General features: G+C 30.6%; 51 protein-coding genes, 1 riboswitch and 1 other annotated feature. Of the genes, 46 read left to right on the top strand and 5 right to left on the bottom strand.

All coding sequences use genetic code 11. The features are described 5' to 3' along the window. The 8 genes from B3N22_RS06350 to B3N22_RS06315 form a co-directional block, all read left to right on the top strand. Nucleotides 1–1,210, top strand: a 1,210-nt coding sequence (locus B3N22_RS06350; protein ID WP_286905567.1) for a collagen-like domain-containing protein, incomplete at its 5' end; no start/stop codon positions are given. Nucleotides 1,211–1,462: 252 nt separating this feature from the next. Beyond that, nucleotides 1,463–1,644: riboswitch (Lysine riboswitch) on the top strand. Between the two features lie 118 nt (nt 1,645–1,762). Further along, nucleotides 1,763–2,590 carry a transporter substrate-binding domain-containing protein gene (locus B3N22_RS06345; protein ID WP_286905566.1) on the top strand — a complete coding sequence of 276 codons (828 nt, stop codon included), beginning with the start codon at nt 1,763–1,765 and terminating at the stop codon, nt 2,588–2,590. A 185-nt stretch (nt 2,591–2,775) separates the two neighbouring features. Next, complete coding sequence (locus tag B3N22_RS06340; protein ID WP_286905564.1) at nt 2,776–3,543, top strand: amino acid ABC transporter permease; 768 nt, start codon at nt 2,776–2,778, stop codon at nt 3,541–3,543. A 30-nt stretch (nt 3,544–3,573) separates the two neighbouring features. Further along, nucleotides 3,574–4,308 carry an amino acid ABC transporter ATP-binding protein gene (locus tag B3N22_RS06335; RefSeq protein ID WP_021803422.1) on the top strand — a complete coding sequence of 245 codons (735 nt, stop codon included), beginning with the start codon at nt 3,574–3,576 and terminating at the stop codon, nt 4,306–4,308. Between the two features lie 187 nt (nt 4,309–4,495). Continuing rightward, complete coding sequence (locus tag B3N22_RS06330) at nt 4,496–6,592, top strand: YhgE/Pip domain-containing protein (RefSeq protein WP_286905563.1); 2,097 nt, start codon at nt 4,496–4,498, stop codon at nt 6,590–6,592. A 125-nt stretch (nt 6,593–6,717) separates the two neighbouring features. Continuing rightward, entirely contained in the window at nt 6,718–7,764 is a 1,047-nt protein-coding gene (locus tag B3N22_RS06325) for an AbrB family transcriptional regulator (RefSeq protein ID WP_286905561.1), read from the top strand. Between the two features lie 117 nt (nt 7,765–7,881). Then, complete coding sequence (gene htpG, locus B3N22_RS06320; protein WP_286905559.1) at nt 7,882–9,762, top strand: molecular chaperone HtpG; 1,881 nt, start codon at nt 7,882–7,884, stop codon at nt 9,760–9,762. Between the two features lie 132 nt (nt 9,763–9,894). Further along, complete coding sequence (locus tag B3N22_RS06315; RefSeq protein ID WP_286905557.1) at nt 9,895–10,524, top strand: MarR family winged helix-turn-helix transcriptional regulator; 630 nt, start codon at nt 9,895–9,897, stop codon at nt 10,522–10,524. A gap of 66 nt (nt 10,525–10,590) precedes the next feature. Here B3N22_RS06315 and B3N22_RS06310 read toward each other — a convergent pair whose 3' ends face one another. Continuing rightward, nucleotides 10,591–11,871, bottom strand: a complete 1,281-nt coding sequence (locus B3N22_RS06310; RefSeq protein ID WP_286905556.1) for an O-acetylhomoserine aminocarboxypropyltransferase/cysteine synthase family protein — start codon at nt 11,869–11,871, stop codon at nt 10,591–10,593. A 232-nt stretch (nt 11,872–12,103) separates the two neighbouring features. Here B3N22_RS06310 and B3N22_RS06305 point away from each other — a divergent pair, with 232 nt between their 5' ends. From B3N22_RS06305 to B3N22_RS06250, 12 genes are all read left to right on the top strand, one after another. Continuing rightward, nucleotides 12,104–12,739 (top strand): flavodoxin family protein, encoded by a 636-nt coding sequence (locus tag B3N22_RS06305; protein WP_286905554.1) that lies wholly within the window; start codon nt 12,104–12,106, stop codon nt 12,737–12,739. Between the two features lie 276 nt (nt 12,740–13,015). Further along, complete coding sequence (locus B3N22_RS06300; RefSeq protein ID WP_286905552.1) at nt 13,016–15,007, top strand: alkaline phosphatase family protein; 1,992 nt, start codon at nt 13,016–13,018, stop codon at nt 15,005–15,007. Between the two features lie 9 nt (nt 15,008–15,016). Continuing rightward, nucleotides 15,017–15,367, top strand: a complete 351-nt coding sequence (locus B3N22_RS06295; RefSeq protein ID WP_286905550.1) for a thioredoxin family protein — start codon at nt 15,017–15,019, stop codon at nt 15,365–15,367. Nucleotides 15,368–15,390: 23 nt separating this feature from the next. Next, complete coding sequence (locus B3N22_RS06290; protein WP_286905547.1) at nt 15,391–16,203, top strand: ABC transporter permease; 813 nt, start codon at nt 15,391–15,393, stop codon at nt 16,201–16,203. A 19-nt stretch (nt 16,204–16,222) separates the two neighbouring features. Beyond that, nucleotides 16,223–17,269, top strand: coding sequence for a taurine ABC transporter substrate-binding protein (locus tag B3N22_RS06285; protein ID WP_286905545.1), 1,047 nt, complete (start codon nt 16,223–16,225; stop codon nt 17,267–17,269). 26 nt (nt 17,270–17,295) lie between these two features. Next, nucleotides 17,296–18,141, top strand: coding sequence for an ABC transporter ATP-binding protein (locus tag B3N22_RS06280; RefSeq protein WP_286905543.1), 846 nt, complete (start codon nt 17,296–17,298; stop codon nt 18,139–18,141). Nucleotides 18,142–18,201: 60 nt separating this feature from the next. Beyond that, nucleotides 18,202–19,146, top strand: coding sequence for a DMT family transporter (locus B3N22_RS06275; protein WP_286905540.1), 945 nt, complete (start codon nt 18,202–18,204; stop codon nt 19,144–19,146). 5 nt (nt 19,147–19,151) lie between these two features. Then, nucleotides 19,152–19,481 carry a thioredoxin family protein gene (locus tag B3N22_RS06270; RefSeq protein ID WP_286905539.1) on the top strand — a complete coding sequence of 110 codons (330 nt, stop codon included), beginning with the start codon at nt 19,152–19,154 and terminating at the stop codon, nt 19,479–19,481. Nucleotides 19,482–19,533: 52 nt separating this feature from the next. After that, the gene (locus B3N22_RS06265; RefSeq protein ID WP_286905537.1) at nt 19,534–20,439 is read left to right on the top strand and encodes a LysR family transcriptional regulator; all 906 of its coding nucleotides are present in this window, start codon (nt 19,534–19,536) and stop codon (nt 20,437–20,439) included. Nucleotides 20,440–20,542: 103 nt separating this feature from the next. Further along, the gene (locus B3N22_RS06260; RefSeq protein WP_286905535.1) at nt 20,543–21,442 is read left to right on the top strand and encodes a LysR family transcriptional regulator; all 900 of its coding nucleotides are present in this window, start codon (nt 20,543–20,545) and stop codon (nt 21,440–21,442) included. A gap of 63 nt (nt 21,443–21,505) precedes the next feature. Then, complete coding sequence (locus B3N22_RS06255) at nt 21,506–21,739, top strand: hypothetical protein (RefSeq protein ID WP_286905533.1); 234 nt, start codon at nt 21,506–21,508, stop codon at nt 21,737–21,739. 174 nt (nt 21,740–21,913) lie between these two features. Next, a complete protein-coding gene (locus B3N22_RS06250) occupies nt 21,914–22,369 on the top strand; it encodes a hypothetical protein (protein ID WP_286905531.1) in 456 nt (151 codons plus the stop codon). A 69-nt stretch (nt 22,370–22,438) separates the two neighbouring features. Here the strand turns inward: B3N22_RS06250 and B3N22_RS06245 are convergent, their stop codons facing one another. Beyond that, a complete protein-coding gene (locus B3N22_RS06245; protein WP_286905529.1) occupies nt 22,439–23,767 on the bottom strand; it encodes an FAD-dependent oxidoreductase in 1,329 nt (442 codons plus the stop codon). A gap of 211 nt (nt 23,768–23,978) precedes the next feature. Between B3N22_RS06245 and B3N22_RS06240 the strand changes: the two genes are divergently transcribed. From B3N22_RS06240 to B3N22_RS06200, 9 genes are all read left to right on the top strand, one after another. After that, nucleotides 23,979–24,119, top strand: a complete 141-nt coding sequence (locus B3N22_RS06240) for a hypothetical protein (protein WP_175550890.1) — start codon at nt 23,979–23,981, stop codon at nt 24,117–24,119. Between the two features lie 332 nt (nt 24,120–24,451). After that, entirely contained in the window at nt 24,452–26,104 is a 1,653-nt protein-coding gene (gene hcp, locus B3N22_RS06235) for a hydroxylamine reductase (protein WP_286905527.1), read from the top strand. 250 nt (nt 26,105–26,354) lie between these two features. Further along, nucleotides 26,355–28,265, top strand: a complete 1,911-nt coding sequence (locus tag B3N22_RS06230; protein WP_286905525.1) for a diguanylate cyclase domain-containing protein — start codon at nt 26,355–26,357, stop codon at nt 28,263–28,265. Between the two features lie 291 nt (nt 28,266–28,556). Continuing rightward, nucleotides 28,557–29,222 carry an amino acid ABC transporter permease gene (locus B3N22_RS06225; protein WP_286905523.1) on the top strand — a complete coding sequence of 222 codons (666 nt, stop codon included), beginning with the start codon at nt 28,557–28,559 and terminating at the stop codon, nt 29,220–29,222. Continuing rightward, nucleotides 29,203–29,880 carry an amino acid ABC transporter permease gene (locus B3N22_RS06220; RefSeq protein WP_286905522.1) on the top strand — a complete coding sequence of 226 codons (678 nt, stop codon included), beginning with the start codon at nt 29,203–29,205 and terminating at the stop codon, nt 29,878–29,880. The genes B3N22_RS06225 and B3N22_RS06220 overlap by 20 nt, the downstream gene beginning before the upstream one ends. An 11-nt stretch (nt 29,881–29,891) precedes the next feature. Then, a complete protein-coding gene (locus tag B3N22_RS06215; protein WP_286905520.1) occupies nt 29,892–30,641 on the top strand; it encodes an amino acid ABC transporter ATP-binding protein in 750 nt (249 codons plus the stop codon). 22 nt (nt 30,642–30,663) lie between these two features. Then, nucleotides 30,664–31,524: a cysteine ABC transporter substrate-binding protein gene (locus tag B3N22_RS06210; protein WP_286905519.1), complete on the top strand. Its 861-nt coding sequence runs from the start codon at nt 30,664–30,666 to the stop codon at nt 31,522–31,524. A gap of 208 nt (nt 31,525–31,732) precedes the next feature. Next, a complete protein-coding gene (locus B3N22_RS06205) occupies nt 31,733–32,770 on the top strand; it encodes a type II TA system antitoxin MqsA family protein (RefSeq protein ID WP_286905517.1) in 1,038 nt (345 codons plus the stop codon). Between the two features lie 247 nt (nt 32,771–33,017). Beyond that, complete coding sequence (locus B3N22_RS06200) at nt 33,018–35,753, top strand: cation-transporting P-type ATPase (protein ID WP_286905515.1); 2,736 nt, start codon at nt 33,018–33,020, stop codon at nt 35,751–35,753. Nucleotides 35,754–35,785: 32 nt separating this feature from the next. Here B3N22_RS06200 and B3N22_RS06195 read toward each other — a convergent pair whose 3' ends face one another. Together B3N22_RS06195 and B3N22_RS06190 are read right to left on the bottom strand one after the other, a co-directional pair. Further along, complete coding sequence (locus B3N22_RS06195; protein ID WP_286905513.1) at nt 35,786–36,895, bottom strand: DEAD/DEAH box helicase; 1,110 nt, start codon at nt 36,893–36,895, stop codon at nt 35,786–35,788. Between the two features lie 61 nt (nt 36,896–36,956). Continuing rightward, entirely contained in the window at nt 36,957–38,048 is a 1,092-nt protein-coding gene (locus tag B3N22_RS06190; RefSeq protein WP_286905512.1) for an endospore germination permease, read from the bottom strand. A 116-nt stretch (nt 38,049–38,164) separates the two neighbouring features. On the opposite strand from B3N22_RS06190, the gene B3N22_RS06185 reads away from it, so the two are divergent. Then, a complete protein-coding gene (locus tag B3N22_RS06185) occupies nt 38,165–39,574 on the top strand; it encodes a spore germination protein (protein WP_021803404.1) in 1,410 nt (469 codons plus the stop codon). A gap of 3 nt (nt 39,575–39,577) precedes the next feature. Further along, nucleotides 39,578–40,690: a Ger(x)C family spore germination protein gene (locus tag B3N22_RS06180; protein ID WP_286905510.1), complete on the top strand. Its 1,113-nt coding sequence runs from the start codon at nt 39,578–39,580 to the stop codon at nt 40,688–40,690. 125 nt (nt 40,691–40,815) lie between these two features. Here the strand turns inward: B3N22_RS06180 and B3N22_RS06175 are convergent, their stop codons facing one another. Further along, nucleotides 40,816–41,196: a winged helix-turn-helix transcriptional regulator gene (locus B3N22_RS06175; RefSeq protein ID WP_021803402.1), complete on the bottom strand. Its 381-nt coding sequence runs from the start codon at nt 41,194–41,196 to the stop codon at nt 40,816–40,818. Nucleotides 41,197–41,379: 183 nt separating this feature from the next. On the opposite strand from B3N22_RS06175, the gene B3N22_RS06170 reads away from it, so the two are divergent. The 15 genes from B3N22_RS06170 to B3N22_RS06100 all read left to right on the top strand — a co-directional run bounded on the left by B3N22_RS06170 (nt 41,380) and on the right by B3N22_RS06100 (nt 55,025). Continuing rightward, nucleotides 41,380–42,558, top strand: coding sequence for an iron-containing alcohol dehydrogenase (locus B3N22_RS06170; RefSeq protein WP_073019403.1), 1,179 nt, complete (start codon nt 41,380–41,382; stop codon nt 42,556–42,558). A gap of 67 nt (nt 42,559–42,625) precedes the next feature. Next, nucleotides 42,626–43,783 carry an aldo/keto reductase gene (locus B3N22_RS06165; RefSeq protein WP_286905505.1) on the top strand — a complete coding sequence of 386 codons (1,158 nt, stop codon included), beginning with the start codon at nt 42,626–42,628 and terminating at the stop codon, nt 43,781–43,783. A gap of 75 nt (nt 43,784–43,858) precedes the next feature. Then, entirely contained in the window at nt 43,859–44,845 is a 987-nt protein-coding gene (gene cbiM / locus B3N22_RS06160; RefSeq protein WP_286905503.1) for a cobalt transporter CbiM, read from the top strand. Continuing rightward, complete coding sequence (locus B3N22_RS06155; RefSeq protein ID WP_286905501.1) at nt 44,838–45,632, top strand: energy-coupling factor transporter transmembrane component T; 795 nt, start codon at nt 44,838–44,840, stop codon at nt 45,630–45,632. The genes cbiM and B3N22_RS06155 overlap by 8 nt, the downstream gene beginning before the upstream one ends. An 18-nt stretch (nt 45,633–45,650) precedes the next feature. Further along, nucleotides 45,651–46,376: an energy-coupling factor ABC transporter ATP-binding protein gene (locus tag B3N22_RS06150; RefSeq protein ID WP_286905499.1), complete on the top strand. Its 726-nt coding sequence runs from the start codon at nt 45,651–45,653 to the stop codon at nt 46,374–46,376. 20 nt (nt 46,377–46,396) lie between these two features. Next, nucleotides 46,397–47,656 (top strand): nickel pincer cofactor biosynthesis protein LarC, encoded by a 1,260-nt coding sequence (gene larC / locus B3N22_RS06145; protein ID WP_286905497.1) that lies wholly within the window; start codon nt 46,397–46,399, stop codon nt 47,654–47,656. A 5-nt stretch (nt 47,657–47,661) separates the two neighbouring features. Continuing rightward, the gene (gene larB / locus B3N22_RS06140; protein ID WP_286905495.1) at nt 47,662–48,408 is read left to right on the top strand and encodes a nickel pincer cofactor biosynthesis protein LarB; all 747 of its coding nucleotides are present in this window, start codon (nt 47,662–47,664) and stop codon (nt 48,406–48,408) included. Between the two features lie 19 nt (nt 48,409–48,427). Further along, nucleotides 48,428–49,264, top strand: a complete 837-nt coding sequence (gene larE / locus B3N22_RS06135; RefSeq protein WP_286905492.1) for an ATP-dependent sacrificial sulfur transferase LarE — start codon at nt 48,428–48,430, stop codon at nt 49,262–49,264. Nucleotides 49,265–49,509: 245 nt separating this feature from the next. Then, nucleotides 49,510–49,641 carry a hypothetical protein gene (locus B3N22_RS06130; RefSeq protein WP_278329649.1) on the top strand — a complete coding sequence of 44 codons (132 nt, stop codon included), beginning with the start codon at nt 49,510–49,512 and terminating at the stop codon, nt 49,639–49,641. A 74-nt stretch (nt 49,642–49,715) separates the two neighbouring features. Next, a complete protein-coding gene (locus B3N22_RS06125; protein ID WP_286905488.1) occupies nt 49,716–50,987 on the top strand; it encodes a sensor histidine kinase in 1,272 nt (423 codons plus the stop codon). Nucleotides 50,988–51,023: 36 nt separating this feature from the next. Further along, a complete protein-coding gene (locus tag B3N22_RS06120; RefSeq protein ID WP_286905486.1) occupies nt 51,024–51,584 on the top strand; it encodes an accessory gene regulator ArgB-like protein in 561 nt (186 codons plus the stop codon). A gap of 128 nt (nt 51,585–51,712) precedes the next feature. Further along, nucleotides 51,713–53,209, top strand: a complete 1,497-nt coding sequence (locus B3N22_RS06115; RefSeq protein ID WP_286905484.1) for a sensor histidine kinase — start codon at nt 51,713–51,715, stop codon at nt 53,207–53,209. Between the two features lie 185 nt (nt 53,210–53,394). Next, nucleotides 53,395–53,841, top strand: a complete 447-nt coding sequence (locus B3N22_RS06110; protein ID WP_286905482.1) for a LytTR family DNA-binding domain-containing protein — start codon at nt 53,395–53,397, stop codon at nt 53,839–53,841. Nucleotides 53,842–53,856: 15 nt separating this feature from the next. After that, complete coding sequence (locus tag B3N22_RS06105; RefSeq protein WP_286905480.1) at nt 53,857–54,291, top strand: DUF3021 domain-containing protein; 435 nt, start codon at nt 53,857–53,859, stop codon at nt 54,289–54,291. A gap of 2 nt (nt 54,292–54,293) precedes the next feature. Then, nucleotides 54,294–55,025: a 4Fe-4S binding protein gene (locus tag B3N22_RS06100; RefSeq protein WP_286905479.1), complete on the top strand. Its 732-nt coding sequence runs from the start codon at nt 54,294–54,296 to the stop codon at nt 55,023–55,025. Between the two features lie 295 nt (nt 55,026–55,320). After that, nucleotides 55,321–55,574, top strand: a binding site (T-box leader). Nucleotides 55,575–55,614: the final 40 nt, after the last annotated feature.

Genomic DNA, 55,614 nt, shown 5'->3' with positions numbered 1-55,614 from the left:
AACTGGAGCAACTGGAGTAACTGGAGCAACTGGAGCAACAGGAGCAACTGGAGTAACAGGAATAACTGGAGCAACAGGAGTAACTGGAGCAACAGGTGAAACAGGAGCAACAGGAGCAACAGGAATAACCGGAGCAACAGGAGTGACAGGAGCAACAGGTGAAACAGGAGTAACTGGGGTAACAGGAGCAACAGGTGAAACCGGGGCAACCGGAGTAACAGGAGCAACAGGCGAACCTGGAGGAGTAACAGGTGAAACTGGAGCAACCGGAGCAACAGGTCCAACTGGAGCTATAGGTGAAACCGGAGTAACAGGATCAACGGGGCCAACTGGAGCTATAGGTGAAACAGGGCCTGCTGGAGGAGCAACTGGGGATACCGGAGCAACTGGAGCAACCGGAGCAACTGGAGCAACTGGAGCAACAGGAGCAACCGGAGCAACAGGAGCAACTGGAGCAACTGGAGCAACAGGAGCAACCGGAGCAACCGGAGCAACTGGAACTGTTCAACCAAATCCGTTTGAAGTATATGTTCAAGCTGGTGCAGTTGGTGGAGATGGAACTCAGGCAAGCCCATTTGGAACTATTCAACAAGGTGTTACAGCAGTATCACCTACAGGTATAGTTCATGTTTTAGGAGGAACTTATTCAGTTACTGCAACAATTACAGTTAATAAAGCAGGAGTAACATTACAAGGATATCCTAATACAATAGTTTTATTACAAGCAGCTGTGATTCCTTTCCTTGTTACTGGAAGCGGAGTTACAATAGATGGATTTACTATTACAAGTGATTTGGCGTATGCAGTTGAGTTTATACAATTTGCAGGAATTAATCACAAGCTAACAAATAACTATATATATGGACCACCTCAGGCAGGACCATCTACAGGTTGGGTAGTAAATCGTGGATTTTTAACCCAGGGAAATGTAGTTAACCTGATAGTTCAAAATAATATATTCTACTTTATGAGACAACCAGCATATTTAAATCCAAATTCTACAGGATATATTGTAGATAATGTGACTTATAATACTAGAGGATTTGTTGTAGATAGAGCAATATTTGTTTTCTCAGGAAACTCATGGGGAATTCCACAGAATGCCGTTGATATTGCATTGCTAGTTGGGACTCCTACTGGTGCACCATATGATCCTACTTCAGCATTATCAACCTATAACAGTTCCGCAGTAATAAGTGATCAGAGATAAAGAAATATAGAATATTATAGTTTATAAATTTACCCTACTAAATTAATGTCATTGATTTAGTAGGGTTATATATTTATAAGAATAAAAAATCATTTAGAGATAAAATTTATATTTTTTCAGCTATACTTTTCTTATAATGTAAAATCGTTTTAGAATTTCCACTAAAAAATTAAAAAAAATATAACACTTTTGTTGACATATATAATATATTATTGTACATTTATAATGTAATTTAATAAACCTCACTTTTAATGGTGGGGTAGAGGCGCGATATTTATTAGTCTTTAGAAGAGTTTGAGAAGCAATGATGCTATAGAGAAGGAAATATCGCCGAAGTAAATAATAATCTCATTATTATTTGCTGGGTCTGTAGTTAAGAGCTGCAGGACTGTCTCAATAAGCCACCCAGTTTATTGAGTTGTGCTATCTCATTTAGGGAAAAGTGGAGGGAAACTAGTAGCAACTATGTTTATTGCGATCTGAGTTCAGCTCAGATCTTTTTTTATAACTTAAAAAGATAATATAAGCTAAAAATATGAGGGGGAACAAAAAATGAAAAAATTATCATTAATAGTAACAGCTGTTTTATCAGCAACACTTTTACTTACAGGATGTGGCTCAAAGGCTTCTGATACATCAAAAACTGAAGATACTTTTAAAGTTGGAATGGAAGCTGGGTACGCTCCTTTTAACTGGACTCAAAAGGATGATTCTAATGGTGGAGTTAAAATTGATGGGGCTGCAGAATATGCAGGAGGCTATGATGTAGAAATAGCTAAAAAGATTGCTGAAGATTTAGGTAAAAAGTTAGTTATAGTTAAAACAGAATGGGATGGATTAATACCAGCACTAGAATCTGGAAAGATAGATGCAGTTATAGCAGGTATGTCTCCAACAGCAGAACGTAAAGAAACAATAGACTTTTCAGATAATTACTATAAATCAGAGTTAGTTATGGTAGTTAAGAAAGGTGGAAAATATAATGGAGCTACTTCGTTAAAAGATTTTAGTGGAGCTAAAGTAACTGCACAATTAAATACTTTTCACTATTCTGTTATAGATCAAATAGCTGGAGTTCAAAAACAAACAGCTATGGATAATTTCTCGGCTATGAGAGTTGCTCTTGAGTCAGGTGTAATTGATGCATATGTTTCAGAACGTCCAGAAGGAATTAGTGCTGAATCTAATAGCAATAATTTTAAGATGATAGAGCTTAAGGATGGATTTAAGGCATCTGAAGAAGATGTTGCAATAGCAGTAGGAGTGAAAAAAGGCAGTGATTTAACAGCTAAGATCAATTCTACATTAGCAAAAATTTCTGAATCAGATCGTAAGACTATAATGGATAATGCTATAAAAAACCAACCTGCTGCTGAATAATAGCAAGGTATATATAAAGCCGAGTGTATTTAAATAACATTCGGTTTTGTCAAGTGAAACTTGATTCAGATAGGGTTTTATCCCCAGCTGAATTTTAGTTGAACCTATCTAGAGTCGTGCCAATGTTATCTCCCACCAGAGGTATTACAGTGGCTAGACGTCAGATAAATTAAAGGAGTGAAAAAATGACTTTTGAGGATATTGTAAAAATCTTTTCAAATAACTGGCCTATGTTTTTACGTGGAGCTGGTATGACTTTATTAATTTCTATTATTGGTACAATCTTAGGATCTATTATAGGATTGTTAGTAGGAATGGTTAGAACTATTCCTGTACCTGAAAGAGGTATAAAAAAGGCAGTTCTAAAAATTATTAATGCTATCTTATCTATTTACATAGAAGTATTCCGTGGAACCCCTATGATAGTACAAGCGATGGTAATTTATTATGGATCAGCTTTAGCTTTTGGGATAGATATGAACCGAATATATGCAGGTATATTTATAGTATCTATAAATACAGGAGCGTACATGTCAGAAATTGTCCGTGGAGGAATAGTTTCTATTGACAAAGGACAGTTTGAAGCAGCACATGCTATAGGTATGAGTCATGTTCAAACTATGATTAATGTAGTATTACCACAGGTTATTAGAAATATATTACCAGCTACAGGTAATGAGTTTGTTATAAATATAAAGGATACATCTGTACTTAGTGTAATATCTGTAACAGAGTTATTTTTCCAAGCAAAATCTGTAGCAGGAATCAATTATAAGTTTTTTGCAACGTTTTTTATTGCTAGTGTTATGTATTTTATAATGACCTTTGCAGTAACAAGAATACTAAGATTTATCGAGAAAAAAATAGATGGTCCGGACAACTATATTATGTATGCAAACCAAATGCAAGTTGAAACACCAGAAGATATGTTACGCAGAAACCAAAATAATTAGGTTAAGGATTTAAGGACAAAGGAGATAAGTATGGAAAAAATAATTGATATTAAACATTTAAATAAATCCTTTGGAACTCATGAAGTTTTAAAAGATATTGATTTTTCAGTAAATAAAGGAGAAGTTGTTTGTATCATAGGATCATCGGGTTCAGGTAAGTCTACTCTTCTTCGCTGCGTTAACCTTTTGGAGAAACCAAGTGGTGGTGAGATAATATATAAAGGAAAAGATATTTTACATGATGAACATGATACACGTGCATATCGTACAAAGCTAGGCATGGTATTTCAACAGTTTAATCTATTTAACAATCATGATGTTCTAAGTAACTGTACTGTAGGACAAATGAAGGTTTTAAAAAGAAGTAAAGAAGAGGCTGAGAAAGTAGCCATGAAGTATTTACAAGTTGTAGGTATGGAGCGTTTTATAAATGCAAAACCAAGACAATTATCTGGTGGACAAAAACAGAGAGTTGCTATTGCTAGAGCTCTTTCTATGGAGCCAGATGTTATACTGTTTGATGAACCAACATCAGCTCTTGATCCAGAAATGGTAGGCGAAGTTCTAAAGGTTATGAAAGAACTTGCAGAATCAGGACTTACTATGATGGTAGTAACTCATGAAATGGGATTTGCTAAAGAGGTATCTGATCGTGTAGTGTTTATGGATAAAGGCGTTATAGCAGAAGAAGGTCTACCAGAAGAAATATTTAATAATCCAAAACAAGAACGTACTAGAGAGTTCTTAAAAAGGACTTTAAATTAATAAACTAAACCCTTGAATTTCAAGGGTTTTATTTTTTTATACACCTATGTAAATCTATGTCTTAAAAGGTAATAAAAATTTAAACATTAGTTCATAATTGAAAATGATTACTAATGTTGACAGGTTTCTTCAAAAGTTGTTTAATTGAAACTGACCAGTCGGTTTATGAATAAAAGGAGGAAGGAACATGAATAAAACTAATAAATTTAATGCTAAAAAATCTGTTATAGGAATTTTAATTATATCTGTAATTGCTGTAACACTTATACCTATGCTATATTCCTCTATTTATTTAAGCGCATTTTGGGATGTCTATGGTAAATTAGATAATGTGCCTGTAGCGTTTGTAAGTATGGATAAGCCTATAGTAAAAGATAATAAGAAGTATAATATAGGACAAGACTTACAAGATAACCTAAAAGATAATAAAAAGGTTCAGTGGAATTTTGTAAATTATGATGATGCAAAGGCTGGGGTTGAGGGTAATAAATATTATGCAATGATAGTCATACCAGAGGATTTTTCCCAAAAGATTGCAGACTCAAAAGATGGTGTTTTTAATAAACCTGAGATAATTTATGAAGCTAACAAAGGGCGAAACTATATATTCTCACAAATATCTGAAAAAGTAGCAACAAGTATAAAATCAGAAATAGCAGAAAATATACAAGAGGAAACTTCAAAAGCACTTGTTGACAATTTGTATGATATTAAAAAGTCATTAGGAGATGCTAGTGATGGGGCTAATAAACTTCAAGATGGAACTCAACAACTTTACGATGGAAGTAAGGATTTATCAAATGGACTAATTAAAGCATCCAACGGATCAGGAGAACTACAAAAGGGACTAAAAGATGCAGCAAAGGGTGAAAGCCAAGTTTATAATGGAATAAACTCTTTAAGTATTGGATTGAACCAGCTTAAAGAAGGATTAACTCAAAAAAATGATAAAGTAGATCAACTTATAGCTGGAGCAAAGGGAGTTTCTGATGGAGCTAATGCTATTTATGGTAAAGCTAGTGATGCAAATATTAAGCTATCTCAAAACTTAAATAGTGCAGCTACTGGAATTAAGGATGTATCGAGTTATATAAATACTTCAGATGCTTTAATAGCATCAGTTTTAGAAACTTATAAAACAACCGGAAATTTAGATGTTGCAACTCTTATGAAGGCTCAGGCTATTTTAGATGGTGTTAAAAGTAAGGATATAAGTAGTAATATAGCATATCCATTGAGTCAATCAGCTAATTCACTACAGCCTTTAGTGGATGGACTAGGTACACTTAAAGGTGGAGCAAAACAAGTGGCTGATGGTACTTCTGAACTTGTAAAAGGTATTGAAGCAAGTCAAATACAGGCAGCAGTAGGCGTAGATCAATTAATTGCCGGGACAAGTTCATTAAAAGATGGAAGTGGACAAATACTACAGGGATTAAATACTGCTGCTGACAAAACAGGAGAATTAAGTAGTGGATTATCACAACTAAGTAATGGTGCAAATACTTTAAACTCTGGTTTAAATGATGCAAATGAAGGAAGTAAAGAATTAAAAAATGGTCTAAATAGTGGATACACAGATATGGCTAATAATTTAAAATTTACATCAGATAATATGGCCGACTTTGTAAAGGAGCCAGTAGTATTAAATGAAAATACTATAAATAACGTAGAATATTATGGTGAAGGATTAGCTCCTTATTTTGTATCATTATCTTTATGGTTAGGAGCAATGTTTATTAACCTTTTATTATCACTTGTTAAGAAATTTGATTTAATAAAAGGAAAGTTCTTTAACAGCTTTTTAGGAAAGTTTGTATTAGGTACAGTAATAGCTGTTGTTCAAGCTTTATTAGTAAGCGTAGTGCTTACTAAGGGATTAAATATACACACAGTATCCATGACAACTTTCTTCATAACAAATATGTTTATATCTGTTGTATACTTTAGTGTGATGTATGGAGCTTCACATGCTATAGGAATTGTGGCAACACCAATAATGTTTATTATATTCCTATTGCAGTTAGCTTCATCAGGAGGAACTTTCCCAATAGAAACAGCACCAACTTTCTTTAAAATAATAAACGAATATATACCTATGACTTATGCTGTATCTATACTGAGAATGGTAACTAGCGGAATAAATTCTGTAGTGTTTAATAAGGATATCTTTATACTACTAATATTTATGTTAGCATTTTTATGTGGAGGTCTAGTTATAAGAGCTATTATTAATATTTTACAAAAAGAGAAAAAAAGTAATGAAAATTTAAAAGCAGCTTAAGAGATAATTCTCCTTTAGGGTAAAATCTAGAGGGGAATTTTTGTTTGTCAATTTGACGTACAGTAATAGGATAGGTATTATGATAAGGAGGTTAGTTCCATAAAATTTACAAGGGGGATATAGATTTGCAGAATTTATTATTAACACTATTAGTAGCAATAGTAGGAGGAACAATAGCACTAAAATTAAAAGTTCCAGCTGGAGCAATGATAGGAGCTATGATTTCAGTAGCAATTTTTAATATAGTTTTAGGAAAGGCTTATTTCCCAGTAAATGCGAAAATAGTTACACAGATAGCAGCAGGAGCTTTTGTTGGAGCTGGAATAACTTATAGAGATATTATAAGTCTAAAATCAATAATAAAGCCTGCGGTAATAATAACTTTAGGTATGATATCAATAAATCTCATTATGGGATATTTAATGCATAAACTTACTGGAATTGATTTAGTTACATCTCTTTTTGCTTGTGCTCCAGGTGGAATTGTAGATATGTCGATTATAAGTAGTGATTTAGGAGCTGATACATCCAAGGTTGCAATATTACAATTAGTTAGGCTTATGGGGGTAATGCTTATATTGCCATCCTTGTTAAAGTTGATATGTAATAAACTCGGAGTATGTATAGTAAAAGATAAAACTAAAGTTGAAAAAGAAGAAAATATGAACAATAGTAATATACAGAATCTATTTATGACATTAGCTGTAGGAGGAATTTTTGGAACAATAGGTTATCTTCTAAAAATTCCTGCTGGAGCTATGACTTTTTCTATGATATCAGTGGGAGTTTTTAATATACTTTCAAGCAGAGGATATATGCCCCTTACGCTTAGGAGAATAACTCAAATGTGTGCAGGAGCATTAATAGGAGAACGGATGACCTTTAATGATCTAACAGGTATGGGGGATATTCTATTTCCAGCACTTATGATACTTGTGGGAATAATAGTTACAAACTTAGCTTTAGGATTTTTAATAAGTAGAAATAGTAATTTAGAAATAACAACAGCATTATTTTCTAGTGCACCAGGTGGAATGTCAGATATGACACTAATAGCTGATGAACTTGGAGCGGATACCCCTAAGGTAGCAGTTTTACAGCTTGTTAGAGTAATAAGTGTAATAGCTTTATTTCCAATAATAATTAAGTATATAAGCGAACTCTTGACATAAAATTCAAAAAGTGGTATATAAAAAGTAGGGATTAGCACTCTAGTATATAGAGTGCTAACAAAATTCAACTAACTACGCGTATGAAGCGTAGTTTTATAGCGAGAGGAGAGATTTGCGTTGGAAACAAAACAATTTAAAGCAGAATCCAAAAGACTTTTGGACCTTATGATTAACTCTATTTATACTCATAGGGAGATATTTTTAAGGGAGCTTATTTCTAATGCTAGTGACGCCATTGATAAAATTTATTATAAGGCACTAACAGATGACTCCATAACCTTTGATAAGGATAATTACTTTATCAAGGTAACTGCTGATAAAGAAAGCAGAACAATCACACTTACTGATACAGGTATAGGAATGACAAAGGAAGAGCTTGATGATAACCTTGGAGTTATAGCTAAAAGTGGTTCCCTAAATTTTAAAAAAGAAAATGAGCTTAAAGATGGATATGATATTATAGGTCAGTTTGGTGTTGGATTTTATTCAGCATTTTTAGTAGCTGATGAAGTTACTGTTATAAGTAAAGCCTTTGGTAGTGATGAAGCTTATAAATGGGAGTCAAAAGGGGTAGATGGATATACTATTGAACCTGCTGAAAAAGATTCTTATGGTACAGAAATTACTCTTAAGATTAAAGAAAACTCAGAAGATGAAAACTTTGATGAATATTTAGAGGAGTATAAATTAAAATCAATAATCAAAAAATACTCTGACTTCATTAGATACCCTATTAAGATGGATATAACAGGTAGAAAACCAAAAGAGGGTACAGAAAATGAGTTTGATGAATATATAGAAGAACAAACTATAAATAGTATGGTTCCTATATGGAGAAAAAATAAAAATGAACTTACTAAAGAAGATTATGATAATTTCTATTCAGAAAAACATTATGGTTTTGATAAACCTTTAAAATATATACACACTAGCGTTGATGGAGCTATAAGCTATAATGCTATATTATATATTCCTGAAAAAACACCATTTGACTTTTATACAAAAGAATATGAAAAAGGTTTAGAATTATATTCAAATGGCGTAATGATAATGAATAAATGTGCTGATCTTTTACCTGACTATTTTAGCTTTGTAAAAGGTATAGTTGACTCAGAAGATTTATCTCTTAATATATCAAGAGAAATTTTACAACATGATAGACAACTTAAACTAATAGCTAAAAATATTAAGTCTAAGATAAAAGGTGAGTTAGAAAGCTTATTAAAAAATAAAAGAGAAGATTATGATAAGTTCTATGAATCTTTTGGAAGACAATTAAAGTTTGGAGTTTACAGCGATTTTGGAAGCAATAAAGATGTTCTACAAGATTTGCTAATGTTCTACTCTTCAAAAGAGAAAAAGATGGTAACTTTAGCTGAGTATGTAGGTAGAATGAAAGAGGATCAAAAATATATTTATTATGCTGCTGGAGAATCAAAAGAAAGAATAGAAAAACTTCCACAAATAGAACTTCTATTAGATAAGGATTATGAAGTATTATATTTCACAGATGATATAGATGAATTTGCTATAAGAATGCTTATGAACTATAAGGAAAAAGAATTTAAATCTATATCAAGTGGAGATTTAGGAATAGAATCAGAAGAAAATAAAGAAGCTAATGAAGCAGAAGAAAAAGATAATAATGATTTATTTGAATATATGAAAACTGCTTTAGCTGATAAAGTTAAAGATGTTAGAGCTTCAAAAAGGCTAAAAAATCATCCAGTATGTTTATCAAATGATGGTGAGCTTTCAATTGAAATGGAAAAAATATTAAACTCTATGCCTAATAATGAAAATGTTAAGGCAGATAAAGTTTTAGAAATTAATGTACATCATGATGTATTTAATTCTTTAAAGCAAGCATTTGAAAATGATAAAGATAAATTAAGCTTATTTACAGATTTATTATATAATCAAGCTTTACTTATAGAAGGATTATCTATAAATGATCCTGTAGAGTTTACAAATAATATATGTAAGATAATGAAATAGTTAAAAGTCCATTGCAGAAGTGCAGTGGACTTTTTCACTTTAATTTGATAGGAGCATTGACAATATACTAAGGTACCTTTATAATAAAATAAAAGAAGGTACCTTAGTATGTTTATTAAAGGAGATAAAAACATGGAAAAAAGTAATAATGATTTAATTAAACAGTTAGCTAGACTTCAGTGGTTAATGCATAAACATCACTTTAAAAATCATAAAAATCATGGACCTATGGCGGATATTCACAGAGGTCAAGGAAGAGTGTTAGCCTTATTAAAATTAAAACCAGAAATTACTCAGAAGGAATTGGCGAATATTTTGGACATAAGATCACAGTCATTAGGTGAGCTTTTAGCAAAATTAGAGAGAAACGGATATATAACTAGAACACCTTCGGAGGAAGATCGTCGTGCTATGATTATTCGTTTAACAGAAGAGGGAAAAGCAGCAACCAATGAAAAAGAACAAGAGGATAATACTAAAGATTTATTTAAATGTTTAAATGAGTCTGAGCAAAATAATCTTAAAGACTATTTAGGACGTATAATTGTGGAATTAGAAAAAGAGCTTGGTGATGCTGATGAAATTGAACATGAAATGCACCATCATAATCATCCTCATATGGGTAGAAGAGGATTTTTAGAGCATTGTGATAGAAGAAGAGGCTTTAATCATCATTGCAATGAGGAAAATCATCATAATCCTTTTGGCAGAAAAACAGATATAAAAGAGGATGAAATTGAAGAATCTAGTGATAAAATGTAAAAAAGAACTATAAAAAATAAAGCAAGAAGTTTTCTATTTATAAAGATAAACTTCTTGCTTTTTTACCTATATTTTTGAAAGAGCTTGTTCTAGATCGTAAATTAAGTCATCAACACCTTCGATACCGATTGAAAGTCTTATAAGATCTGGAGTAACTCCAGCAGCTATTTGCTCTTCTTCAGTAAGTTCTGAATGAGTTGTGCTTGATGGATGAATTACTAATGACTTGGCATCTGCAACATTTGCAAGTAAAGAGAATAATTCTAAGCTATTAATAAATTTCTTTCCAGCTTCAAGACCACCGTGAATTCCAAAAGTGAATATTGAACCTGACCCTTTTGGTAAATACTTTTCTGCAAGTGTTTTATATGGGCTAGATTCAAGTTCAGGATAATTAATCCAAGAAACTTTAGGGTGATTACCTAAGTACTCAACTATTTTTCTTGTATTAGATACATGTCTCTCAACTCTTAAAGATAAAGTTTCTAGTCCTTGAAGTAAATAAAATGCGCTTTGTGGACTAAGTGCAGCCCCTGTATTTCTTAATAATTGAACTCTTGCCTTTAAAGCAAAAGCAGGTGCACCTAAAGAAGCATAAACTAGATTGTTATAGCTTTTATCTGGAGTTGTGAAATCAGGGAATTTACCACTAGCTGCCCAGTCAAAGTTTCCTCCATCAACAATTACTCCTCCAAGTGTAGTTCCATGTCCCCCTATAAACTTTGTAGCAGAATGAACTACTACATCAGCACCATATTCTATAGGTTTAACTAGGTATGGAGTCCCAAAAGTATTGTCTATTATAAGTGGAATCTTGTTTTCATGTGCTATATTAGCTACAGCTTCGATATCTAAGACATTAATTTTAGGATTTCCTATAGTTTCACCATAAAGAGCTTTAGTTTTATCTGTAATAGCTTTTCTGAAGTTTTCTGGATCATCTGGATTTACAAATACAACATTGATTCCTAGTTTCTTTAAAGTAACTGAAAATAATTCATAGGTTCCGCCATATAAAGTAGCGGCAGCAACTATTTCATCTCCAGCACTTGCAACATTTAGAATAGAATGAAGTATGGCAGATTGACCAGAAGCAGTTGCAAGCCCAGCAACCCCACCTTCAAGTTCTGCAACTCTTTTTTCAAATACATCAGTTGTAGGATTCATTATTCTTGTATAAACATTTCCTGATTCCTTTAGCTGAAATAGATTAGCAGCGTGATCTGCGTTATTAAATACATAAGAAGTCGTTTGATAAATTGGAACAGCCCTAGCTCCAGTAGTAGGATCAGGAACTTGTCCTGCATGAACCTGTAAGGTTTCAAAACTTAATTTTCTTTCACTCATTTTTTAGCCCCCTCTTTTTTCATATATTTCATATATGTATAGTAGGTATTTTGAATATATACCTCTTAATAAAGTTAATATCATTGTATCAGATAAGTTTTAAGATAGAAAGCATTAAATAGGGAAAAAATAGTTAAATTTTTTTAAATAACTTACCTAAAAGTGCGTACTTGTGTATAAAAATATATTGGAGTAAACTAAAAAATATATTAAGTTATTAGGAGGAGTTTTAATGAAGGTTGTTGCTTTTAATGGAAGCCCAAAAAAAGAAGGAAACACTTATCAAGCACTTAAATTAGTTGCTGATCAATTAGAAAAAGAAGGTATAGAAGTTGAAATTGTCCATGTGGGAAATCAAGTTATAAGAGGATGTATGGCTTGTGGTGGTTGTGGAAGAAATAAAGATGAAAAATGTGTTTTGCAAGGGGACTTTTTAAATGTCTGGGTTCAAAAAATGAAAGAAGCTGATGGTATATTACTTGGGTCTCCGGTACATTATTCAGGAATAGCTGGAACTATGAAATCATTTTTAGATAGAGCTTTCTATGTTTCAAGTAGTAATGGTAATTTATTTAGACATAAGGTTGGAGCAGCAGTGGTTGCAGTTAGACGTTCAGGAGGGCTTCCAACTTTCCAACAATTAAATAACTTTATAAACTATTCAGAAATGCTTGTACCTACTTCAAGCTATTGGAATGTAATTCATGGAACTAAACCAGGAGATGTAGTTGAAGATGGAGAAGGAACTCAAATAATGAGGACATTAGGGAAGAACATGGCTTGGTTAATGAAGTTAGTTGAGAATGGTAAAGATAATGTTCAAGAACCAGAAAAAGAAGGAAAGATATTTACTAGTTTTGTAAGATAAAGATATATGTTAAGGAGCTTATAAATAGTATTATAAGCTCCTTTTGTTATAAGTATAATTTATATTGGGTATAAATATTGGTTAATTGACAGAAGTCACTTTATAGAATACCATAGTATCATGATAGGAATTGGAGGAAATGTTTCTAATTCCTTTATAATGAGATAGTTGACCAGAAAACTGGAGACTAGATTTATTTATAGTTATATTTACTATAGATTTATTTAGTGTCCAGTTTTTAGTGTTTAATAGATTAATTTATGGAGGTATGTAAGTATGTCAAAAAGTTATGGAAAAGCAAAAAAAGTATTACTATTAGGCCTTGATGGAGCAGATCCTATGTTAGTTCAAAGGTATGTAAAAGAAGGAAAGTTGCCTAATTTTAAAAAAGTTATAGAATTGGGAGCAACTACTAAGGATTATTCAATGCAGGCTGTACTACCAGCAATAACTCCTCCAAATTGGGCATCTTTAGCTACTGGAGCATGGCCTAGCACTCATGGAATAACTTGTTTTTGGAATCATACATTAGGAAATGAATTAGATCAAATGGACTATGGCTTTGATTCTAACTTATTGAAGGCAGAAACTATATGGGAAACTTTATCTAAGGAAGGAAAGAAAAGTATCTTATTTAATTACCCAACTGCATGGCCTCCAAAGACTAAAGATGATATTTACATAGATGGTACAAGCATCTATACAAATCTAAGAGGATATATAGATTATGAAAAAGTTTATGAAGCTGAGGAAGGAGACTTCCCTATTACAGAAATACCACATGTGCTAGATAATAGCGGTACTGATTGCAGAGTTGAAGGAGAAATTTCTTCAATAAAAGCTGAAATAAGTAAGGAAGAATACGAGGGATTTGGATATACACAACCAGGTTTAGTTACTTCAGAAGAAACTGGAGAATTATCAGCAGATGTACCTAATGCAGATCAAGTTAAAACACCTATAAAAGAAGCTAAAGGTTGGAAAAATGCCCCTGAGGGAGCAAAGGAATTAATACTTCCTGTTAATAATGGTGAAGCAAGAAGATATGCACTTATAGTTGCAGAGTGTGGGCAAATTTATAACAAGATAAAGATATATGTTAGTAAAAATGATGAGGAGCCTATAGGTGAAGCTAAGGTAGATGAGTGGAGTAATTGGATTTATGATAATTATACTATTGATGGAGAAAAGACGAAGGTAGCTTATAAAATAAGAGTTCTTAGTTTATCTGAAGATGGAAGTAAAATAAGATTTTATAGTTCATTTGTGCTTGATTTATATGGAGATAGATATTTTTATCCTAAAGGCATAGGTGGAGAGATTTATGATAAAGTTGGACCTATGCTTCAACCAATAAATTACGATAGATTAAACCCGCTGGCTGATAAAGTTATGGTTGAGTCTGTTAGAGAAATGTATGATTGGCATGTAGATGCTATTGATTATTTATTAGAAAATAAAGAGTGGGATCTTTTCTATGTTCATATGCATGGAATTGATATGTTTAATCACTTTTATCTAGACTATACATTTAAAGAAGCTTCTGAGGAATATGAGAGATATCAAGAATTAATATATAAAATTTATGAAATAAGTGATGAATTTATAGGGAAAATGCTTAAGTATCTTGATGATGAAACATCTATTTTTATTGTGTCAGACCATGGTGGGGTAGGCAAAAATCCAGAGATAGAGTTTCCACTTATTGGAGATATGTGGGGAATAAATACTGGAATAATGGGAGATCTTGGTTATACAAAGATAAAGGAAGTTAATGGTGTTCCAGAAATAGATTGGGAAAATACTAAGGCGGTTGCGCAAAGAGCTACATTTATCTATGTAAACTTGAAGGGAAGAGATCCTAAAGGAATCGTTGATCCGGAAGATTATGATGAGATCGTAAGAAATATAATAGATGATCTTTATAACTATAGAGATCATGAAACAGGTAAGAGAATAATTACACTTGCTCTTAATAGAAATGACATGGGTGTTTTAGGACTTGGTGGTGAAAATAGTGGAGATATATTCTATATAATAGAACCAGAATTCACTAGATGTCATGGAAACGGACTAAGTAATCATACTTTAAATGGACATTCTATGAATGCTTTATTTGCAGCAGTTGGAGCAGGGATTAAAAAGGGTATAGATATAAATAGAAAAGTATCAGCAGTAGATATAGTTCCAACAATCAGTCATTTGGTAGGAAGTAAGGTGCCTAAAAATGCTGAAGGGGGAATAATATATCAGGTATTGGAGGACTAGAAGATTTTTATGAATAGCACATTAATTCAAAAGGTGTCAGAAGAGAATTTTGATAGTGTTACTTTTGAAAATAATATTACAACTATAGCATTTTTTAATGCTAATCGTTGTAATATATGTACACTATTAAGTTCAATATTAGAGGAAGTTGCAGTTGAATACAGAAAAAAAGTAGAGATATATTCCATTAATGTAGATGAATATGAAGGATTAGTTAAAAGATTTAGATTAACTGGAATACCTACTTTACTAATATTTAAAAATGGAGAAGTACAAGAACGACTTACTGGTTTTAATAATAAAAAGGTTATAAAAGAGAGGCTTGATTATATATTGAGCTTAAGAAGTGAAGAAAAATAAAAAGTTATTAAGGGATGGTATTAATGAGTAATAAAGTAATAGGATTTGTGAAAAGTATTTTTGTTCGAAAAAAGTATAAGTTAATTTCTACATTATCTGTAGCAGTAGTAATACTGATTTGGATTATTGGAGATAAGTTAAAGTGGTATAATCAATTATTTCTTCCATCTCCTAGTACCGTTTTGTCAGCTTTCGCGGAAGTTTTAAAGGATGGATACAAAGGGCAAACATTATTTTTTCATGTGCTTTCAAGTATGAAGAGATTATTTACAGCATTAATTTTAGCTTTTATCATTGCAGTTCCAATTGGACTTGCGTGTGGTAGTTCAAGATTCTTATTAGCAATAATAGATCCTTTCATTGAATTTTATAGGCCGCTGCCACCTTTAGCTTACTATACTCTATTAGTATTATGGTTTGGGATTGAAGATTTTTCTAAAGTTACACTACTGTTTCTAAGTGCATTTGCTCCTTTATTTATAGCAACTGTATTCAGTGTTCAAAAGGTGCCTAAGGATAGAATTAATGGCGCAAAATCTTTGGGCGCAACAAATTTAAGATTGTTTATACATGTAATATTTCCATCCTGCTTACCAGATTTACTTACTGGACTTAGAACTTCTGTTGGGGTTGCATATTCAACATTAGTAGCAGCAGAGATGGTAGCAGCTGTCTCAGGAATAGGCTGGCTGGTTTTAGACGCAAGTAAATATCTAAGATACGACATGGTATATATGGGAATTATTATTATGGGAATTATAGCAATCATAATTGATAGCTGTATTAGATATGTGTTAAAAATAACATCACCTTGGATTGAAGAAAAAAATAATTAATATTTTGGAGGAGTTATAAATGAAAAAGAGAAAATCATTAATAAGTTTGATAAGCATTATCTTATTAGGAATAATGGTATTTATGACAGGCTGTGGGAAAAAAGAAAATGCCCAAGGAGATTCTACAGATAAGAATGGAGACCTACCTAAAGAAATAAGAATAGGATATATGGTATCTCCAAATGGAGAATTACTTGCGAAAGCAAAAGGTTCTGTAGAAAAAAAATTCCCTGATATTAAGATTAATTGGGTAAAATTTGATGCAGGTAGAGACATTATTACTGCTTTAGCTGGAGGGTCATTAGATTTAGGGACTATAGGAACTCCACCAGCAGCATTAGGAATAGCAAATGGATTACCTTATGATGTATATTATCTTCACGATATAATAGGAGATAGTGAGGCTTTAGTTGTTAAGAAGGATTCAGGAATAACATCTATAAAAGATTTAAAAGGAAAGAAGATAGCGACTACATTTAGTTCTACATCTCATTTTAGTTTATTAAATGCTTTGAAATTAAATAGAATTAGTGAATCAGAGATTACTTTATTAGATATGCAGATGCCAGATATAAATGCTGCTTGGACTAGAGGAGATATAGATGGGGCATACGTATGGGAAACTACTAAAACAAAATTGGTTAATGATGGTGGAAATGTAATTATTACATCAGCAGATTTAGCTAAGCAAGGAGCTATAACAGGGGAACTTGGGATTGTTCAAAAGGATTTTGCAAGCAAGTATCCTGATGTACTTAAGGATTATATATCAGTATTAGATGAATCAGTTAATGATTATAAGAATAAACAAGATGAATCTTCAGAACTTCTCTCTAAAGAATTAGGATTAAGTAAAGAGGAAGCCCTTAAAACAATGAATCAAATTATTGTACTTAATAAAAAGGATCAAACAGATAAAAAGTATCTTGGAACTGCAAGCAAACCAGGAGAATTTGGTAAATTACTAAAAGATACTGGAGATTATTTAGTAACACAAAAGGCTATAAAGTCTTCACCAGATTTAGAAGTTTATCAAAAATCCATACTTAACAGTTTATATGATTAAAAGAAGGAGTAAAGGGGGTCATATTAATGTCTTTTTCAGAGCAAGAACTAATAAATTCAAAGGTTGAATATGACTCTTCCTTTGAGAATAAAAAAGAGGGGTATATATCCTTAAAGGATATTAGTTTAAAGTATACACAAGGAGCTGGAAGTATTGAAGCACTAAGAGATGTTAATTTAGAACTTCAAGATAATGATTTTATATGTGTGTTAGGTCCATCAGGGTGTGGAAAATCTTCACTTCTAAATATTATTGCAGGTTATATAAAACCTTCAACAGGTTCAGTTATAGTAGATGGAAAAACTCATACTAAACCAGATCCAGAGGTAGGAGTGGTATTTCAGCAGCCTAACTTATTTCCGTGGCTTAATATAGAGAAGAATATAGAGTTTGGACTTAAAATGAAAAAAGTCTCTAAATATAAAAGGAGAGAGATAACTAAGCACTATCTTCAAATGGTTGAGTTAGAAACCTCCTCAAAGCTTTTACCTCATCAACTATCAGGCGGAATGAAACAAAGAGCAACAATTGCAAGGACATTGGCGGCTGATCCTAAAATAATACTATTAGATGAACCATTTAGTGCTTTAGATGCACTTACCAGGGAGAAGATGCAGAACCATTTACACTCTATTTGGAAGAAAACTCAGAAGTGTTTATTCTTTATAACTCATGATGTAGATGAAGCATTGTTACTTGGAAAACGAATAATAATAATGCATCCAAATCCAGGTAGAATAATAAAAGACTTTATAAATCCGTTATCAAAGTTTAAAAGTGATTCCTTTCGTTTACTAAGGTCTACAAAAGAATTTAGTGAAATGAGGGAGTATTTAATAGATCAAATACAGAATGAAGAAGCAGTAAAATAGATATTTTTAAAAGGGCAAATAAAAAGTTTGCCCTTTTAAATTAATATAAGAGGAGAATATATGGATACCAGAAAAGGAACTATACTTGGGCTTATAGCTGGAGCTTTGTGGGGACTAGATGGAGTTTTAATGGGTGTGTATTTTGATAAAACAATATTAAGAGGGGGGGAAAGTATTATATTACTATCCATAATAGGAGCATGCATACATGATGGATTAGCTGCTATATGGATATTTATAAAAAATATACTAAGTAATAAAAGCCGTCTATATAAGGCCGTTATAAAGGAAATTTCAATAAAAACTTTAATATTTGGTGCAATACTTGGTGGACCTATAGGTATGACAGGAAGCTTACTTGGAATTCAGTTCTCAGGAGCTTCTTATACTTCTGGAATAACGGCTTCCTATCCAGTACTAGGAGCTATTTTAGGGATAGTTTTCTTGAAGGAAAAAGTAAGTGCTAAAGGTATTGTTGGGATAATTACAGCCGTGTTAGGTGCTGTAATTATTAGTTATAGTCCTCCAGACAATACAAACTACTTATATTTTTACATAGGGATAGGATGTGCTATTTTTGCTGTTATTGGATGGTCATTAGAAGGGGTTTTATCTACTTACAGTATGAAATATATAGAACCAGATATAGCTATTGGAATTAGAGAAATGTATTCTTTTCTTACATATTTAATTGTTATATCAGCAATTGTTCTAGTTAAGAAAATGGTTATAAGTGACTATATAAATTACCAATATTCATGGATAGTAGTTTTATCATCAATAGTTGGAGCTTTTTCATTTCTATGTTGGTATCGTTCGATGAAAATACTAGGGGTGAGTATAGCAATGTCACTTAATATAACCTACGCTTTATGGGTTGTTTTATTTTGTGTACTTTTAACCGGTTTGAAAGTAACTCAAAATTTAATAATTGGAGTAATAGTCATAACTATAGGAACTATGTTTACGATATTTGGGAAAAAAGATGAATATAAAAAGGATTGATGTATATGGAAAAACTAGCACTTAAAAAAATTGGAGAAAAAGAGTTTGATTATCTTACTTTTGAAAGTGAAAATCCGGCATTAGTGTTCTTTGGAGCCAGAAGATGTATGGTATGTAGAGATCAGCTTCCGATAGTAGAGGAAATAGCTTACGAATACAAGGATAAATTTAATTCCTATTGGGTAGATGTAGACAGGAATAAACCTTTATTTAGAAGATTTAGACTACAGGGAATACCTAATATAGTAATATTCAATGAAGGAGAAATTAAAGAAAAAATTAGAGGGTTAAATTCTAAAGAAACATTGATACAAATACTTAGAAATGTGATATAATCACTTAAATGAAAATAGGTTCTAAGATGGATTAAAAGAGAAGGGGGATATCATGCGCTTAGAGCAATTATATCATATTGTGGAAGTAGAAAAGTGTAAGTCTATTTCACTAGCAGCAGAAAATAGCTATATTTCACAACCTGCAATTAGTTCATCAATTTCAAAGCTTGAATTAGAACTTGGAGTTACTTTATTTAAGAGAACAAATCAAGGAATGTTACCTACAGAGATAGGAGAAAAGATAATACAAGAGGCTACAGTTATCATTGATAAAATTGAAGAATTGAAAACAATAGCAAGAAATGATGCTAAGGATTTAACTGGAAATGTAATTATTGCAGTTGAACCAAGCTTTTCAAGTACATTTATGGTGAACATAGTTACTAGTTTTAAGTTTAAGCATCCTAAGGTAAATCTAACACTAAAAACAGGTGAGTCTAATAATATCTTTCATGATGTTATTTCAGGAAAAGCTGACGTTGGAATCATTTTAAGGAGTACAAGAATAGATAATTTAGATAATATTAATTCATCGCGCTTACTTAAAGATAAGCTCATGGTTATTTCAAGTAAAAAATCTAACTTAATTAATAAAGAAAGTATATCCATAAAGGAGGCTTTAAAGCTTCCTGTTGCATTATACAACACTGGGTATGAGACAAGTTGTGCGATATCGCAAATAGTTGCTTCTTTTGGTAAGTTAAATGTGGCGTACAGATTCGATAATTTAAGTATATTGGAAGAGGTTGTAGCAGAAGGTACTTCTATAGCATTTGTGCCTAAAATAATGATGAATTATTATTTAGATAAAGAGAAAATAGTTCCAATTATCATAGAGGATGATGTTTTGGACGTACATATTGATATGATATGGAACAAGCGTCATCGTATTTCAGAGGTAGAAAAGGAATTAGTTAAAACCATTAAAACTATGTGTTCAATATGTGACTTTATGTAAAAAATATGCTCTTTAAAGCACTGATTCAAGAGAGTCAGTGCTTTTTTAAAAGGAGCAACTACTTAAAAGGAATTTAATATTATGAAAGGGTGTAGGGCTTAGGATGTTAGAAGAACTAAAAACTTTTATGGTTGTGGTAGAACAAGAGAACTTCACTAAGGCAGGAGAAATGATAAAATTATCTCAGCCAAGCGTAAGTTTACATATAAAAAATCTAGAAAAATATTTTAATACAACACTCATTACTAGATCCTCAAGGCAGAAAAATATTATAATAACTGAAAGTGGAAGGTTGCTTTATAGAAGAGCAAAAGAAATTTTTAGATTAGTTGAGAATACAACAAATGAACTTAAAAATATATCTAGTTCACTAAAGGGGCACATAAAGATAGGATCAAGTCTTACCATAGGTGAGTATTTTCTTCCTAATTTTTTAAAACAGTTTTCCATGGATTATCCAGATATTGAGATAGAAGTTATAATTGAAAATACTGCAAGTATATGTGAAGGAGTTAGAAATCTAAAGTTAGACTTTGGACTTATTGAGGGAATTGTTTCTTCACATGATTTTAAGCAAGAATATTTTTTAGAGGATAACATGGTTTTAATGGTTCCTTACAATCATCCTCTAACAAAAGATGGGTTTACATATGACAAACTTCAAAACTTAAGATGGATAAGTAGAGAATTTGGCTCAGGAACTAGAGAATATTTAGATATATTTCTAACAACTAATGAGATAGTTCCAAGAAATATAATGGTACTTGGAAGTAATTATGCAATAAAGGAAGCTGTGAAAAATGGGTTAGGTGTAACTCTTATTTCTAACTATGTAGCAAAAGAAGCATATAAAAATAAAGAAGTATCAATAATAGAAGTAGATAATAGTTTTAAAAGACATTTTTCATATCTAATATCCAAAGACATATCTCTATCAATGATTTCAAAGGTATTTATTGAAAGTCTAAGTGCTTATAGTGATAAATATGATATTGAAAAATAATAAGGTTAAATGATATACTAATTCAAGTAAAGAAGAACAAATAAAATAAATAGAGGTATACTCATGAACAGTGATGAAATATATAAACGTATAATGGTTATGGATAGCGTAAAAAGTGCTACTTCATATATGAAAAATAGCGAACTTACTAAATCAGATTTAAGTAAGTTATGTAAAAGACATAATATTTTCGTTGATGATAAAGCAACAAAAGAATCTATGATTACATTATTCATAAATTCGACTATTGGTGTGAAATTGAAGAATAAAGCTAAAAATAGATATAAAACTAAATAATTCAAACATGAGTATTGTTTATGAATATCTAATGACAAGTTAAGCTATTATATTAATTAAAAATTAATATGATGGCTTTTTTGCTTTAGTAATCAGCATAAGCTTTTATATCATAGAGAATACTATTTTAAAGACATAGCTATAAAAATAGATTTATCTATGGAGGATACAAGTATGGTTATAAAATTGTTAAAAAGAAATTGGTTAATTTGTGTGGTAGCTTTGGGTGTATTATTTAATATAAATAGTGAAGCAATAGCAAGTGAAATCATAACTTACAGTATTTCAACAAATTACAAAGATGATAGAATTGAACCACAGATAAAGATTCCTATTAATCTAGAGATTGAAAAAGAAGCTCAAAAAAGCGTTGAAGAAGGTCATTCGCCATGGAAACTTGATCCTGTTTTTGTAGCTCAGGTTTTTGTAAGTCTGCAAGTTTCACCAGAAGGTATTACAGGAGACTACCCAATCAAAGATAAAGAATTAAAGATTATCCAAAGCAGTGAAATGGAAACTATAGTTGAAGTAAATTCAAATAAGACGAAAATTAAAAAAGTATATCTAAAGAAATTAATAAAGCAGGATTCAACCGGAATATGGACTGTTGTGGGGTATGATTCGGAATAAAAAAAGTAAGATATATTAAATAAATGCCACATCAACTAAGTAAAGTTAATGTGGCAATTTATTCTTTATCTATTTTGCACTTAAAGCAACTATATTTAATAAGCTCCAAGGTTTGTTAAAGTGTGGTTGGAAGAAGAAATCAACAAATGCTAACTCATCTATAGTCATTTTGTTTTGAATAACAACAGACATTGTATTCATTAATTGAGTCAAATCTGTTTTAGATATTATTTGAGCACCAAGTATTACTTCTGATTCCTCGTCATAAACAACCTTAACAGTTGCTGAGTCAAATGTAGGCATAAACTCAGGTCTATAGTTATCTGTAGCTGATACTGTTTTTACTTTTAAGCCTAAAGCTTTAGCTGAAGCTTCTGTAAGACCAGTTGAAGCTATATTGTAGTCATAGATTTTTATTCCTGAGGTTCCTTGAGTACCCATATATTTAGTAGTAGGTTCTACTAGGTTTCTACCTATTAAAGTACCCATTCTAACTGCATTTGTAGCAAGTGGAATGTATTCTCTTTTGCCTGTTGGATTATATATTATTGAAGCGCAGTCTCCAGCAGCAAATATACCTTCTTTACTTGTTCTCATATATTCATCCACTATTATTGCTCCGTTTGGAAGCATATCTAACTTATCTTTAAATAGAGCTGTACTTGGTCTAAATCCAATACATAGAATTACAAGATCAGCTTCATATTCACCTTTATTAGTTATAACTTTAGTTACTTTACCATCTTTTCCTTCAAATTTACTTACAGTTTCTCCTAAAGCTAGTTTAATTCCATGGTTTCTAAATTCATCTTCAGCAGTATCTGTAAATTCTTTATCAAGATATTTGCTTAAAACTCTATCCATACCATCTATTAAAGTAACTTCTTTACCGTTCATTTCGAAAGCTTCTACAAGCTCTACACCTATATAACCAGCTCCTACAACAACTATTCTATTTGCTGATTTAGCTTTTTCTATAATTGTATTTGAATGAGCATAATTTTTTGAAAGAAGTATATTGTCTAAATCTATTCCTTCAATATTAGGTACTATTGGCCATGACCCCGTAGTAATTATTAATTTATCAAAGGTATCCTCAAACTCTTCTCCAGAAGTTAAATCCTTAACTTTTAAGATTTTATTATCTACATCAATATCTAAAACATCATGAGACATCTTAGTTTTTACTCCAAGTTCCGCTAAAGCCTCCGGTGAACTATAAAATAATCCTTGAGGATCTTTAACTACTCCACCTACATATAATGCTATTCCACAAGATAAGAAAGAGATGTTGTCATTTCTTTCGTATACTGTTATTTCTGCATCAGGATGTTTTTTTGCTGTATTTACTATTGCAGCTGTACCTGCATGAGTACAACCTATAACTGCTACCTTCATATAAAATTACCTCCAAAACAATAAATATATTTTATTTACAAATAATCATTCTTTATAAATAATATTTTAACAAAGTATTGTTAAAAAATCTATATGTTTTTTTATTTTTTTCTTAAATTTAAATTGTATACCATAAAAATATTATCTATAGCAAAACTTAACAGGGATAGTTTCATAAGCTTTTCAAAAGATAGATAAGGAGGTGATTTTAATGACTCAAAAACTTGGTAAAAATAATAAAACAGGTGAAAAATCTTATTATAGAAATAAAAATAATAAATCAGCAGCAAACCCTGTAAATGCAGATGAAGATAAAGATATGAGTAAACCTGTTAGAGGACTACCTAAATAGCAGTATTAATTAAAAATGAATTCTACAAGGCGCAAGTGGTGCCTTGTTTTTTTATAAAAACAATTAACTTTTTTTCTTTTTAAATGTTTTTCTTTTTAAATGTTTAAATGTTTAAATGTTTAACTTTTTAAGCATTTAACTTTTTATTAAACATAATTGTCAATCAATGAATCTAATGAGGCTTGGGAAGAAGCCTCTACAGTAATAAGCTTAAAAGGAATTTAATGCAACCACTCCTACGTCGGGTTGCTACAGGGCAGATGTGCGTATATTTCCCCAATAGATGGAAATAATAGTAGTGATTTTAATTAATTGTGTTTAGGAGGATTTTTATGGAGAATGCAATGTTTTGTTATCAGTGTGAGCAAACTATGGGTGGTAAAGGCTGTACTAAGTCAGGGGTTTGTGGTAAAACTCCAGAGATAGCTAATCTTCAAGATCTACTTATCTATCAGTTAAAGGGAATATCTTGTTATGCTAAGAAAATCATGGAGCAAGAAAAAAAGATAGATAAGAGTATAGTTTCTTTTGTTGAGAATGGATTGTTTACAACTTTAACTAATGTTAATTTTGATGCAGAAGTTCATGTAAAACTGTTACAAGAATCACAAAGTATAAAGGAAAGACTTAGAGACGAGGCTCCAGAAGGGGAATATCCTGATCAGTGTACTTATAATTTAAGTGAAACAAAAGAAGAAATGCTTAAGGATTCTGTTAAGGCTGGTATTATGTATGATCAAAGTCTTGATGCAGATATAAGATCGTTAAGATCAACAATATTATATGGATTAAAAGGTGTAAGTGCCTATGGTCATCAAGCAAGATATTTAGGTTATCACAGTGATCAGGTTGATGAGTTTTATTTTAAGGGACTAGAGGCAACGACAAATGATAATTTAAGTCTTGAAGATTTGATTAGAATGGCTATGAGAACTGGAGAGATAAGTGTAGAAGTAATGAGAACCTTAGATGAAGCTAATACTACTACTTATAAAAATCCATCACCACATAAGGTAAATGTAAATAAGGTTAAAGGACCGTTTATTATTGTTTCAGGACATGATTTAAAAGATTTAGAGATGTTATTAGAACAAACAGAAGGAAAAGGAATAAATATATACACCCATGGGGAAATGATACCAGCTCACGGATATCCTTCATTAAAAAAATATAAACATTTAGTAGGTAATTTTGGTGGAGCATGGCAGGATCAACAAAAAGAGTTTGATAATATACCAGGATGTATTTTGATGACTACTAACTGTTTAATGAGACCAAGAGAAACTTATAAAGATAGAATATTTACAACAAATGTAGTTGGATGGGATGGTATAAAGTTTATTCCGACTAAGGATGATGAAACAAAGGATTTTAGTGAAATAATAGAAAAGAGCTTAGACTTAGGTGGATTTAAGGAAGATGAAGAGAAGAAAGAAATATTAGTAGGCTTTGGTCATCATGCAACTTTATCTCATGCAGAGAAGATAGTTGAAGAAGTTAAGGCGGGAAATATAAGACATTTCTTCTTGATTGGTGGATGCGATGGAGCAAGACCAGGAAGAAACTACTATACAGATTTTGCCAAGATGGTACCAAGTGATTGCATAATTCTTACTTTAGCTTGTGGCAAATATAGATTTAATAAATTAGAGTTTGGTACAGTTGTAGGACTTCCAAGACTACTAGATGTAGGTCAATGTAATGATGCATATTCGGCTGTTAGAATAGCTACAGCTTTAGCAGATGCTTTTGATACAGATGTAAACTCACTACCTTTAACTATTGTACTTTCTTGGTATGAACAAAAGGCTGTTGCTGATCTTTTAGCATTATTATCTTTAGGTATAAAGGGAATGTACCTTGGACCAAGTTTACCAGCATTTTTATCTCCTAATGTTCTACAATACTTAGTTGATACATTTAATATAAAACCAATAAGCACAGCAGAAGAAGATTTAAAAAGTTCATTAAATCAAATCTGTTAACATAAGTAGTAAAATACTGTTAAAATTTTGTTTTAGCAGTATTTTATTTTTTCTATAATAAATATAATGGTAGTGGGGTTTTTATAAACTTTGAGGTGTTCATTTTAATTAATAATGTATATTTAAAAAAAATTTATATTAAAATAAAAAGGCATATAGAAAAAATATATGCCCAATGGTATAATTTAGGGAATAAGAATAAAAGGTGTTATATAATAGGATTTCGTATACTTACTGGGGAGGATTGCTAATGGATCTTGTGGCTGCGCTATCATTATTAACTTTCATAATATATGTATTTATAGGCGTGCATACTTTTAAGTCAAGCACGAGTTCAGCAGAAACTAAGCTGTTCTTATTGTTATGCTTAAGTTTATCTATATGGTCCCTAGGATATTTTTTAGGAAATATTCCAATCTTTTTTGCATCAGAACCGTTAATGAAGCTAGCTGCTATAGGGTGGTGTACTTTTACAACATTTGTTTTTCATATTGCATTAAGATTTACTAATAATAAGCTTTTTAAGAATAAGCTCTTACAAATACTTTTATACTTACCATCTATTTTTTTGGTATATGTTAGAGTATTTTTGCCTTGGGAGAATATTAATTCAACTGATTCTATCTATGTTATTTTTTCTATGGTTGATACTATTTATAATATATGCTATCAGTCTCTTTCATTGATAGTTATAGCTATGTGGGGAAAACGACAGTTAGAATCGAATAAGAAAAGACAAGCTATAATAGTAGTGTCTAGTAGTGCAGCATCCTTTGGAATTAATTTTTTGTCAGAGGCTGGAATACTGCCCGCTATGGGACAATTTTATGCTTTAATAATGGTTTTAGGCATTTATTATGCAATAATTAAATACAATCTTTTAAAAATACCTTCAGATATTTTGTTTGATGAAATATTAGCCGAAATGATGGATTTATTTTTTCTTGTATCTCCTTCAGGTGAAATTATAGAAATAAATAAGAGGACTGTTAGTTTACTTGGTTATTCTGAGCGTGAAATTTTGAATATGAGAATAGAAGATTTATTTAGCGAAAAGGAAACAGTTAAAAAGATAGTTCTAGAGTCACCCTATGACAAACATATATATCAGGAACTTAATTGCATAACAGCATTGGGAAAACAAATTCCTATGGATGTTTCTTGTAAAAAAATAATTGATGAAAAAAGTAAGAAAGTAATAAGTACTGTTATTATTGGACATGATATAAGCCTTACTAAAAAGCTTGAATATGAGTTACATGTACATGAAGAAATTGAAGAGAAATTAAGAGTAAGTGAAGAAAAATTTCGTGTAATGTTTAGTGAACACTCAGCTATAATGCTTTTGATAGACCCTGAAAATTTAAATATTTTTTCTGCTAATGCTTCAGCTCAAAAGTTTTATGGATATGATCAGGAAGATTTTGAAAAAATGAAAATTACTGATCTAAATGGAGCGGAGAATTTAGGTAACTCAGATATAGGAAATAATCTTAAAAATATATTAGATAAAAGTGTAACTGTAATTGAAACAACACATAGACTATCTAACGGGGAAATGAGAAATGTAGAGGTTCACCCGTCTCCAATTAAGGGTGGAGATAAGATTATGGTTTTTGCAATTATCCATGATATTACAGAAAGAAAAAAAGCAGAAGAATATATAACTTACCTAGCGTACCATGACGCACTAACAGGATTAGTAAATAGAAAGTATTTTGTTGAAACCCTAGAGGAAGAGCTAAGACTTCAAGTTAATGATCCAAAAAAATTAGCTCTTATATTTTGTGATTTAGATGAATTTAAATATATTAATGATACTTTTGGACATGGTGCTGGGGATTTTGTTTTGTGTGAAGTTGGAAACAGAATTAAAGATTGTATTAAAGGTGAGGGAATTGTTGCTAGGTTAGGTGGAGATGAGTTTGCAATAATATTATTTAATATAGAAAATTATATGGATGCAGAAAAGTATATATATAGAATAAATGGCAGGCTACAGATTCCAATGAAGATAAACGGTAATAAATTAAATATAAGAGCTAGTATGGGTATAAGCGTTTTCCCTAATGATGGAACAAGTGTAGATGATTTATTAAAGAATGCAGATAGGGAAATGTATTCAGTAAAAAGAAAAAATTATGAGAATGTAAATAATTAGTTAGGTAGAGCATATTTTTATGCTCTATTTTTTATTCTACTGAATAATAAAAATATTTAATAGGACAAGAATTGAATTATTTAATTAATACAAAAAGTAGATAAAAATTAAGAAAATACTACCAAATAAGATTAAATGTTGATATATATTTAACAAAGTTTAAATAAATAAATTATAGTAATAATTAGTGTTTATTGACAATTGAATAAGTTGTGAATAATATAACTATATATCATATTAAGTCTATAGGAATTATTTATTAATACTAGACTGTGAAAAGGTGGTAAATTCATGGTTATTAACTGGAATTTTATTGTTGAAAAAATACCATTATACCAACAAGCAGCAATATTGACTTTAAAGCTTGCTTTTTGGGGAATATTAGGCTCATTTATCATAGGGATAATATGTAGTGCTATAAATTATTACAAGGTTAAGGGTTTAAATATACTAGTAAAAGCATATATAGAGCTTTCACGTAATACTCCTTTGTTAATTCAATTATTTTTTTTATACTACGGATTAACAAAATTGGGATTAGTTTTAAGTGAAAATACCTGTGGAATAATAGGACTTTCTTTCTTAGGGGGAAGTTATATGGCGGAAGCTTTTAGAGGTGGAATAGAAGCAGTAAGTAAAACACAGCTTGAATCTGGAATGAGTATAGGACTTTCTAAGTTTCAGCTGGCAAGATATGTGATACTTCCTCAAGCTTTTTCTGTAAGCATACCAGCTATAGGAGCAAATTGTATATTTTTACTTAAGGAAACATCCATTTTAGGAGCAATAGCTATAGTTGATTTGATGAACGTTACTAAAGATTTAATCGGAATGTATTATCAAACTGTAGAATCGCTACTAATGTTAGTAGTATCTTACCTAATAATACTTTTACCATTATCTTTATTTTTAACATGGCTAGAAAGGAAGGTAAGATATGCTGAATTCGGGGCTTAGTGTAATTTTTGACGGAATGAATTTTTATAGATTACTTGGTGGATTATTAGTTACAGCAAGAATTGCATTTATATCAATAGTTATAGGTTCTGTATTAGGAATAATTTATGGACTAGTCATGACTTCAAAGAATAAAGTAGTTAGAATTATTTGCAGGTTTTATTTAGAACTTTTTAGGGTAATTCCAATCCTTGTTTGGTTATTTATATTTTATTTTGGAGTAACAAGCGTATTAAACATACATTTAGAGGGTGAACTTATTTCGGTAATTGTTTTTAGTTTATGGGGAGCAGCTGAAATGGGTGATATTGTTAGGGGAGCTTTGGAATCTCTACCTAAACATCAGACAGAATCAGCTAAAGCCTTAGGACTTAACTTCTTTATGTTATATAGATATGTTCTTATACCTCAAGCTGTAAGAAGAATGCTTCCAGGTGCTATAAATTTAGCTACAAGAATGGTTAAAACTACTTCTTTAGTAGTACTTATAGGTGTTATTGAAGTAGTAAAAATAGGACAACAGGTTATAGAAGTTTCAAGGTTCAAAGTTCCAACAGCATCTTTTTGGGTTTATGGATTTATATTCATATTATATTTTATAATATGCTACCCATTATCCATATTATCTAAAAAGTTAGAAGCTAAGTGGAATAACTAGGGGGAATTAAAGTGGTTAAAGATAGTAAAGAGATATTACTAGAAATAAGTAAATTAAATAAAGGGTATGATGGGAAACAAATATTGAAGGATATCGATCTTGAGATAACAAAAGGTGAGGTTGTGGTTATTTTAGGACCATCAGGATGTGGAAAAAGTACACTGCTAAGATGTATCAACGGTCTTGAGGAAATACAAGGCGGGGAAATAAGATTAGATGGTAATAACCTTATAGATAAAAGTGTTAATTGGGGAGAAGTTCGTCAAAAGATAGGTATGGTATTTCAAAATTATGAGCTATTTCCTAATATGACAGTTATAGAAAATATATTACTAGGACCTACAAAGGTACAAAAAAGAGATAAAAATGAGGTTTTAGTGGAAGCTAAGCAGTTACTAGAAAGAGTTGGTTTAGCTGATAGAATGAATGCTTATCCAAGACAGCTTTCAGGTGGACAAAAACAAAGAATAGCTATTGTAAGAGCTTTATGTATGAATCCAGAAATAATGCTTTTTGATGAGGTAACAGCATCTTTAGATCCGGAAATGGTTAGAGAAGTTTTAGATGTTATGCTAGGACTTGCAAAACAAGGTATGACTATGGTTATAGTAACTCATGAAATGGGGTTTGCTAAAGCTGTTGCTGATAAGATTGTATTTATTGATGAAGGAAACATTCGTGAAGAAACTAATCCAGAAGAGTTTTTCACAAATCCAAAGACTGAACGCGCAAAGCGCTTTCTAAATATATTTCAATATTAAATAAAAGAGGGGATGAATAATAATGAAAAGTATTAAAAAGATTTTAGCAGCTGTAATTACAGGAACTATTTTATTAGGAGCTTTAGCAGGTTGCAGCAAATCAGCACCAACAACTGATTCAAGTAAATCTTCTATAGAACAAATAAAAGCAAATGGAAAAATAAGAATAGGTGTATTTAGTGATAAGCCACCGTTTGGTTATGTAGATTCTAATGGTAAAAACCAAGGATTCGACGTAGTAATAGCTAAAAGATTTGCAAAAGATCTTTTAGGAGATGAATCAAAAGTTGAATTTGTTTTAGTTGAAGCAGCTAACAGAGTTGCATACTTGGAATCAAATAAAGTAGATATAATAATGGCTAACTTCACAGTTACAGATGAAAGAAAACAAAAAGTTGATTTTGCTAACCCTTATATGAAAGTTTCTCTTGGAATTGTATCTCCAGATGATGCACCTATAACATCTGTTGATCAATTAAAGGGTAAAAAGCTTATTGTTAATAAAGGAACTACAGCAGAGGATTATTTTACAAAAAACCATCCAGAAATAGAATTATTAAAGTTTGATCAAAATACAGAAACTTTTGAAGCTATGAGAGATAAACGTGGAGCAGGTTTAGCACATGACAACACAGAAGTTCTTGCTTGGGCAAAATCAAATCCAGGATTCTCAGTAGGCGTTCCATCTTTAGGTGGTATAGATTCAATAGCTCCAGCTGTTAAAAAAGGTGATACAGAGTTATTAAATTGGATAAACTCAGAACTTGAAACTTTAGGAAAAGAGAACTTTATACACAAGGCATATGAGGAAACTTTAAAACCAGTTTATGGTGATTCAGTTAGTCCAGATGAGCTTGTTGTTGAAGGTGGAAAGTTAAAATAAGTTTCATTTAAGGCAGAGAAAAGTCTCTGCCTTTTTTTACTTGTTATCAATTAATTATTTCATTTGAATTTACAATCAATTAACAGTATAATATTGCAAAGGGATAGGATTTTAAATTTTATTTCTATAATAAAAGTACTTACAATGAAGTGAGTTATTTATAAAAATGTAAGTGCTGAATCATAATTAGAAAAGAAGGTATATTGAAATGAGTGAAGTTCACACGAAAAAAAATGAAATTCTTGAGGAGTGTCCTTTTTGCAATAGTAAGCATTTAGTACAGGTCAAAGATAGGATGACTAAAGCTATAGTTAAAAATTTAGAAATAGAATATGATGAAACTATATATTTTTGTACTGTAGAGAAGTCAGAATTTATTCCTAATAAGTTATCGGATGAAAATAGTTTAAGGGCTAAAGATAAATATAAGAGGGCCATGGGATTATTAACATCATATGAAATAAAAAGTATTAGGGATATCTACGATTTAACCCAAAAAGAATTTTCAAACCTATTTGGTTGGGGAGATGTGACGGTTCAAAGATATGAAAAAAAATTAATTCAGGATGAAACTTATGATGATATGATGAGGATGACACTTATTAATCCTTCTTATACTTTAATGCTTTTAGAAAAACATAAGGATAGATTCAGCGAGGACAGATTTATTCAAATCAAAAGCAATATTAAAGAGATTATCAAGAAAAAAGGAAATCTTCATTTAAAAATAGAGGAAATTAAAAATGGGTATATTGATTTTGATGAACCCTCAGAGTTTAATGGGTATAAGGTTTTAAATATAGAGAAAATTGTTTCAGTTATTGGATACTTTATTCATTACATAAATCCACTAAGTAAAGCGAAACTAATGAATTTATTATGGTACTCAGATATCCTTTCATACAAATTATATAATACATCTATTACAGGATTAGTTTATGAGCATCTTCAGTTAGGAATGTGTCCTATATCCTTTAATGAGATAATAAACCTTCCATTTATTAAAGTTGAAGAAGAACTTGTAGGAGAAGCTGTAAATTTAAAAATATGCTCAAAAGACAAGGTTGATATTTTAAGATTAAGTTTAGAAGAATTAAATGTGCTGGAAAAAGTAGCATTGTTCTTTAAGGAATTTGAAACTAGAGATATTGTGGAATATATACAAAAGGAAATTGCATATATTGAAACAGAGAAAGATAATATAGTTTCTTTTTTATTATCAAATCATATAAAGAATTTTGAATAATATTTTATATAACACCATAAGAAAAGTTATTAACTTTTCTTATGGTGTTATTTCTTATATTTTTTTAACATTGATTCAACATAATAAATAAATGATATTAAAAATGACAATAAATAATCAATTGATTAAAAATAGTTGATTAAATTATCATTTAATGATAGAATGATATCAAGGAATAAATTTAATGTTGGTTTAGAAATGATTAATAACAGTATTAAAATAAATTTTAAATGTAGGGGGATGATTTATGAGAGTAAATAAAGAAAAATGGTATAGCCTGCCTGAGCAAAGTGTATTGAATATTTTAGATACTAATATTTCAAAAGGCTTATCAGAAAAAGAAGCGCAAGATAGAATTGAAAGGTATGGAAAAAATATTCTACCAGAGGGAAAGAAGCAGAATCTATTTATGAGATTTATAAAACATTTTAATGACGTTTTAATATATGTACTTTTAGTTTCAGCAGTTATAACTGCAAGTTTAGGACATTTTGTTGATACAGCAGTTATAGTAGTTGTAGTTATTATAAATGCACTAATAGGTTTCTTCCAAGAGAATAAAGCAGAGAAGGCATTAGAAGGAATAAAAAACATGCTTTCCCTTAAGGCCCATGTAATTAGAGACGGTAAGAGATTAGAGATAGATTCTTCAGAGGTAGTTATTGGAGATATAGTACTAATAAGTCCTGGTGATAAGATTCCAGCAGATATGAGACTTCTAAGAGCTGATAATTTAAAATTAGAAGAATCGCCTTTAACTGGAGAAGCTACATCTGTAGATAAAAACACCTATATTCTTAAGGAAGACGTAGTCTTAGGCGATAGAGATAACATGGTGTTTTCAGGTACAACAGTAAGTTCTGGAACTGGTATAGGGGTAGTTGTGGCTACCGGAGAAGATAGCGAGATAGGTAAAATTAATAAGCTTATGTCTGAAGTTGAGCAGATGGAGACCCCACTTCTTAAACAAACTTCTAATTTTGGGAAGAAAGTAGCGGTTGTTATTGTAGTAATTGCTATACTTGTATATGTTTTTGGTCACTATTTAAGAGATTATACTTCTAGCGAATTACTATTATCTGTTATAGGACTTGCAGTGGCTGCAATACCAGAGGGTTTACCTGCTATATTATCTATCATATTAGCAATTGGTGTACAAAATATGGCTAAGAGAAATGCAATCATACGTAATCTTCCATCGGTAGAAACCTTAGGATCGGTTTCAGTAATATGTTCAGATAAAACTGGAACCTTAACTAAAAATGAGATGACAGTACAGGATGTTATAACAGCAGATGAGGATTACAAAGTTACAGGAACAGGATATTCACCTCATGGAAAATTTATTAAAGATGAAAAAGAAGTTAATGTAGCAGAGGATAAGGTGTTACTTGAAACCATAAAGGTTTTTAAAATCTGTAATGATTCAAGTTTAAATGAAGATGAAAATGGTAATTGGAGCATAAAAGGCGATCCTACTGAGGGATCTTTATTAACACTTAGCGAGAAAGCAAATATAGACTCAAGTAATTTATACAGAGAATCTACAATTCCATTTGATTCTGAGTATAAGTATATGGCTACATTAGTTAATCATAATGATGAAAAAATAATCTATATAAAAGGAGCTCCAGATAGGCTTTTTGATATAGCTAAGCTACAGGAAACTAAGGATGGATTAGTAGAATTTAACAAAGATAAATGGGAAGAGAAGATGGAGGCCTTAACTGAAACTGGCCAAAGAGTAATAGGTGCAGCTTATAAAAAAGTTAGTAATGAAATTGCCTCAATAACTCAAGAAGATTTAAGAACAGACATAGTTTTCTTAGGATTAGCAGGGATTATAGACCCTCCAAGAGAAGAAGCTATTGAAGCGATTAAAGAATGTGCTGAAGCTGGAATAACAGTAAAAATGATTACTGGAGATCATATAGGTACAGCTAAAGCTATAGGTAAGCAGATGGGTATACTAAATGCAGACCTAGCTATAGAAGGTAGCGATATTGAAAAAATGAGTGAAAAAGAGCTAAGAAGAGCTGCAATTAAATACAATATATTCGCAAGAACAAGCCCGGAGCATAAGTTAAAGCTAGTTAAGGCTCTTCAAGATGAAGGAATAATATGTGCAATGACTGGGGATGGTGTAAATGATGCACCAGCACTAAAGAAAGCTGATGTTGGTATAGCTATGGGAATAAAGGGAACAGAAGTTACTAAGGATGCATCAGAGATGGTTCTTGTAGATGATAACTTTAAAACTATAGTTAATGCAGTAGAGGAAGGAAGAAGAGTATATGATAATTTAAAGAAAACAATCCTATTTATACTTCCTACTAATGGTGCAGAAAGTTTTTTAATAATTGCAAGTATTCTATTTGGTACGATGATACCACTTAATCCAGTTCAAATTCTTTGGGTTAACATGGTTACCTCTGTAACTATATCACTAGCTCTAGCTTTTGAGAAAATGGAAAAAGGAGCAATGAAAAGACCACCAAGAGTAGCTAAAGCTCCATTGCTAGATAAATATTTTATTTGGAGAATTCTATTTGTATCAGTGATTATAGGGGGTGGAACATTGTTTATGAATGTTAATCTCTTAAATAGAGGGTATGATATAGACATGGTTAGAACAATAACTCTGCAAACAATAGTTATTACGCAGATGTTCCATTTGTTTAATAGCAGAAGCATAAGAGATTTTGCTTTTGATAAAAATTTCTTTTCAAATAAAGCAGTGTTCATTGTTTCGGGACTTCTTATAGTTCTACAACTTTCAATAACCTATATACCATTTATGAATACAATTTTTAATACAGTACCACTAGCATTATCTTATTGGAGATTTCCAATAGCTATGGGAGTAATAGTATTTGTAATAGTTGAGATTGAAAAGTTTATAATGAGAAAGCTTGATAAAATAGAAAGAGTTCAAAAAGTTAAGAAATCCGATAATAGATATATAGAAGTAGAGAACAAATAATAAAAAACCACCTCACAAAAAGGTGGTTTTTTCTATATATTAACTTCTCTCTCAGGGATCTTAGATTTTATGGCTTTTTCAATTTCTTCTAAGGCTCTGTTATCCTTTGGATCAATAAATAAACAGGTATAACCGCTTTCACCAGCTCTTCCAGTTCTTCCTATTCTATGTATGTAGCTCTCAGGAGTTTCAGGAATATCGTAATTATATATGTGAGAAACTCCGCTTATATCTAATCCTCTAGCAGCCACATCTGTAGCAATTAGGTATTGAATATCAGCATTTCTAAAAGATTTCATGATTCTTTCACGTTTTGATTGTAATATATCACTATGTAATTTTACGCAATTATATCCACGTTGGTGCAGAGCCAGCTCAAGTTCATCAACTCTTCTTTTGGTTCTGCAAAAGATTATAGCCATAAAAGGATTATCTTCATCAAGAACTTTGCATAGAGCATCTTTTTTTCTTCTATCAACGGTTTTAACAACAAACTGCTTAATAGAATCTAGAGTAACCTCTTTTTTCTGTACTGAAATCATTAATGGGTCAATCATATATCTATATGCCAGTTTTTTAACATCAGAGTTTATAGTAGCTGAGAAGCAGATAGTTTGACGTTTTTTAGGCGTTTCTTTAATTATAGTTTCAACTTCATTTTTAAATCCCATTAAAAGCATTTGATCTGCTTCATCTAAGATAAAAGTCTTAAGTTTACTAAGATCAATACTTTTTCTCTCAATGTGATCCAAGAGTCTACCAGGAGTTGCTATAATTAAATGAATATTCTTTTTTAATTTTTTTAGTTGAGATCCAATGTCTTTACCGCCATAGGCAGATAAAACATTTATATTTTTAACCTCTTTTAGTTTATTAACTTCTTCAGCTATCTGTATAGCTAATTCTCTAGTAGGCGTAAGTATTAAAGCTTGAGTTGATTGTAATTCAGGGGATATATTCTCTAATATAGGCAGTAAAAAAGCGAGAGTTTTTCCAGTGCCAGTTTGAGCTTCACCTATTACGTCCCTACCTTGTTTTATATAAGCTATGCTACTTTTTTGAATCTCTGTAGGTTCTGTAATACCATTTTTTCTTAATACCTTTATAATATCATCATTAATTCCTAAGTCTTTAAAATTCATAATTCATTCTCCCTTTATATTTTATGGGTCTAGTTAAGTTTAAAGGCTTTAGTGAATTATATCAAGAGCTCTTTTGAACTTTGAGTTTCCTATTAAAACGCATAAATACAATTAAAGGAATAATAACAAAGTTTATAAGTGCTACAAATTCATAATAATTAAGAAGTTTAAAAAGTATGAAAGAATTTTTAGAAGAAATATAAGCACATATAAACACTAGGAAACTAATAGCGTAGATAGAATAAGATACGTATTTTTCCCTTATATTAAAGTTTCTTAAAAGCAGTATTAATGAATAAAAGGTGATGATATATTTAAGAAGCCATCCACCAACTATCTGTAGCATTACATAAAGTTCTCCAAATTCTAAAAATTGCAGATAACTCACCTGTTGAGTTTGTAGAAGCTTAGGATAATTCATAGTAATTGCTAAATCAGGAGTAAAGGTCATTAATATACCTGAAATAGCTATAATCTCCATTTGTATAACAAATAGTAAAGCTACTACAACATATCTAGTCATTCTGCCTTTTTTATCACTTATTTTATTTAAATATGGAAGGGTTATGCAGATCGAACCATATAACCCTAAGGATTTAAGAATAGAAATAAAAAAACCAGGGGTAAGACCATGTTCAAATATAGGAAATAGAAGCTTTACATCTTTATATTTTGTTGTTAATATAGAAAGATTTATTCCAGCAATAATTATAAGCATAATTCCTATTATAGATATTGTGACAATAGAAACTAAATCCTTTTTTATTGTGTATATGGCTGGAACAACAAAAAACAATAATAAGTACCAGTTTGGTGTCTCAAGGAGCATGTTTTGATGCATTGAGTCTGCTTCAATAGAAGCACTTTCAATCAATGTAAAAAAAAGTGTAAACATAAATAAAACAATTACTATATTACCTAGGTTATTACCTATAGCTTCTCTATATATCTTAATTAAATTATAGTCTGATTTTTTTTTCCATATCGTGATTATGTATATATAAACTATAAAAATTATAATTGACGATATTATTACACCTATCCATGTATCCCTTAATCCATCGCGTATGAAGGTTGTAGGATAAGTTTTTAAAGAGACTATTGATACTCCTAGTATTAAGAAAATAAAATGTTTTGGCGAAAATTTATCCATAAAAGAGCATCCTCCTAAAATTATGGTTAACCTAGAAATAATTACATATACTTATTATCTTCGAAATAGGGAATATTATTACATATTAAATAGAAAAGTTTAAAAGGTGATGAAATATGGGAGTTTCATATATTGAATATGTAAGAGAACGCTTGAACAATACCTTTGATGTAAAATATAGAGAAATTAAGTGGCATGATAATAATATTTACATTGTTTATATAGAAAGCTTATGTGATTCCAAGTTTATAAGTGAATATATAATTGCACCAATTATGACAAGAGGAGAAGATTACGACAATGTAGATGACATAAAGGGAAGGGTTATAGTATCTAATTCAATAGCAGAGGCAAAAGGTAAAGAAGAGATTATAACTAGTATTTTAACTGCTAATGCCGTAATAATTTTTGATGATATTAATAGATGTTTATGCTGTGAGGTTAAAGGTTTTCCTAAAAGATCTATTGATATTCCCATTACAGAAACAGTAATAAAAGGACCAAGAGAAGGTTTTTCAGAGAATATCCAAGATAATATATCAGCTATAAGAAGACGGATTAAAAGCGCTAACTTAAAAATAGAAAGTGTTATTCTTGGAAAGGAATCAAAAACTACTGTTGCAATTTTTTATATGGAAGATAAAACGCCAGAAGAACTTATAAAGACAGTAAGAGACAAAATAAATGATATAAGCAGAAATTTTAAAGATGAGTTTATTTTTGATATTTCGTCTATAGAAGAAGGACTAAGGAATAAAGGAACTCCTTTTGATACTATTGGCTACACTGAGAAGCCAGATGTAGCAGCATCAAAGATATCGGAAGGAAGAGTTTTAGTAATGGCAGATGGGGGTAGTTTTGCAATAACCGCACCTTATTTTTTTATTGAAAACTTCCAAACCACTGATGACTATACATTAAATAAATTTATGGCGAATATGGCGAGATTTTTAAGGTGGTTTTCATTTGGGATATCTACTTTACTTCCAGGAATATATATAGCTTTAGTTACCTATCATTTTAAACTTGTTCCTTCAACATTTCTACTTAGAATGGCTGTATTTAGAGCTGGAGTACCAGTCCCAACAGTGGTAGAACTACTATATATGATTATATTCTTTCAAATTATAAGAGAGGCCGGTGTCAGACTTCCTCAACCAATAGGGCCCACATTAAGTATAGTAGGAGCACTTATATTAGGAGATGCAGCAGTTAATTCTGGATTGGCATCACAAGTTACAGTAGTTGTTGTAGCTATTACATCTATAGCATCATATTTAGTTCCTAAGGTTTATGTAGCAATCTTCACTTGGAATATTTTAATAATAATATTTTCAGCTTCTTTGGGATTACCAGGATTTTATATAAGCTTTGTATTATTTGTGTCTCATTTAGCTAGTTTAACTAGTTGCGGGTATCCGTATCTGTATCCATTAGGAACATTAAGAAGCTTTAAATACAAAGATGTTATATTTAGAGGAGATCTAGACAAAATATCGTCTAATATATTCTCTGAGGAGGATTAGAATATGAAAAAATTATTATGCATTTTTATGATAGTTGCAACAACTTTAAATGTGGGATGTTTTAATTACAGAGATATGAATAAATTATTATTTGCATTAGCAGCTATATTAGATGTGGATACTTCTGGAGATATAATTTTATATGGAGAGTTTTTTAAAACCCATAGGTATGGAGAAGAAAAAATGGGAAGAGAAGATAGAGTTATAATTAAGGGAAGGGGAGAAACCCTTTTAGATGCTTTTTATGATATAAATACACTTACAGGTTCTCCTGTGGCCTACGATGTTAATAGAGTTCTAATATATACTGAGAGAGCTGCAAGGGCTGGTATGGATGTCTTGGTAGATTCTTCATTAAGAAATCAAAGACCAACATTAAGAGAGTTTATGTTCATATATTGCGGTAATCCAGAAGATCTAGTAGATATCCAAATAAGGGATGAAAACTTTATAGGATTATTTCTTGATAATAGTATGATATATCAAGGTAAGTTATTGAATATTGCAAGACTTAGACTTGATGAATATTCAAATAATAGGCTCATGGGAAGCCGAGTCAATATAATGCCTATTATAAAAACAAGTGAGGAGAGTAAAAGAGATCGACTTGAATTTAGTGGTGCAGCTATTATAAGTGATGATAAAATGATAGGAAGACTGGAAAAAGAGGAAGTAGAGGCATATAAATTTCTTATGAATGATATTAAACTTGGAGCTATAATAACTAAAAATCCTATGAATGAAGGTAAGGTTATATCACTAGATATATTAAAAGGCTCCACTAAGAAATCTCTTAAGTATAATGGAGATAGAATAGAATGTGACTTTAAAATTAATGTTAGGTCATCTTTAGAGGAGGCGCAAAAGGGTATAACATTAACAAATGATAATATTAGAAAGCAGATAAAAGAATCAGCAGAAAAAACTGTAAAGGATAAGTGTGAAAATCTATTAAGAAAATGTAAGGAAGAAAATATAGATATCTTAAATATACAAAGAGAGCTAGAAGTTGAATATCATGGGCTTAATATTGAAAACATAATGGATAAAGTAGATTTTAATTTAGACATAAATATAGATATAGAAGGAAGTCAGGTAATTAATGATTCAAAATAGCAGGAGAGATAGCTTAATATTTATATAATAAAAGATAATTTTGGAGCCATAGCAAAACTAAATATGCTAGTTTTGCTATGGCCCCTTTTGACTATAATTAAATAATATATAATTACAAAATTAATTTAAGAATTAGAACAATCCTCATCACAAATATTATATTTGATATCATAATCGAAATAATCATTTTTATAGGCCCAATCACACATCATTCCAAGAATAGGGATAACCTCTTTGCCACTATTCGTTATGGAGTACTCAACCTTTGGAGGAACTTCAGGATAAATCTTTCTCACGATTAAGTGATTTTCCTCTAATTCTCTTAATTGTTTAGTTAATATTTTATGTGTAATATCAGGAATAAAATGTTGAATTTGAGTAAATCTTAAAGTTCCGGATTTAGATAAAAACCATAAGATTAGGGGTTTCCATTTACCACCTATAACCTCAAAAGCTACTTCAAATTCACAGGTAGCATTTTTAGTTTTATTTAGATTGTTGGGCATAAGCACCTCCTAAAGATTTAATGATAATGTATAATATTATTATACTATAAAAACTAAATTTAACATAATATAGGTATCATAAAGGATACTATCTATCAATAAAGTACATTCTTGTTTAACCTCAACTATATGTCTATACTGTATTTAATGAAATAAATAAAATATTTATTTGGAGGTGGATTTATGGACTTTAATTATCATATACCTACAAAAATTTTATTTGGGCCTGGAAAGTTAGATGAATTATCAAGGGAAAAACTTCCTGGAACAAAAGCATTAATTGTAACTACAGCAGGAAAATCAGTAAAGAAATACGGATATTTAGATAGGTTAAAGAAGATTTTATCTAGTAGAGGAATTGAATACGTTTTATTTGATAAAATTTTACCTAATCCTATTAAAGCTCATGTAATGGAAGGTGCAGATATTGCAAAAAAAGAGAACTGTGATTTTGTAATAGGACTTGGAGGGGGAAGCAGTATCGACTCATCAAAAAGCATTGCAGTTATGGCAAAAAATCCAGGTGACTACTGGGATTATATATCTGGTGGAACTGGGAAAGGACTTCAAGTTAAAAATGGTGCACTTCCTATAGTTGCAATAACAACTACAGCAGGGACAGGAACAGAAGCTGATCCATGGACTGTTATAACAAAAGAAGAAACAAATGAAAAAATAGGTTTCGGTAATGAAGATACATTTCCAACCTTATCAGTAGTTGATCCAGAACTTATGCTAACAGTTCCTAAAAATTTAACAGCCTATCAAGGGTTTGATGCATTGTTTCATGCAACAGAAGGATATATAGCAAATATTTCAACACCTATAAGTGATGCCTATGCTTTAAAAAGTATAAAGTTAATAGCAAAATATCTTCCTATATGCGTTAATGAAGGTGATAATCTTGAGGCTCGTACACAAGTGGCTTTAGCTAATACTCTTTCAGGATTAGTTGAGTCTACATCTAGCTGTACATCAGAACATTCAATGGAACATGCGCTAAGTGCACATCATCCAGAGCTTCCTCATGGAGCTGGGTTAATTATGCTTTCAGAAGAATATTATAAGTTTTTTGCAGATAAGGCTCCCGAAAGATTCGTATCTATGGCTAAAGCTATGGGGGTTGATTTCCATTCAGTACCTAAAGAAGAACGTCCTATGATGTTTGTAGATGCCTTATTAAAGTTACAAAAAGAGTGTGGAGTTGATAATCTAAAGATGTCTGACTATGGAATAACAAAGGAAGAGATACCAGCACTAGCTAATAATGCAAGAGAAACTATGGGAGGACTTTTTAGATTAGATCCATATAAATTATCTTTAGAAGAAACCATAGAAATTATGACTAAAGCATATAAATAAAACATATAAGGATTAAGCCCAAAATCCTTATGGATAGATAAATAGAAATTTAAGAGGAGGAATTACTATGTTATATAGAACGTATGGAAAAACTAACGAGAAGGTTTCGGCATTAGGATTTGGATGTATGAGATTACCAATCATAAACGGAGATACAACAAAAATAGATGATGAAAAGGCTATAAAGATGCTTCGTCATGCAATTGATCAGGGACTTAATTATGTTGATACTGCGTACCCTTACCACGGTACAGGAATGGGAAGAGGAGGAGAAAGTGAGCCTTTTGTTGCAAGAGCATTAAAAGATGGTTATAGAGATAAAGTTAATATAGCAACAAAACTTCCTAGTTGGTTAATAAAAACTAGGGAAGACATGGACAAATACTTAAATGAACAATTAGAGCGTTTGCAAACAGATAGAATAGATTTCTATTTAGTGCATGCACTTAGTGCAGCAACATGGGAAAACTTAAAAGAATTAGGTATAGATGAATTTTTAGATTCAGCTATAAAAGATGGAAGAATAAGATATGCCGGATTCTCTTTCCATGATAAGTTAGAAGTATTTAAGGGAATAGTAGATTATTATGATTGGTCATTCTGCCAAATACAATTTAATTACTTAGATGAAGATTATCAAGCAGGAAAAGAAGGATTAGAATATGCTGCTAATAGAGGTCTAGGTGTTGCGATTATGGAGCCTCTTAGAGGTGGGAAAATAGTTAAAAACCTGCCAGAAGCTGTTATGAATACATTCGATGAAGCAGATATAAAAAGAACTCCAGCAGAGTGGGCACTAAGATGGGTATGGAACCATCCAGAAGTGTCGGTTGTTTTAAGCGGAATGAATACTATGGAGAATGTTACAGAAAACTTAAGAGTTGCTAGCCAAGCTGAGCCAAACTCATTGACAGATAAAGAATTAGAAATAATGGATAAAGTTAAAACTGTATTTAAACAAAGGATAAAAGTTAACTGTACAGCTTGTGAGTATTGTATGCCATGTCCAGCTGGTGTAAATATTCCTAAAAACTTCACTTATTATAATGAATTTAGTTTATTTGCAACACCTGATACAGAAAAAGAACTTAAAGCAAGATACAACTCTGTAAGAGAAGAGGAAAGAGCGTCAAAATGTGTTGAATGTGGTAAATGTGAAACTCATTGTCCACAAGCTATTAAAATTCGTGAAGAGTTAAAAAATGTTACAGAATTATTTGTGTAATTAATAAGGTATTGTCATGAAATCAGAAAAGATTTTATGGCAATATTTGTGTTTAAAGAATTTGGAGGGGTTAAAATGCATATACCAGATAATTATCTAAGTCCTTCTACTTGTGCTACCTTCGGAGTAGCAATGGTACCTGTATGGAGGAGAGCTATTATAAAAATAAAACAGGAAGTAACTAGACAAAAAATGCCTTTACTTGGAGTGTGTGCTGCTTTTTCTTTTTTAGTTATGATGTTTAACATTCCTCTTCCAGGAGGAACTACTGGACATGCTGTTGGAGCAGCCCTTGCAGCAATTTTATTAGGCCCTTATTGCGCTGTTATTTCAGTAACTATAGCATTGGCTGTACAAGCCTTGTTTTTTGGAGATGGTGGGGTTTTAGCTTTAGCAGTTAACTGCTTTAATATGGCATTTATTATGCCTTTTACTGCTCATTATGTGTTCAATTTTATAAAAAGTTTTATTAAAAATAAAAAAGGAGAATATATAGGAGTTTTTATAGCAGGGTATGTATCTTTAAATATAGCAGCTTTATTTACAGCTATTGAATTTGGTATTCAACCAATACTTTTTAAAGATGGAGCTGGATTACCTATATATAGCCCTTATGGACTAGCTGTTGCAATTCCGGCTATGATGATACCACATTTATTAGTAGCGGGAGTTTTAGAAGGAATTATAACTACTGGTGTGTATAGCTATGTAAAGAAATTAACACCAGAAATAATATATAAGCAATCTAATAATAAAATAAAACCACTATATTTTTTAATAGGAATATTGGTTTTAGCAACACCATTAGGACTTTTGGCAACTGGTACAGCTTGGGGGGAATGGGGAGCTGAAGAAGTTCAAGAACTTGTAGGTTTTATTCCAAATGGAATGAAAAATGGTTTTAATTTCTCGGCACCAATGCCTGATTATGGATTAGAAGGTTTAAAAGAATATTTTGCATATATTCTTTCAGCTTTATTAGGAATAGCTGTAATATTTTTAATAATAAAGCTTTGGGGAAAAGTATCATATAAAAATAGTCAAAAGGTGCAAAATGATTGATGAGTGGCTTTTAGAAAAAGATAGCTATATACCTAAAGGTGAAAAAAACTCATACATTGAGAAAAGTATTTTTTCTATGGTAAAAACAGTTTCTATTATAAGAGAGAATAAGATTAAAGAGGGAATAATTTATCACATAAATCCATTAGTAAAAGTAGTTATTAGTATCTTAAGCTTAATAGCTATAGCAATAACTAGAAGTTTTATATATGTAGGTATTTTTGATATATATTTATTATCTAGCCTTTTTATGATGAATAAAAGAGATCGGATAAGGATAATCAAAATGAGCTTAATTTTTCCTAGTATAACTTTCATAGCGTTAATACCAGCTATTTTAATGGGGAATATATACAACAGTTTATTAATATTACAAAAGGTATTAAGTACAATAGTATTAATGAGTATTTTATCTCATACAACCAGATGGAGTGATATTAATAAAGCTTTAAAACTAATGTTTATACCGGATATATTTATTTGGATTATGGATATAACGATAAAATATATTGTACTATTAGCTGAATATTCTATTGATCTTTTATTTGCGTTAAAACTTAGATCAGTAGGAAGTTCAAAAGATAAAAATAAATTTATTTCAAGTATAGTGGGAAATGTTTTTTTAAAATCTTATAAAATGAGTGAAGAGATGTTTAGTGCAATGGAGTGTAGAGGTTTTGTAGGAGAATATAGTATATCTAAAAATTTAACATTTAAGAAATATGATTATATATATCTAATTATAAATTTAGGTTTGTTTATTTTATTTATAATTAAATTCGTTTAAAACTAAGGAGAGTAGTTTATGATAAGGCTCGAAGATGTTTCGTTTAAATATAAAAATAAAGTGGCTCTAAATAAGATTGACATAAATATAGAAGAAGGAGAATCTATTGCTATTATAGGACCTAATGGAAGTGGAAAATCTACTCTTCTAAAATTGTTAAACGGGATTATTTTTGCTAGCCAAGGAAAATACTTTTTTGATGAAACTGAGATTAGTGAAGAAAGAATTAAAGATAATAAATTTTCAAAGTCCTTTCATAAAAAGATTGGTTTTGTTTTTCAAAATTCTGATACCCAACTTTTTTGTTCTACAGTATTTGAAGAAATCGCTTTTGGTCCTATTCAAATGGGGTTGAGTAATGAGGATATAGAAAAGAGAGTTAATGGATGTTTAAAGATGCTTAATATAGAAAAAGTTAAAGATGAGCATCCCTATAACTTAAGTGGAGGAGAGAAAAAAAGGGTTGCTATAGCTAGTGTCTTAGCCTTAAATCCAGAAGTTTTAGTTTTGGACGAACCTATGAATGGAATAGACCCTAAAGGTAAAAAGTTTTTAAAAGAATTATTGATAATGTTAAATAAAAGTGGGAAGACAATTATATGTGCAACTCATGACTTTGAATATGTAGAGGGAATATTTAAACGTGGAATAGTGTTTTCAGAGAATCATAACATTATAAGAGATGATAGGTACGAGAACATTATAAAAGATAAGCAATTTCTAGAAGAGCATAACATTATATAAGTAGCATTGGAGAGAAAATTATGAAAGTATTATATTATGACTGTTTTTGTGGAATAAGTGGGGATATGCACATTGCAGCTATGCTAGACTTAGGTGTACCGCAGGAATATTTATTAAAAGAAATATCAAAACTTAAAATAGATTCTGAGTATGAAATAAAGATACAAAAAACTATAAAAAAAGGAATAACAGGTACAAGAGTTGATGTTATATTGAAAAATGGACATACCAGTAATGATGATTACCAACACAATCATCATAGTCATACAAACATTGATGAACATTCTCATACACATCACCACCATGAGGACAATGAACATAATATGGAGCATCATCATAGAGGGTTAAAGGAAATAGAAGAGATAATCAACTCAAGTGACTTAAGTGATAATGTAAAGAAGTTAAGTATTAAAACTTTCATGAAGGTAGCAGAGGCGGAGGCGAAGGTTCATGGAAAAGATTTATATGAAGTTCATTTTCATGAAGTTGGAGCAGTAGATTCCATTATAGATATAGTAGCTTCCGCTATAACATTAGATTATTTAAAGGTAGATAAGATTGTTGCATCAAGTATTCAGTTAGGTGGAGGATTTGTTAAATGTGCTCATGGGATAATACCAGTACCAGCACCAGCTACTGTTGAGATATTAAAAGGTATTCCAGTAAAAACTGGAGTAGTAGAATTTGAAACAACAACTCCTACAGGAGCTGCTATATTAGCTGCAAATGTTCAAGAATATACAGACAAAATAGATTTTCAAATAGATAAAATTGCCTATGGATTAGGTCATAGAGAACTAGAAATACCTAATGTATTAAGAGTTTATTTAGGGACAATACAAGAGTCCGAAAAAATAGAAGAGCAATATATTATTGAGACAAATATAGATGATATGAATCCAGAGTTCTATGAATATATTGAAGAAAAACTTTTTTCAAATGGGGCTTTAGATGTCTATAAGACAGCTATAATAATGAAAAAAGGAAGACCTGCTATAAAGTTAAGCGTACTGGTAAGTACTGATAAAGAAGAAGAAGTTTTAAAGATAATTTTTAAAGAAACCACCTCAATAGGGGTAAGAAAATATAAAGTTGAAAAAATAATGCTAGATAGAGATTTTTCTAAGAAAAAAACAGTTTATGGAGAAGTTACACTTAAAAATTCTTATTATAAAGGTGAATTAATAAAATCTAAACCTGAATATGAAGAGTGCAAGATTATAGCTAAAGAAAACAGTATACCTCTTAAGCAGGTATATGAAGAAATTTATAGGAGCTAAGAATTATGAATAAAGAAGATATAAAACACCTTCTTAAATTAGTAAAAAATAATGAAATAGAAGTAGATGAGGCTTTAGAAAAGTTAGAGGATTTACCTTTTAAGGATTTAGATTTTGCTTTAATTGATAATCATAGAGAGCTTAGAGTTGGATATCCAGAGGTAATTTATTGCCAAGGAAAAACTGTAGAGCAAGTTAGAGAGATAGTTAAGTTTATGCTTACAAAGAACACAAACATATTGGGAACTAGAGCTACAGAAGAAATGTATATAGCTGTAAAAGAAATATGCCCAGAAGCTAGGTATAACAGTATAGGAAAAACTATAACTGTAGAATTGAGAAAAGAAGAAGTTACAGAAAGTTATATTGCAGTTGTTTCAGCTGGAACTTCTGATTTATCTGTAGTTGAAGAGGCCGTAGAAACAGCTAAATTATTTGGGAATAGAGTGGAGAAAATTACTGATGTAGGCGTAGCTGGTATTCATAGACTTTTTGCTAAACTAGATATAATTAAGGGGGCAAAGGTAGTTATAGTAGTTGCTGGTATGGAGGGCGCATTAGCTAGTGTTATTGGTGGACTTGTAGATAAACCAGTTATAGCAGTACCAACAAGTGTTGGATATGGAGCTAACTTTGGTGGTGTTGCTGCGCTTTTATCAATGCTTAATAGTTGTGCAAGTGGGGTTAGTGTTGTAAATATAGATAATGGATTTGGAGCCGCGTATAATGCCAGCATAATTAACAAACTTTAGAGATAATTAGGAGGATAATATGTTGCTAGATGAGAAATTAGAATTACTTAAAGATATAATTAGGAAAAAAGGAAGTGCTGCTGTAGCTTTTTCAGGTGGAGTTGATAGCACATTTCTTATAAAGGTGGCTAAAGAAGTTTTAGGTGATAAGCTTATAGCAGTTACAGCTACTTCATCAACTTATCCAGAAAGAGAACTTAATGAAGCGATTAAGTATGCAAAAGATTTTGGAGTTAAACATATAATAATTTCTTCAGAGGAGCTTGATATAGAGGGATTTGCGAGTAATCCTAAAAATAGATGTTATTACTGTAAAAAAGAGCTTTTTACAAAAGTTAAAGAAGTTGCTTTAGAAAATGGAGTTGAATATGTTTTTGATGGCTCGAACTTAGATGATAATGGGGATTATAGACCAGGAATGCAGGCAGCAAAAGAATTATTAGTAGTTAGTCCGTTAAAAGAAGCTGGACTAACCAAAAAGGATATTAGAGACTTATCGAAAGAACATGGACTTGCAACTTGGAATAAGCCTGCGTTTGCTTGTTTATCATCAAGATTTCCGTACGGAAATAAGATAACCTTACCTAAATTGAAAATGATAGATAAAGCAGAACAATTTTTACTTGATATGGGAATAAAACAGGTTAGAGTAAGACATCATGGAGAAATAGCTAGAATTGAAGTTGCACCAGAAGAGAGAGAAAAGTTCTTTAATATAGAATTTATGGACAAGATATCGTCTAAGTTTAAAGAAATAGGTTTTATATACACAACATTAGATATAGCTGGGTATAGAACTGGAAGTATGAATGAAGTTTTAAAAGAAGAAGAGAAGATAAAATTTAAAATAAATTAGGTTTATTTTTACCAACAATATACTCATTGTAATTATAGAGCTCAGAAGTTATATTATATTTAGCTTCTGAGTTTCTTATTTCGACAAGCATTTTCCTGTATTTTTTATATAATATGATATAAATACAGGAAAAATATATCACAATTTGTCGTTTTTTGAGCTAAATGTATTTAAAAAAGTTAATAATCCATGTATAATAAAAGTTGGACAACCGATTAATAATTTAATAGGGAGAGGTGTTTTTTATGAAAAAATTATTTCAATTCCTTGGAACAGTTTGTTTAAGCTTAGCTGCAATAATCACTATTGTAGGACCTGCCTCAGTAAGTGGTATAGCAGTAGAAGAAATGCCTGAGTCAATGAAAAACCAAAGATAACCTTTCATGTCCAAAGTTGGAGGTGTGTCCCACCTCCAGATTTAAAAATTCCCCTAGATAAAAGGAGATAATAAATGTTATTAAATGTATTTGATACAATAACCACAGTTTTTCAAGCAATTTTGTTCATTTGGATGCCTAATAATATAGCGTATAGTTATAATAAAATCTCAAGAAAGAAATTTTATGTAGCTGTAGCTCTTGTATTCACAGAAGTTTTTATACTTACTCATATCGGAAGTAATATATCAATTTCTAATTTATTAATGGTAATTGGAATTATAATAATAGTAGGAGTATTTTTTAGAAAGTCACTGGTTGATGTTTTTCTAGGATTTGGAGTTGCATATGCAATAGTTGCAATGACATCATATTTTTTACTTACTATTTACAAGAGTATATTTGCTAATTTAAATTTAGGACTTTCACAAGAAATGCAGTTAATTGTATATGTATATATTCCTGCATGGATAATATATTTTATTGTATATAAAGTTAGAAAATATATCTTTAATGCAGTTATAGCATTAAAAAATACTAAAAATTTGTTAGGATTTGTGTTTATTGTTGATTATTTTATAATATTTTTAGATACTGTTCGTATGGATTGGACTAATCAGCCAGTAGGTTTAATGATAAAAGCTATTATGTATCTATTTGCATTTATAAGTTTAATTTATGCTGCATTATATTTTGCTAAAATAAATGATAAATCAAAAGAAGTAGAAATGCTTAACAAGGCATTAAACGAAAAAATAATAGAACTTAAAAAAATAAAACATGATTATGGTAGTGAAATAAGTGGTCTTTATGGACTATATCAATTAGGTAAATATGATAGAGTAGGGCTTTTATTAAAAAGCATTGTAGAGAGATATCAAAATTTAAGTGATGCTGTAAGTATAAGTGAACAAACAACACCGTTGGTTGCTTCAGTACTACATCCTGCTTCATCTGCTGGTATAAATGTTATAGCTTTTGATAGCGCAGAATATGAAAACATATCAATATCAGATAATGATTTATTAAAACTTTTATCTAATATTGTTAAAAATTCTATGGATATACTTAAGGACATAGATAATCCCATAATAAAACTGAAAAGTTATAATAGGCATAATGGAGTTAGTATAGCTATATCTAATAATGGACCTAAAATACCAGATGATATAAAGGAAAAAATGTTTAACTCTGGATTTACCACAAAAGATAACCAAAATGGTGATAGGGGATATGGTCTTAGCATAGTAAAAGATATAATTAATAGTTGTAATGGGGAAATAGCTATTCAAAGCGATAAAGAGTGGACAACCTTTAGCTTTTTGATTCCAAATAAGGTAGTATAATAAGGATTTAGTAAATATTTTGGGAGGTAATGATATATGAGGAAGCTTATATCTATTACTGCAGAGTACATATCTAAAGTAAATAATTATACTAAAGATCAAGAGCAACAGGTAGAATATGCTTTAAAAGTTTTTGTTTTTGAAGCCTTAAAAACCATGGGAACCTTTGCTATATTCTGGTTAATAGGTAAACCTATATATGCCTTAGTTGCTATAATAACCATGATAACTACAAAACCATTTATAGGTGGGTATCATGAAGATAGCCAGATAAAATGTTTTTTTAGCACTGTATTTATAATTGGAAGTGTAGTCTACCTAAGTTACAATGTAGATATTAATCTCTTGGGTAAAATAATATTAGGGATAGTGTCTTTATATTGTATATGGAATCAAGCACCAATAGTGAATTCAGCTATGCCAATAACTAGAGAAGATTTATTAATTAAAAATAGGAATATTGGAATTATATTAAGTTCAGTATTTATAATAATAGGACTTATATTTTATAGATTAGAAGTAGTGAGCAATACTATTACCTGGATGATTATTTTTCAAGCGCTTCTAATGTTTAATAAAAGAAAATCTAATCAATAGAATTTATTAAGACTTATCTAAGTAAAAGGTAAGTCTTTTATTTTATTTAGGCAGTACCATATATAGATAATAAATGAATATTGTGGTAGTATTAATTAGTAAGAGTAGATAGATAAAAAGGGGAAGACATGAGAGAAGAAGTTTATTATATGTTGCACTTAAGAGATTACATAGTAATTAAAGTAACTAATGAGTTTTTAGATTTAATTCAATACTTAAGAGAAGATATAGTTAATAAACATATATCAGAAGTTTTGAGCCTTTTAAAAGCTACTTTTGATATAAAAGAAATAGAAAAAGAAAAAAATTACTTTATATTTACAAAAGATTATGAAGCAATAGAAGTTAATATAGAATTAGAAGATAACTTGATTATGTTTAAAGTAAATAGAGGAACTAAGTTAAAAGATAAGTTTTTATTTTTTGAGGAATTATATAATGAAAATAGATTAGGTATGGCTCTTTTTTCAGTTCCAGATATTAGATTACTTAAGGCTAATCAAACTTATCTAGATTTTTTTGATACCCCTTTTGATATAAGAGAAAATACATATGGAAGAAAAATACATGAGTTTGTAACTGGATGGAAAGGAAGCCCTTCAGAGCAACTATGGAGAGAAGTATTATCCCAAAAGAAAATAGTCCATGTAGATGAATATGCAGATGATAATTTCAAAAGAGGAAGAACTTTTTGGAAGGGAACGCTTATACCTATACATGAAGATGGAGAAATGAAATATGTAGCAGAGATGACAGAAGAAATAACTGAAAGATACTTAACAGAAATGTTGATTGAAGAACAATCCCATATAGTATTAGAGGAAAATGATGAACTTGAGAGGACTTTAAGTAATCAAGAAAAGTTCTTTTCCTTTATATCACATGAGTTTAAAACCCCTCTTACAGTTACAATGTCAGCTGTTCAAGCTATAGAATTAATATGTAAAAATGAGTTGAGTGATATTGCAAAGAAGTATATCAAAAAGATATATCAAAGCTCACTACAACAAGTGAGATTGGTTAATAATTTACTTGATATAACAAGAGCTGATGCTGGATATCTAAAAGTAAATAAAAAAAATATGGACATTGTAAGGATGACTAAGCTAATTATAAAATCTATTTTAGTATATGCAAATGAGAAGAATGTGAACATAGAGTGTAACCCTTCTTCAAAAGAAATATATCTAGGAATAGATGATGAAAAATACGAAAGAATATTACTGAATTTATTATCTAATGCTATAAAATTTTCACCTACTAAAGGTAATATATATGTGAACATAGAAGAAAATAATGGACTAGTATTTATTACGGTGAAGGATGAGGGCCCTGGGATACCAGAAGATAAACAAAAAGTGATTTTTGAAAGATTTGGACAAGTTAATAATAGTCTTACAAGAGAATCAGAAGGTACAGGAATAGGTCTATATATAGTTAATCTTCTAGTGAATGCACTAGGAGGAGAGATAAAATTAGAAAGTAAGCTTGGCCAAGGAAGTGCTTTTAAAGTTGTACTACCTATAGAAATAGTAGAGGAAGAAGATATCCTTAAAGGTAATTTAATGGATGATGGTTTAGTTAGGACTGTTAATGTAGAATTTTCAAATGTATATTTTGATTAATATAAAAGAAGTTACCACAAAGCTAAAGTTAATTTGGTTTTGTAGTGACTTCTTTTAATTTTAACCAATGTTTGTACTTTATTGATGCCATATATATATGATTTTCTACCATCTATATATTAATTGTAGTTAAAGTGAAAATTATATTTTATACTTACCATATAAGGAGAGGAAGGGTGTGAACTATGAGTTTAAAGTTAGAAATTAAAATAGAACCAGATCTTAAAGAAAGTAAAATAGTGATTTTTACAAGTGAAGTCACTGAAGAGATAAAGGAAATTATAAATAAGATAAATAAAACCCAAGGTAAAGTTTTTAAAGGAATTAAAGATGAAAAAATATATTTAGTTAATCCTAATGAAATTTATTATTTTTACGCTGAGAATCAAAAGGTATTGGCTAAGATTGATAAACACTCATTACAGATAAAGTCAAAATTATATGAGCTTGAAGAACAATTAGAGGGAACAAACTTTATAAGAATATCTAATTCAGTAATAGCAAATGTAGATAAGATAAAAAATTTAGAGATGTCTTTTAATGGAACCTTATGTATAAGATTTATGAACGGTGATGTGGAATATTCATCTCGAAGATATGTAAAAAAAATCAAAGAATATTTAGGACTATAGGAAGGAGAAATTTATATGAGTCTAAAAAATCTAAAAGAGATGTTAGCAAGAGGAATTCAGGGAAGTGTCATAGGAATTTTTATTATTCATACCGTCGGAGTTATTATGATGTTGTTAAATGGAGAAACAGCCACTTTTACTAGTGATTTTTTAATCACACAGTATGTTTCCTCAGCCATAGTTGGATTTACTTTTGGATCTCTTAACATGTTATTTCAATCAAACAGATTAAGTATGTTAACTGCAACTATAATTCACTGTATGGGAGTTGCTATTGTTTATTTCCCTTGTGCAATTAAAGCTAGATGGTTTGTTGATGATATTAATAGTATTATATCCACTTCTATAATATTCATAGGAATGTATTTTATAATATGGGTTTTTTGTTATATTCAAATGAAGATATATATTAAAAATATTAACTTAAAATTAGACAGTAGGAGGAAGTGACGGTGAAAAGGCAAAAAATAAGAAAAACAATGATATTAATGTCCTTTTTATTATTCCCTATAACTCTATATTATTTTTCACCTTACCTTATTGTTATGGGAGCTTCAGAAGGAATATTATCTGGCAGTGCTATAATATTTAGCTTAATGTTTATATTTTCATTATTATTTGGAAGAGGTTTCTGTGGATGGCTTTGTCCTGCTGGAGGGCTTCAAGAATGCTGTTCAATGGTAGTAGATAAAAAAGTAAAAGTGGGTGTATTGAATTGGATAAAGTTCTTTATCTGGATTCCTTGGATAGCTTCGATAATTACCATGTTTTTATTAGCTGGGGGAATAAAAAGAACTGACTTCTTTTATCAAACTCAGTATGGGATATCAACAATAAGTATACAAGCCTATGTAGTATATTATGGTGTAGTAGCATTAGTTACGATATTAGCATTAACTTTAGGTAGACGCAGTTTTTGTCATTATGTTTGCTGGATGGCTCCATTTATGATCATAGGAACTAAGATAAAGAATGTTTTTAAATACCCATCACTTCATTTAGAAGGAGAAAAGGATAAATGCATAAGCTGTAGTACTTGCAATAAAAAATGCCCTATGAGTTTAGATGTAAACTCAATGGTTAAGAAAGGAAAAATGCACAACCTAGAGTGTATATTATGTGGGGAATGTGTAGACTCTTGCCCTAAGAAAGCCATTAAAATGACTTTTAGCATTGATAAATAAATCTAATAAAGCCTCTTAAGGGGGCTTTATTAGATTTATTTTAACTACTTTTAATACATAGATAATTACTTAATTATCTATGCATTTAAGTATCACCGTATACCCATATCTAAGTATCTAAGTACCTAATTACTTAATTGGATAATTATTTAATTAGGTAATTATTAATGGGAGAGATATTCGGAAAAGTCTTTATTTTAGAAGAGTTGCTGTTCTTGTAGGATAAAATAATAATACCTATCTAAACAGGTTAATTGACTATGCTTTGAATCTATAGTAAGATTAAAAGTGAATACAAAAGGCTATGATGAGAAATAGTAAGTATCTTGGATTTATCAGAGAGAAGGCATTGGTGTGAGCCTTTAATGAACAGATACCCAACCAATCTTTGAGCTGTGTGCTGAACGGAAAAAGATATCTTTTTTCAGTAAGTTCCACCGGGTTCTCCCGTAACAGAGATAAAGTATCAGATAAGTATCTTGTACTTAATGAGAACGGATTTATTCCGTATTTAGGTGGTACCGTGGACTTGGTTAGTTCGCCCTAGATTGATTTTTCAATCTAGGGCTTTTTTTATTCTTTAGACCAG

It is taken from the genome of Clostridium sp. UBA1652 (assembly GCF_002320975.1).
GTDB lineage: Bacteria > Bacillota > Clostridia > Clostridiales > Clostridiaceae > Clostridium_T > Clostridium_T intestinale.
The sequence above is the reverse complement of the archived record's forward strand: the minus strand, read 5'-3'. Positions and strand labels throughout refer to the sequence as shown.

Excerpts from the sequence above, each read along its gene's own strand:
- B3N22_RS06225 (WP_286905523.1), top strand. The coding sequence starts at position 28,557 with ATGGTTATTAACTGGAATTTTATTGTTGAAAAAATACCATTATACCAA.
- B3N22_RS06265 (WP_286905537.1), top strand. The coding sequence starts at position 19,534 with ATGCGCTTAGAGCAATTATATCATATTGTGGAAGTAGAAAAGTGTAAG.
- B3N22_RS06340 (WP_286905564.1), top strand. The coding sequence starts at position 2,776 with ATGACTTTTGAGGATATTGTAAAAATCTTTTCAAATAACTGGCCTATG.
- B3N22_RS06180 (WP_286905510.1), top strand. The coding sequence starts at position 39,578 with ATGAAAAAATTATTATGCATTTTTATGATAGTTGCAACAACTTTAAAT.
- B3N22_RS06130 (WP_278329649.1), top strand. The coding sequence starts at position 49,510 with ATGAAAAAATTATTTCAATTCCTTGGAACAGTTTGTTTAAGCTTAGCT.
- B3N22_RS06305 (WP_286905554.1), top strand. The coding sequence starts at position 12,104 with ATGAAGGTTGTTGCTTTTAATGGAAGCCCAAAAAAAGAAGGAAACACT.
- B3N22_RS06245 (WP_286905529.1), bottom strand. The coding sequence starts at position 23,767 with ATGAAGGTAGCAGTTATAGGTTGTACTCATGCAGGTACAGCTGCAATA.
- B3N22_RS06310 (WP_286905556.1), bottom strand. The coding sequence starts at position 11,871 with ATGAGTGAAAGAAAATTAAGTTTTGAAACCTTACAGGTTCATGCAGGA.
- B3N22_RS06290 (WP_286905547.1), top strand. The coding sequence starts at position 15,391 with ATGAGTAATAAAGTAATAGGATTTGTGAAAAGTATTTTTGTTCGAAAA.
- B3N22_RS06210 (WP_286905519.1), top strand. The coding sequence starts at position 30,664 with ATGAAAAGTATTAAAAAGATTTTAGCAGCTGTAATTACAGGAACTATT.
- B3N22_RS06280 (WP_286905543.1), top strand. The coding sequence starts at position 17,296 with ATGTCTTTTTCAGAGCAAGAACTAATAAATTCAAAGGTTGAATATGAC.
- B3N22_RS06240 (WP_175550890.1), top strand. The coding sequence starts at position 23,979 with ATGACTCAAAAACTTGGTAAAAATAATAAAACAGGTGAAAAATCTTAT.
- B3N22_RS06220 (WP_286905522.1), top strand. The coding sequence starts at position 29,203 with ATGCTGAATTCGGGGCTTAGTGTAATTTTTGACGGAATGAATTTTTAT.
- B3N22_RS06185 (WP_021803404.1), top strand. The coding sequence starts at position 38,165 with ATGGGAGTTTCATATATTGAATATGTAAGAGAACGCTTGAACAATACC.
- B3N22_RS06335 (WP_021803422.1), top strand. The coding sequence starts at position 3,574 with ATGGAAAAAATAATTGATATTAAACATTTAAATAAATCCTTTGGAACT.
- B3N22_RS06315 (WP_286905557.1), top strand. The coding sequence starts at position 9,895 with ATGGAAAAAAGTAATAATGATTTAATTAAACAGTTAGCTAGACTTCAG.
- B3N22_RS06330 (WP_286905563.1), top strand. The coding sequence starts at position 4,496 with ATGAATAAAACTAATAAATTTAATGCTAAAAAATCTGTTATAGGAATT.
- B3N22_RS06275 (WP_286905540.1), top strand. The coding sequence starts at position 18,202 with ATGGATACCAGAAAAGGAACTATACTTGGGCTTATAGCTGGAGCTTTG.
- B3N22_RS06260 (WP_286905535.1), top strand. The coding sequence starts at position 20,543 with ATGTTAGAAGAACTAAAAACTTTTATGGTTGTGGTAGAACAAGAGAAC.
- B3N22_RS06345 (WP_286905566.1), top strand. The coding sequence starts at position 1,763 with ATGAAAAAATTATCATTAATAGTAACAGCTGTTTTATCAGCAACACTT.
- hcp (WP_286905527.1), top strand. The coding sequence starts at position 24,452 with ATGGAGAATGCAATGTTTTGTTATCAGTGTGAGCAAACTATGGGTGGT.
- B3N22_RS06105 (WP_286905480.1), top strand. The coding sequence starts at position 53,857 with ATGAGTCTAAAAAATCTAAAAGAGATGTTAGCAAGAGGAATTCAGGGA.
- B3N22_RS06190 (WP_286905512.1), bottom strand. The coding sequence starts at position 38,048 with ATGGATAAATTTTCGCCAAAACATTTTATTTTCTTAATACTAGGAGTA.
- B3N22_RS06150 (WP_286905499.1), top strand. The coding sequence starts at position 45,651 with ATGATAAGGCTCGAAGATGTTTCGTTTAAATATAAAAATAAAGTGGCT.
- B3N22_RS06295 (WP_286905550.1), top strand. The coding sequence starts at position 15,017 with ATGAATAGCACATTAATTCAAAAGGTGTCAGAAGAGAATTTTGATAGT.
- B3N22_RS06165 (WP_286905505.1), top strand. The coding sequence starts at position 42,626 with ATGTTATATAGAACGTATGGAAAAACTAACGAGAAGGTTTCGGCATTA.
- B3N22_RS06250 (WP_286905531.1), top strand. The coding sequence starts at position 21,914 with ATGGTTATAAAATTGTTAAAAAGAAATTGGTTAATTTGTGTGGTAGCT.
- B3N22_RS06255 (WP_286905533.1), top strand. The coding sequence starts at position 21,506 with ATGAACAGTGATGAAATATATAAACGTATAATGGTTATGGATAGCGTA.
- larE (WP_286905492.1), top strand. The coding sequence starts at position 48,428 with ATGTTGCTAGATGAGAAATTAGAATTACTTAAAGATATAATTAGGAAA.
- B3N22_RS06170 (WP_073019403.1), top strand. The coding sequence starts at position 41,380 with ATGGACTTTAATTATCATATACCTACAAAAATTTTATTTGGGCCTGGA.
- B3N22_RS06115 (WP_286905484.1), top strand. The coding sequence starts at position 51,713 with ATGAGAGAAGAAGTTTATTATATGTTGCACTTAAGAGATTACATAGTA.
- B3N22_RS06285 (WP_286905545.1), top strand. The coding sequence starts at position 16,223 with ATGAAAAAGAGAAAATCATTAATAAGTTTGATAAGCATTATCTTATTA.
- B3N22_RS06175 (WP_021803402.1), bottom strand. The coding sequence starts at position 41,196 with ATGCCCAACAATCTAAATAAAACTAAAAATGCTACCTGTGAATTTGAA.
- B3N22_RS06200 (WP_286905515.1), top strand. The coding sequence starts at position 33,018 with ATGAGAGTAAATAAAGAAAAATGGTATAGCCTGCCTGAGCAAAGTGTA.
- B3N22_RS06270 (WP_286905539.1), top strand. The coding sequence starts at position 19,152 with ATGGAAAAACTAGCACTTAAAAAAATTGGAGAAAAAGAGTTTGATTAT.
- B3N22_RS06195 (WP_286905513.1), bottom strand. The coding sequence starts at position 36,895 with ATGAATTTTAAAGACTTAGGAATTAATGATGATATTATAAAGGTATTA.
- B3N22_RS06205 (WP_286905517.1), top strand. The coding sequence starts at position 31,733 with ATGAGTGAAGTTCACACGAAAAAAAATGAAATTCTTGAGGAGTGTCCT.
- B3N22_RS06125 (WP_286905488.1), top strand. The coding sequence starts at position 49,716 with ATGTTATTAAATGTATTTGATACAATAACCACAGTTTTTCAAGCAATT.
- B3N22_RS06230 (WP_286905525.1), top strand. The coding sequence starts at position 26,355 with ATGGATCTTGTGGCTGCGCTATCATTATTAACTTTCATAATATATGTA.
- larC (WP_286905497.1), top strand. The coding sequence starts at position 46,397 with ATGAAAGTATTATATTATGACTGTTTTTGTGGAATAAGTGGGGATATG.
- B3N22_RS06110 (WP_286905482.1), top strand. The coding sequence starts at position 53,395 with ATGAGTTTAAAGTTAGAAATTAAAATAGAACCAGATCTTAAAGAAAGT.
- cbiM (WP_286905503.1), top strand. The coding sequence starts at position 43,859 with ATGCATATACCAGATAATTATCTAAGTCCTTCTACTTGTGCTACCTTC.
- B3N22_RS06300 (WP_286905552.1), top strand. The coding sequence starts at position 13,016 with ATGTCAAAAAGTTATGGAAAAGCAAAAAAAGTATTACTATTAGGCCTT.
- B3N22_RS06120 (WP_286905486.1), top strand. The coding sequence starts at position 51,024 with ATGAGGAAGCTTATATCTATTACTGCAGAGTACATATCTAAAGTAAAT.
- B3N22_RS06155 (WP_286905501.1), top strand. The coding sequence starts at position 44,838 with ATGATTGATGAGTGGCTTTTAGAAAAAGATAGCTATATACCTAAAGGT.
- larB (WP_286905495.1), top strand. The coding sequence starts at position 47,662 with ATGAATAAAGAAGATATAAAACACCTTCTTAAATTAGTAAAAAATAAT.